The following is a 42,826-nucleotide window of genomic DNA, read 5'->3' on the forward strand; positions in this document are numbered from 1 at the left end:
GATCTCGCCCTTGAAGTCGAGCACGCCGATCATCTCGCGGCCGGTCGACTTGTTGAATTCCTCGACCTCCGGCATCGGCTCAGTCAAGAGGTACATGTGCTCCATGGCCAGCACCGGCAGCTCGACGCCGACCATGCGGCCGATCTCGCGCGCCCACAGGCCGCCGCAGTTGACGACGTGCTCGGCATGGACCGTGCCCTGCTCGGTGACGACGTTCCAGGTGCCGTCCGGCTGCTGAGTCAGGTCGACGACGCGGTTGCGCAGCACGATCTCGGCGCCGAGCTTTTTCGCCGCCTTGGAATAGGCGATGGTGGTGCCCGAAGGGTCGAGATGACCTTCGACCGGATCCCACATGGCGCCGACGAAGTTCGTCTCGTCCATCAGCGGGAACATCGCCTTGGCTTCCGAGGGCGTGATCAGCTCGGTATCCATGCCGAGATAGCGGCCCTTGGCGTGAGCCAGCCGCAGGAAGTCCATGCGCTCGGGCGTGTCGGCCATCATGACGCCGCCGGTCAGATGCAGCGAGCAGGACTGGCCGGAGAGTTCCTCGATCTCCTTGTAGAGCTGGACCGTGTAGGCCTGCAGCTTGGCGACGTTAGGGTCGCCGTTCAGCGTATGGAAGCCGCCCGCCGCATGCCAGGACGAGCCGGAGGTCAGCTCCGAGCGCTCGATCAGCATGATGTCGGTCCAGCCGGCCTTGGCGAGGTGATAGAGCACCGAACAGCCGACGACGCCGCCGCCGATGACAACCGCTTTTACGTGGGATTTCATGCAGATAGATCCGTGTTGTGCAATGTGGAGTCAGAAATGGAGATCAAGGATCAGAAATCCGTCGGCGCGCCGCCTTCGGCGCGGCGTTTCTCGACGAAGTCGTTGAGCTCCTCGCGGATGGCCGGATCCATATAGGGCTCCTCGTAGGAGGCAAGGCGCTCCTTCCAGATCTTGTTGGTGCGTTCCAGCGCTGTCGGCGAACCTGCCTCGGCCCATGTCTCGAAATTGCGCCAGTCGGAGACGATCGGCGAATAGAAGGCGGTCTTGTAACGCTGCTGCGTGTGCTGGGTGCCGAAGAAATGCCCGCCCGGGCCGACCGACTGGATGGCGTCGAAGCCGAGCGCATCCTCCGAGAGGTCGAGCGGGGTGAGGAATTCAGCCACCATCTGCAAAAGGTCGATGTCGAGGATGGTCTTTTCGTAGGAGCAGCGCAGGCCGCCTTCCAGCCAGCCGGCGCCATGCATCATCAGATTGCCGCCGCCCTGCATCGCGCCCCACAGCGAGAACACGCTTTCATAGGCGGCCTGGGCGTCGACGGTGTTGGCGGCGCAGGTGTTGGAGGTGCGGTAGGGAATTTGATAGCGTCGGGCGAGCTGGCCGCCGACGAGCTGCGCCTTCATATATTCGGGCGTGCCGAAGGCCGGCGCGCCGGACTTCATGTCGACATTGGAGGTGAAGCCGCCATAGCCGACCGGCGCGCCTTTCTTGACCATCTGCGCGAAGGCAATGCCCGAGAGCGCCTCGGCGTTCTGCTGCACCAGCGCGCCGGCGACGGTGACGGGCGCCATGGCGCCGGACAGCGTGAACGGCGTGACGATCACGACCTGGCCCATGCTCGACATCTGGATGATGCCTTCCATCATCGGCACGTCGAGCTTGAGCGGCGAATTGGTGTTGATGATGGTAAAGACCGACGGTTCCTGCATCAGCTGCTCGCGGCTGACGCCGCGCGCGATGCGGGTGATCTCGATGCCGTCGACGTTGCGTTCCTTGCCGAGCGAATAGATGTGGAAGACCTTGTCGGTCAGCATGGCGAGGTCGCGAATGCATTCCAGGTGCCGCACCGACGGATGGATGTCGATCGGCTCGACCGGATAGCCGCCGGTGCAGTGCAGGATGTTGTGCATCTGCGCCAGGCGCAGGAAGTTGCGGTAATCGGCCTGGTTGCCGGGCCTGCGGCCGCGGTCAAGGTCGGAGCAGTTCGGCGCCGAAGCCATCATCGACAGGATGACGTTGTTGCCGCCGAAGCGCAGATTATGCGCCGGATTGCGGGCATGCAGCGTGAACTCCGACGGGCAATGCGAGACAAGCTCGAGGATCATGTCGCTGTCGAAGCGCACGCGCTCCGAGCCTTCGCGCACGTCGGCGCCATGCGCCTTCATGATGCGGCGGGCCTCATCGTGCAGAACGTCGACGCCGATTTCCCTCAACACACGCAGCGAGGCGAGGTGAATTGATTCCAATTCGTCATCGGACACCAACCTGGTCGGCGTCAGCGGGTTCTTCAATTGCCGGAAGGCGGGCTGCTCGAAGGCGGCCGAGCCGCCGGCGCGCTTTCCCGCGCGGCCGCCACGGCGGGCGCGATCGGTTGCCAGTGCCGGCTCGGCGGGATGAAGGGCGGCAGTCATGAGAAGCCTCGTGAGGATGCGAATTTGGCCGGCATAATGGACTGGCCGCAATGCAGCCGGTGAGGAGGCGGCGACCACTAGGGCGAGGGAAGCGACATGACGGAAGGGGAGGCGGCCGCAGGCGATCGGACGTTCCCTTGTGCTGTTCCTTGCAGCGCCAGCGCTCCTGACAGGGACTGGCTGGAACATGCGCTTTCGGCGCCGTTGGCCCTTACGGCTGTCGCCGGTAGCGGCTAAGGCTCCGAAGATTGGAGCGGCAATGATGGCGCTGGCGGGCTCGGAAAGCGACGAGACGGTGCAGTGGGCCGCGATCACCGGCGTGATCGCGACGGTTTCCGTCTTCGCCATTGCGCAAGGGCTTTCCTATCCGCTGCTCAGCTTTATCCTGCAGCGCCAAGGCGTTTCGCCGGCGATGATCGGACTGTCGGCGGCGATGACGCCGGTCGGCTTCATCCTGTCCTCGCCGCTGATCCCGGGATTGGCGCGCCGGTTCGGGGCAGGGCGGACCGCGCTGACCTGCGCGGCGCTCTCGGCGCTGGTGCTGGCGCTGATCGGCTGGACGCAAAATGTCTATCTGTGGTTCCCGCTGCGCTTCCTGATCGGCGTAGTGACCAACCCGCTCTATGTCCTGAGCGAAATCTGGGTGATCGCTCTGGCGCCGCCGACGCGGCGCGGTCGCGTCATGGGTATCTATTCAACCATCATCTCGGCGGGCTTCGCGGCCGGGCCGCTCTGCCTGCTCGCCGTCGGCACCGAAGGCTGGCCGCCTTTCCTTGTCGGCATTCTTGCCTTCCTCTTCTGCGGCGGCTGCCTGGCCGTGGTGGTGAAGCGGCTGCCGAAAGTCGACGAGGCCGAAAACAAGGTTTCGGTGCTGGGCTTCATACCAATGGCCTGGCTGCTTCTGTCGGCGGTGATCGTCGCGGCCGGGTTCGAGCAGGCGATATTGGCGCTGCTGCCAGTCTATGGGACCCATCACGGCATTCCCGAGGCACGCATGTCGGCGCTGCTTTCCGTGATGATCGCCGGCAACATCGCCATGCAGGTGCCGCTCGGCCTGCTCGCCGAAAGGTTGACGGCGCGCCTGGTGCGGTTCGGCTGCGTGGCGGTGACCGTCCTTGGATGCGTGGCTTTGCCGGCGCTGATCGAGACGCCGCTGATCTGGGCTTGCGTCTTTATCTGGGGCGCCGTTTCCTACGGCATCTACACGATGTCGATCGTCGAGCTCGGCGAACGCTTCACCGGGTCGGCGCTGGTTGCCGGCAATGCCGCCTTCTCGCTGATGTGGGGTTTTGGCGGCATCGTCGTGCCGCCGCTCACCGGCGGCGTCATGGATGTCATCGGCGCCGCCGGCCTGCCGGTCACGCTGGGCGCCATTTGCGCCGCGCTGGCGGCGGCGACGATCGCGCGCCGGCGGGTTTTGTAATCGGTCCCGAAATGGCTCTTGAATATCGAGGCAGCGAACGCGATGTAGGCGGGGCCGCCGGATGGAGACCTGCATGACCAGCACGATGACCAAAACCCAGCTCGAATTGACCGCCGACGATCCCTACCTCTGGCTTGAGGACCGCAACGGCAAGGAAGCGCTGGACTGGGTTCATCGCCAGAATGCGCTGACGGTCGCCGAACTGCAGGGCGATCCTTCTTATCAGGCCGCGTTCGAGACCGCGCTCGACCTGATGACCGCCGAGGACAACATGCCGGTCGGGGCAGCACTTGCCGGCTACGTCTATAATTTCTGGCAGGACAAGACCAATGCGCTGGGTCTCTGGCGGCGCACAACGGTCGCGTCCTATAAGACCGACAAGCCCGATTGGGAGACGATCATCGACTTCGATCAGCTTTCCGCGAAGGAAGGCGTGAAGTGGGTGTTCGGCGGGGCGAGCCGGCTCTATCCCGATTTCAACCGCTGCCTGCTCTACATGTCGCCCGATGGCGGCGATGCCAGCGAGATGCGCGAATTCGATATCGTGACGAGGTCTTTTGTCGATGGCGGTTTTTCCGCGCGTGCTTCCAAGTCGGGCTTTTCCTGGCTGGACGAAGATACGGTGATCGTCTCCGCCGCTTTCGAGGAAGACGACAAGACGCAGTCCGGCTATCCGCGCGTGATCAAGCTGTGGCGGCGCGGCACCAAGCTTGAGGACGCCACGCCGATCCTCGAAGGCGAAAAGCAACATCTCGCGGTCGGCGGCGGCGTCGAATATGACGGCGACAAGCGGCACGTGCTGCTCGGCAAGACGCTCGACTTCTTCACCTCGCACAGTTTCCTGCGGCTGGCTTCGGGCGAGAACCGGCGCATTCCGCTGCCCGACGACGCCACCGACACGGCGATCTTCAAGGGCCAACTGATCTTCGGCGTGCGCAGCCCCTGGACGGCGCCGGACGGCACGCGCTGCCTGCCCGACGGGCTCTATTCGGTCGATTTCGATCGCTGGATCGAGAGCGGTGCCTTCGGTCCGTTCCAGACCGTGCTCGAGCCGGCGCACCGCGTTTCGATCGCCGGCCTCGCCAGGACGCAGGACCGGCTGTTCATCAACCTGATGGACAATGTGCGCGGCAAGGTCATCGCCTGCGACCGCGCCGCCGAAGGCTGGTCGCTGAAGCGGATCGCGCTGCCCGACAACGGCAATGTCGGCATCAGCCATGTCGAGCATTTCGGCTCGAGCGTCTCCTTCTCTTTCACCGATTTCCTGACGCCGAGCTCGATCATCTGGTCGGACGACAATGGCGAGACGCTTCAAACGGTGAAGTCGCAGCCGGCCCGCTTCGACGCCTCGCCTTATATCTCGGAGCAGTTCGAGGCGCGCTCGAAGGACGGCACGATGATCCCGTATTTCGTGGTGCGGCGGCGCGACCAGAAAGGGCCGGTGCCGACGCTGCTCTACGGCTATGGCGGCTTTGAAGTGCCGCTGCTGCCCGGCTATGCCGGCATTCGCGGCAAGCTCTGGCTGGACAGGGGCAACGCCTATGTCCAGGCCAACATCCGCGGCGGCGGCGAGTTTGGTCCGGCCTGGCACCAGGCGGCGCTGAAGGGCAAGCGCCAGAACGCTTTCGACGATTTCGCGGCGGTGGCCGAGGACGTGGTCCGGCGCGGCATCACCACGGCGGCGCAGCTCGGCATCCAGGGCGGCTCCAATGGCGGCCTGCTCACCGGCACGTCGCTGACGCAGCGGCCGGAGCTGTTCGGCGCGGTCATCATCGACGTGCCGCTGCTCGATATGTTGCGCTACACCGAACTGCCCCCCGGCGCCTCGTGGATCGCCGAATATGGCGACCCGTCGAAGCCCGAAGAGGCGGCCTGGCTCGGCGCCTATTCGCCCTACCAGCATGTCGCGGCCAATGTCGCCTATCCGCCCGTGCTGTTGATGACGTCCACCGCCGATGATCGCGTCCATCCCGGACATGCGCGCAAGATGGCGGCACGGCTGCAGGAGGCAGGTCACGGCAGGACGCTGTTTTTCGAGGAGACCGAAGGCGGCCATGGCGGGCGCGGCGACCGCCGGCCGCAGGCGGCGCAGACGGCGATGCGCTACATATTCCTGCAGCGGGCGCTAACCGGAACAGCTTGAATTCTAGGCCTCAGGCGGCATAAGCTGCCGCCATGATCCGCTTCAGCACTTCTGGCGCCTTCGGGGTCGCGGTGACGCCGTCACCGCGCACGCTGCGCGCCGAGCTGTTGCGGCTGTGCGCCCGCATCGGCTATTCGCCGCCCCGCTTCCTCTGACGAATCCGCCCCGGCCGCGCCGGATTGATTCAAGAGGAAAGATCAAATCCATGACCTATCAGAATTATTCGCTGAAGCAGCTTCAGCAGATCGATGCCGCGCATCACCTGCATCCCTTCACCGACCATAAGGAGCTGCGCGAGACGGGCTCGCGCATCATCACCCATGCCAACGGCCCGTTCATCTACGATGCCGACGGCACCGAAATCCTCGACGGCATGGCGGGCCTGTGGTGCGTCAATGTCGGCTATGGCCGCGACGAGCTGGCCGAGGCTGCCTACGCGCAGATGAAGGAGCTGCCTTACTACAACTCCTTCTTCAAATGTTCGACGCCGACGCCGGTGCTGTTGTCGAAGAAGCTGGCGGAGCTGGCGCCGACGCATGTCAGCCAGGTTTTCTACGGTTCGTCCGGGTCGGAGGCCAACGACACGGCGCTCAGGCTCGTGCGCCACTTTTGGGCGCTTGAAGGCAAGCCCGAGAAGAATCGCGTCATCTCGCGCAAGTCGGCCTATCACGGCTCGACGGTCGCCGGCACGTCGCTCGGCGGCATGGAGCCGATGCACAAGCAGCTCGGCGGCGCGGTGCCCAACATCGTCCATGTGATGATGCCCTATGCCTATGAGCTCGCGTTGCCCGGCGAAAGCGACCATGATTTCGGCATCCGCGCGGCCAAGGCGGTCGAGGACGCGATCCTCGAGGCCGGCGCCGACAAGGTCGCCGCCTTTATCGGCGAGCCGGTGATGGGTGCCGGCGGGGTGAAGATCCCGCCGATGAGCTACTGGCCGGAAGTGGAGCGCATCTGCCGCAAATACGACGTGCTGTTGATGCTGGACGAGGTGATCACCGGCTATGGCCGCACCGGCGAGTGGTTCGCGGCGCAGACTTTCGGCATCGAGCCCGACACCATCACCACCGCCAAGGCGCTGACCTCGGGCTACCAGCCGCTGTCGGCGCTGCTGGTCGGCGACCGCATCGCCAAGACGCTGGTCGAGAAAGGCGGCGAGTTCTACCACGGCTACACCTATTCCGGTCATCCCGTGGCTTGCGCGGTGGCGCTGAAGAACCTTGAGATCATCGAGAAGGAAGGCCTGGTCGAGCGCGTCAAGAACGACACCGGTCCCTATTTCGCGCAGGCGCTGCAGGAGCGGATCGCCGGGCATCGGCTGGTCGGCGAGGTGCGCTCGATCGGCCTGATGGGCGCGATCGAGATCGTCAAGGACAAGGCGACCAAGGAACGCTATTTGCCGTCGGGAAGTGCGGCGGTCGTCGTGCGCGACCACGCGATCGCGCAGGGCATGATGCTGCGGGCCACCGGCGACACGATGATCCTGTCGCCGCCGCTGATCTGGACGCGCGACACGATCGACATGGCTTGCGAGCGCATCGCCAAGGCGCTCGATCTCGCGGATGCCGATTTGCGGAAGCGCTGACGAGGCGAAACGCAGCCAGTCGTTCTATGGCGGAGCAAGGAGCGAAGCGACGCGCGCAGACCATAGAATCCATTCCGTGACCTCCGCCGAGGGGTGCAGCGGAGCAGAACTCTGCGCCGTTGCAGCGCTTCGAAGTCACGGCATGGATTCCAGGGTCTTCGCGACGGAGCTTCGCTCCTGCTGCGCCCTGGAATGACGAAGTTGGCGACGTTCTAAAACGCAAAAACCGCGTCCCTGCGGGAACGCGGCTTTGCCAGATACACATGGCATTTCGCTACGAGAATACTTGCGAAATTTACGGGCTCCGGTACGCGAGACCTGATCCGGAGCGCCGGGCAGACGCGATGTCCGCCTCGCAGTCCGTTTTAAAGGCACATCGTTACCGGTGCGTTAGCGAGACCTTAAGCAAATCTAAATTTGCCGGCTTCGCACCGGCAAATCGTGGAAAGAATCTTTGAAAATCAGTGGCTTATGCCGGATTTCCGCGCAAGAAATTAATAATGCCGGAAAAATCGGCGCCGGCGTGGCCTTGCGCGTTGAACAAGGCGTAGAGCTGTGTGGCTTCGGCGCCGAGCGGGGTCGCGGCGCCGGCGCCCTGCGCGGCTTCCTGCGACAATTTCAGGTCTTTCAGCATCAGCGCGGCGGCAAAGCCCGGCTTGTAGTCTCGGTTGGCCGGCGAAGCCGGCACGGGGCCGGGCACCGGGCAATAGGTGGTGAGCGACCAGCATTGGCCCGACGAGGTCGAGGCGACGTCATACAGCGCCTGGTGCGAAAGGCCCAGCTTTTCGGCCAGCACGAAGGCTTCGGCTACGCCAATCATCGAGATGCCGAGAATCATGTTGTTGCAGATCTTGGCGGCCTGGCCTGCGCCGTCGCCGCCGCAATGAACGACGCGCCCGGCCATCGGCTTCAGGATCGGCTCGGCGGCGGCAAACGCCTGATCCGAGCCACCGGCCATGAAGGTGAGGGTGCCGGCCGTGGCGCCGCCGGTCCCTCCGGAGACGGGTGCGTCGATCGACGGGTGACCATGCTTCGCGGCAATGGCATGCGCCTTGCGAGCCGATTCGACATCGATGGTCGAGGAATCGATGAACAGCCCGCCTTTCTTCGCCTTGGGCGCGATGTCCTCATAAACCGACAGCACATGCTTGCCGGCCGGCAGCATGGTGATGACGACGTCAGCGTCCTTCACCGCGGCGACGGCGTTCGCCATTACGGTCACGCCGTGCTCCTTCGCGACGGTCAGGTTGTCGGGCACAAGGTCGAAGCCCAACACCGAATGGCCAGCCTTTACCAGATTGGCAGCCATCGGATTACCCATGTTGCCGAGACCAATGAAGGCGATGGTTGCCATCGTTTTCTCCCGATTTTGCGTCAGCGCCCAATCAACATCCGCGCGATGATGACACGCATGATCTCGTTCGTGCCTTCGAGGATCTGGTGGACGCGCAGGTCGCGGACCAGCTTCTCGATGCCGTAATCGTGCAGATAACCGTAGCCGCCGTGCAATTGCAGCGCCTGATTGGCGATGTCGAAGCCGATATCGGTAACGAAGCGCTTGGCCATCGCGGACCATTTGCCGGCATCCGGCGCCTTGCGGTCGAGCTTCGAGGCGGCGGCGTAGAGGAAGATGCGGGCCGCCTGCAGCTCCGTCTCCATGTCGGCCAGCCTGAACTGCAGCGCCTGGAACTGGTTGATCTTGGAGCCGAAGGCCTTGCGCTCGGCGGTGTAGGCTAACGCCTTGTCGAGCGCCGATTGCGCGCCGCCAAGCGAACAGGCGGCGATGTTGAGCCGTCCGCCGTCGAGCCCGGCCATGGCGATGCCGAAGCCGGCGCCTTCCGCGGCAAGCAGGTTGTCGGCCGGCACCTTGCAATCCTCGAAGATGACCTGGCGGGTCGACTGCATGTGCCAGCCCATCTTGTGCTCGTTGGCGCCGAAGGACAGCCCCGGCGCATCCTTGGGCACGACGAAGGTCGAAATACCTTTCGGGCCGTCGCTGCCGGTGCGCGCCATCACGACATAGATGTCACTGTCGCCGGCGCCGGAGATGAACTGCTTGGCGCCGTTCAAGACATAGTCGCCGCCGCTCTTTACCGCGCGCGTCTTCAGCGCGGCCGCATCCGAGCCTGAACCGGGCTCGGTCAGGCAATAGCTCGCGAGCCACTCCATGGAGGTCAGTTTCGGCAGGAAGCGCTGGCGCTGCTCGTCTGAGCCGAAGCGGTCGATCATCGAGGCCGCCATGTTGTGGATGGAAATGAAGGATGAGAAGGCCGGATCGGCGTGGGCAAGCGCCTCGAAGATCAGCACGGCATCGAGCCGCCCAAGCGCCGAGCCGCCGACATCGTCGCGCACATAGATGCCGCCGAGGCCGAGCGGCCCGGTCTCGCGGATCACATCGGCGGGGAAGTGCTTTGCCTTGTCCCAATCGAGCGCGTTGGGCGCGACGCGGTCCGCCGCGAAAGCCCGGGCCATCTCCTGGATGGCGCGCTGTTCCTCGTTGAGTTCGAATTGGCCAGTGCCCGCATCGACTGCCGCGTCCATGGCGTGCTCCCTGTCGTTTCAGGCCTTCTGGCCTGTCGTTTTTGGCTTTGCGCGCCGTTCAATCTAGACCAATGATGCCGCCGCGCAACCGGGCCGTTGAGAACCGGCTGTGCATGGAATGACGAACGGAGCTCTTGCGTGCCAACAATTTTCGATGAGTTGCTGGAGCGATTGCAAGCCTATCTCGCCGGCGTCGACAACGATCTGGTGACGGATGAAGTCGCGCGCATCGGCTGGGACATGCCTGCACGTTCTCTCGAGCCGCGTGCGCTTGGCTGCCTTAGCCATCTCGATCGCATCGCCGAGTTGGCTCCGGCCGATGCCAGGCCATTGACGCGATTTGTTGCCGACCATCGGGACGAGTTGCGTTGGGGGCAGACCTATACCGAGGCCGATTTCGGGCCGAGCTTCATCGACAATTACGGCTGGCTGGAAGTGTTCGGCACACGCGGGCATTTCGTCAATGACAAGGTCGCGGCTGGCCTGCTGATCCTCGGGCCTGACATCGTCTATCCCGACCACCATCATATCGCCGAGGAGATCTACATCCCGCTGACCGGCGGCACGGAATGGCGGATGGGCGAGGGGAACTTTCATACGCGCGACGCCGGCGAGGTCATTCACCACGCCTCCAATGTCAGCCATGCCATGCGCACGGGCAAGGAACCGCTGATGGCGCTCTATCTCTGGCGCGGCGGACCGCTGGCGCAGAAATCGACCATTGGCTCAGGGGGCAGGGGCTGATGGGCAAGGCGATCATGCTGCAGGGCACCGGCTCGGATGTCGGCAAGACCGTGCTGGTGGCGGGGCTTTGCCGTGCTGCGAAGAATCGCGGGCTGAAGGTGCGGCCGTTCAAGCCGCAGAATATGTCGAACAACGCCGCCGTCGCCGATATTCCGGGCGACGACAAAGCCGGCGAAGGCGAGATCGGCCGCGGGCAATGGCTGCAGGCGCTGGCCTGCGGGGTGAGGCCGACCGTGCATATGAACCCGGTTCTGCTCAAGCCGCAGAGCGATATCGGCTCGCAAGTGGTGGTGCAGGGCAAGGTCTATGGCGAGGCGCGGGCGCGCGACTACCAGGCGTTGAAAGCCGGACTGATGGACGCGGTGCTCGATTCGTGGACGAAGGTGTCCGAGGGCGCCGACCTGGTCATCGTCGAGGGCGCGGGCTCGCCCGCCGAGATCAATCTCCGCAGCCGCGACATCGCCAATATGGGCTTTGCCACGCGCGCCAATGTGCCGGTGATCCTGGTCGGCGACATCGACCGCGGCGGCGTGATTGCGTCGGTGGCCGGCACGCACCTGATCCTGCCGGAGGAAGACCGGCGCATGATCGCCGGCTATCTCATCAACAAGTTCCGCGGCGATGTCTCGTTGTTCGACGACGGGATCAGCGCGATCGAAAAATTCACCGGTTGGCGTTGCTTCGGCGTCGTGCCGTGGCTGAAGGCGGCCGGGCGGCTGCCGTCCGAGGATTCGGTGGTGCTCGAACGCCTCGCTTCGGGCGAGAAACGGGCGCTGAAGGTTGCGGTGCCGATGCTGGCGCGCATCGCCAATTTCGACGATCTCGATCCGCTGAAAGCCGAGCCGCAGGTCGAGGTGGTGTTCGTGCCGCCGGGCAAGAGGCTGCCGGAAGATGCCGGGCTGGTGGTCATCCCCGGCTCCAAATCGACGATCGGCGATCTCCTGAAATTCCGCGAGAACGGCTGGGATCGCGATCTCCTCGCCCATCGCAAGCGCGGCGGTCATGTCGTCGGCATCTGCGGCGGCTACCAGATGCTCGGCCGCATGGTGCGCGATCCCGACGGCATCGAAGGCAGCGTCACCGAAGCCGAGGGCCTTGGCCTGCTCGACATCGAAACGGTGATGGAACCTGAGAAGACTGTGCGCAATTCAAGCGCGCATTCGGTGCAGTTCGGCCTGCCGCTCGAAGGCTACGAAATCCATCTCGGCCGCACCACCGGCCCGGACGCGGCGCGGCCATCGACAATCCTCAACGGCGTTGAGGACGGCGCGGTCTCCGCCGACGGCAAGGTCATCGGCACCTATCTGCACGGACTGTTTTCCGCCGACGCTTTTCGCGCCGCCTACCTGGAGAGCCTTGGCGTCAGGGGAGGCGGCATCGACTATCGCGCGGATGTCGAGAAGGCGCTGGACGAGGTCGCGGCCGAGCTGGAGAGACACCTCGACTGCGACGCGATTTTTGGTCTGGCGCGATAGGCCTCTCACCAACACGAGTCATTTGGTCGTCATTCTATGGCGGAGCAAGGAGCGACGCGCGCAGACCATAGAATCCATTCCGTGAGGCTAAGGCATTGCAACGGTGCAGAATTCTGCTCCGCCGCGCCCTTCGATCAAGGTCACGGAATGGATCCTCGGGTCTACGCGTCCGCTACGCTCCCGCTCCGCCCGTGGATGACGAAGTTCAGGCGCTTTCGCCAACCTCGGAGCCGCCCTGTCGCGTCGTCATTCTATGGCGGAGCAAGGAGCGAAGCGACGCGCGCAGACCATAGAATCCATTCCGTGACGTCAAAACGTTGCGAGGGTGCAGAATTCTGCGCCGCTGCGCTCTTCGATCAAGGTCACGGAATGGATCCTCGGGTCTGCGCGTCCGCTACGCTCCCGCTCCGCCCGTGGATGACGAAGTCCTTCGCCACCTGGAGCGCGGCGATAACAGAGCTACGCCTTCTCTCCCGCCTTCGGCCAGTAAGTACCGAAGGACCAGACATTGCCTTCCGGGTCGAGGCAGATGAACTCGCGGCTGCCATAGTCGCGGTCGACCAGTTCCTGGATGATTTTCGCGCCGGCCTTCTCGGCACGCGCATAGGCGGCGTCGGCGTCATCGACGGCGATGTAGATCGACTTGCCGCCGCCACCGCCGGGCGCGCCGACCATCTTGCCGTAATCGTCGTCGCGTGCCGTACCCAGCATGATCATCGAGGACCCGAAAGTGAGCTCGGCATGGTGGACGATGTCGCCCTCGCCATAGCGGGCGCGAAGTTCGAAGCCGAAGGCCTCGCTGAGCCAGTCGATCATCTTGGCGGCGTTCCTGTAGCGCAGGGCCGGATAGAGACGGGGTGCTTCGTTTGCTGTCGGCATGACAATATCCCTCGGTCGGTTGATGAATGCCAGTCTGCGCAAAGGCGGTCTCGGCGTCTTGAAGAAATGTTACCTCGCTCAGGCCTACATCGACGTTGCGAGACCGGTCGGCGTTTCGCCGGCCAACTGACGGAACTCGCGCACCAGATGCGCCTGGTCGGCGTAGCCGCAATCGGCGGCGATGTCGGCCCAGTCATGGTCCTGCCGTTTCGACTGGGACAGCGCGCGGTTGAAGCGCACGATGCGTGACAATGTCTTCGGGCCGATGCCGATCGCGTCGGTGAATCTCGCCGCCAGATGCTTGCGGCTCCAGCCGATCTCGCCGGCGAGCGTCGAAATGCGGGTGCGGCCGCCCGACGCAATGACCGCCCTGTAGGCCCAGGCGATTTCCGGTGAAAGCGCATTCGCCTCGACAAGGCGGCTGGTAATGAATCCCTCGGCAATGTCGAAGCGCGCGTTCCAATGCGATGCCTCGCCAAGCCGGTCGCGCAATGCGATGCCGTCAAAGCCCAGCGCATCGTCCAACCCGACCATGCGATCGCGCAACTCGCTCATCGGCAGGCCGAAGAACTGCCTGGCGCCAAGCGGGGTGAAATTGACCTGGACGCAGCAGGCGCCGCCAAAGGATTCGATCATGACCGGCCCGGCATAGAGGCCGGCGGCGAAGCTGGCGTAGCGGTCATTGTCGCCCGGGCTGTGGCCGAGCCCAATGGCAAAGGCTTCGGCGAAGCTGATCACCAGCGGCACGGTCAGCGAAGCATATTCGACGATGCGGAAATGGCCGGGACAGGTCTCGCGATAGCCGCAGATATCGGTGACGATGCCCGCAAGCGAGGCGGCGGGCTTGCGCCGCACCATCTCGAAATGGAGGGCGGGAGAGCGATTATCCTGGCGATGGCGCTCTGGCTCGTCGGACATGATCCGAACCTAGCAGAACACCCCCTCGAAAATCAAAAGCGCCCGGCAGGGCCGGGCGCTCCGAGTTGCCTGAGAATGCTGTGCTCAGGCGCCGCGCATCAAACAGCCGGCGGCGAGCACGATGTAGGCGATAAGCATGATCCAAACGGACGCAAGCGGAATAAATGCAAGAACGCCAAGCGCGGCAAGAAGGCCGATGATGGCGATAACCAACGAAATGATGAACACGATCTGGGTGGGCGCACTGAGATTCATGTCTGGTCCCTCCAACATGATTCGCAACACCAGAACTCTACCAGCAGGAGGCCTCACACACCAACCAGTTGGCGCAAAGGATTGGCGGGATCGGCCAAGAGCTTGATCGCGAGCGCCACGCACACGGTCACCAGCAGCGGCTTGATCAGCTTCGCGCCAATCCGGATGGCCAGGCTTGCGCCGACACGGGCGCCGATGAACTGCGCCACGCCCATCATCAAGCCGATCTTCCAATCGATGACGCCGACGGCGGCGAAAACGACGAAGCCGCCGATGTTGGAGGCGAAATTGAGCAGCTTGGTGTGCGCCGTCGCTTTGAGCACGCCGTAGCCAGCGAGCGTGACGAAGGCGAGCATGTAGAAGGAGCCGGCGCCGGGACCGAAGAGCCCGTCGTAGAAGCCGATCAGCGGCGGGACGCTCAGTCCGAACAGGAAGGGCGACAGCCGCTCGGCGCGGTCGACGTCGTCCATGTTCGGCTTCAGCGCGAAATAGAGCGCGATGGCGATCAGCAGCACCGGCAGCAGGGCGCGCATGAAATCGCCGGGCACGACGGTCGCCAAAAGCGCCCCGACCGCGCCGCCGGCAAGCGCCAGCGCGGCGGACGGCAGCTGGCGGCGCAGGTCGACCTGACCCTTGGCGGCGTAATGGATAGTGGCCGAGCCGGACCCGAACATGCCCTGCAATTTGTTAGTGCCAAGTGCTGCCACCGGCGAAAAGCCGGCGAGCAGCAGCGCCGGGATGGTGATCAGCCCGCCGCCGCCGGCGATCGAATCGACAAAGCCTGCCGCGAAAGCGGCGGCGACGAGAATAAGGACAGTCTGCAGGGTAAGGTCGATCATCGGGGAGGGGCGCCTGGAAGGAAGCCGCAGCTTCCATCATGCTCGCCCCGTTTGCGCAAGAGCGATTCCACGCCACAGCGGTTCGCCGTCACGCGCCGAACCGCTCTGTTCTTGTTTTGACCTAAATTCCGGTCGGAAGGCTACGGCGAAGTCGCCGAGCCTAAACGCTCACACTTTTCCTGGAATTGCTCTAACAATCCAATCGGAACAGCAAGGGAGCTTGGTGGCGATGGCGCTGCTTGACCAGATACGTTCGATCTTCGACGGTGACCCGGGTGTGCGCAAGGTGGCGGACGACCCTGTGCTGTCGGCGGAATTGCTGATGCTGTTCCGCATGATCCTGGCCGACGGCTCGGTCTCGGAGAGCGAGATGGTCGTCTTCCGGCATATCTGCAAGGAAGCCTTCGGCATTCCGGAGGCCAGCATCGACAGCGTCGTCGAATATCTCAACGATTATGGCTACGAGACCAACAGCTCGCAGGCGATCGCGCTGTTCCGCGACCTCGATGTCGAGCGCCGGAAGCTGCTTGCGCGCCACATGGCCGAGATCGCCAAGGCCGATGCCAGGCTGGCGGAGAGCGAGGTGAAGCTTCTGCGCCGCACGCTCGACCTGCTCGACATCAGCCCCGTCGATTTGGTGAAGCCGGAGCGCTGAAGCAATTCCAGGGCAAGGGGAAGCGGTTAGCCTCGCCGACTTCGCCATAGCCTTCCGTCGGGAATTGCCTCAAACAAGGAAGCTGGCTCACCCCTGTTCCTGCATGCGCCGCGCGATGGCGCGGTGGAGGTCAGGCGCCGCCGCGACCAGCGCCTGCGCCGCTTCCGAGCGCGGATGGTCGAGCACTTCGGCCGCCCGGCCGCGTTCGACAATCTTGCCTTCATGCATGACCAGCACCTCGTCCGCCATGGCGCGGGCGACCGTCAGGTCATGGGTGATGAAGAGATAGGCGATGCCGAGCTTCTGGTTGAGCTCGGCGAAAAGGTCGAGGATCTGGGCGCGGATCGAGACGTCCAGCGCCGATACCGGCTCGTCGGCCACCACCAGCTTCGGACGGGTGATGATGGCGCGGGCGATCGACAGGCGCTGGCGCTGGCCGCCGGAGAATTCATGCGGGTATTTGTCCATGTCGCGCTGGCTAAGGCCGACTTCCTGCAGCGCATGCGCGACCATCTCGCGGCGCTCGGCCTTTGCCGGCTGCTTTTCCAGAAGATGCAGCGGCTCGGCCACCAGCTTCTCGACCTTCTGGCGCGGGTCGAAGGAACCGTAGGGATCCTGGAACACGACCTGCATGTCGCGTCGGGCCGGCTTCAGCGTCGACTCCGGCTTGCCGGTGATGGGCTCGCCGCGAAAGCGGATCGTGCCCGCCGTCGGCTTGTCCAAGGCGAGGATCATGCGGGCAAGCGTGGACTTGCCGCAGCCCGAGCGGCCGACGAGCGCCACCGATTGCGCGGGCTCGATGGTGAGCGAGACATCGTCGACGGCGCGGATCGGTTGCGCCGGTCGGAACAGCGATTTGCGCCGTCCCGGATAGTCCCGGCCGACGCCCTCGACTTCGAGCAGGGGTTTTGCCGATCCGGCAAGGTGCGGTTTCGGACGCGCCGGCACATGCATCGAGGCCAATGCCAGCTCGCGCGTATAGGGATGCTGTTGCTCCGACAAGGTCCGGGCGGTGTCGCCGGCTTCCATCACTTCGCCGTTGCGCAGGATGGTCAGGCGATCGGCCATCTCGGTCACCACGGCGAGGTCGTGCGAGATGAGCAGCAACCCCATGCGGTGCTCGCTGACCAGGTCGCGCAAAAGGTCGAGGATCTGCGCCTGCAGCACCACGTCGAGCGCCGTCGTCGGCTCGTCGGCGATCAGCAGCTTCGGCTTCAGCGCGCAGGCGATGGCGATGACGACGCGCTGGCGCTGGCCGCCCGATAGTTCGTGCGGATAGCGCGACAGCGGGAATTTGGCCTCGGGCAGGCCGACGCGGTCGAGGATTTTTCGTGCGCGCTCCTCGGCCTCGGCGCGGCCCGCCTTGGTGTGCCAGCGAATGCCCTCGGCGACCTGCTCGCCGATCGTCTTGACCGGGTTCAACGCTGTCATCGGCTCCTGGAAGACCATGCCGATATCGTCGCCGCGCAAGGCGCACATCTGGTCCTCGCTCGCGCCGAGGATGTCGATGCTGTCGAAGGCGACGCGGCCCTCGGCGCGGGCCAGATGCGGCAGCAGCCGCATGACTGTCAGCGCCGTCATCGACTTGCCGGAGCCGGATTCGCCGACCAGGCCGACGACCTCGCCCGGTGCGATCGTCAGCTCGACGCCTTTCAGGATCGGCGTATCGCCGATCGAAAGCGACAGGTTTTCGATCTCGAGCAGATTCATCTGCGCCGCCGCGATTTCGGATCGAGGATGTCGGCAATGCCGTCGCCGAGCAGGTTCAGCCCAAGCACGGTGATCACGATCGCCATGCCGGGGAAGATCGCCATCCAGGGCGCGATCACCATGCGCGTCTGCGCGTCGAACAGCATGCGGCCCCAGCTCGGCATCGGCGGCTGGGCGCCGAGGCCGACATAGGAGAGCCCGGCTTCGGCGAGGATGCCCAGCGCGAACTGGATCGTGCCCTGGACCAGCAGCAGCGTCGCGATGTTGGGCAGGACGTGCTCGACGGTGATCTGTGTCATGCCCTTGCCGGCGGCGCGCGCGGCAAGGATGAATTCGCGCGGCCAGATGGCTAAAGCGCCCGCGCGGGCGACACGCGCGAAGACAGGTATGTTGAAGATGCCGATGGCAATAATGGCATTGACGGCGCCCGGACCGAAGATCGCGGTGATCATGATTGCCGAAAGCAGCGCCGGAAAGGCGAAGACGAGATCGTTGAGGCGCATCAGCGCCTCGTCGACTATCCCGCCGCGCGCCGCGGCGACGGCGCCGAGCGGCACACCGATGCCCATGCCGATGCCGACCGCGACCAACGCCACGGCGATCGAGTTGCGGGCGCCAACCATGATCATCGACAGGATGTCGCGGCCGAAATGGTCGGTGCCGAACCAGTGCGCCCAAGAGGGCGGCTGCGTCTTGTCGGCGATCACCAACCTGCTGACGTCGTAAGGCGTCCAGACAAAGGAGAGGAGCGCGACGGCCACAACCAGCAGCGTGATGATCAAGCCGATCAGGAAGGAGCGGTTGCCGAAGGCCTTGGCCAGCACGCCGGCAAGCGTTTCTTCGGGCAGGTCGACGCGCAGAGTCATTGCCGGCCTCTCGAGCGGTTCCGCGTTTCGCGGAATCGCTGAACCGCTCTCAGTATTTGTTTTGGCGCAATTCCGGACGGAAAACCGCTACGCACTTTTCCTGGAATTGCTCTAAGCCGCGGGTCGACGATGGCGTAGGAGAAATCGACGATGAGGTTGATCAGGATCACGGCGGCGACCAACAGCATGACGATGCTCTCGACCACGATCAGGTCGCGCTGGGTGATCGCCTGAAAGATCAGCCGGCCGAGACCAGGCAGGTAAAAGACGTTCTCGATGATGATGGTGCCGGCAAGCAGGAAAGCGAATTGCAGGCCGAGGATGGTGAGCACCGGGATCATGGCGTTGCGCAGCGCGTGGCGCCAGAGCACGGTGCGATAGGGCAGGCCCTTGGCGCGCGCGGTGCGGATATAGTCCTCGTTGAGCACCTCGATCAGCGCCGAGCGGGCGACGCGTCCGAGGATCGCCGCCTGCGGCAGCGCGAGCGCGATGGCGGGCAGGAACAGCGATTTCAGCGCCGTCCAGATGCCGGCGCTCCAGCCGGGGAAACCGCCGGCGGGCACCAGCCGCAGCCATACGGCAAACAGATAGATCAGGATCAGCGCGAACCAGAAATTCGGCACGGCGACGCCGAGCTGGGCGGCACCCATGGCGAGCGTGTCGCCGGCACGGCCCTGGCGGCTGGCGGAGAACACGCCGACCGGAATGGCGATGATGGTCGAGAGCGCCAGCGCGATCAGCGCCAGCGGCAGGGAGACGACGACGCGTTCGCGCACCAGATCGATGACGGGCACCGAATAGGTGTAGGAGCGGCCGAAATCGAGGCTGAGCAAGCCTCCCGCCCAGTGGAGATAGCGCAGCACCAATGGCGCGTTCAGCCCCATCTGGTTGCGCAGCACCTCGACCTGGTCGGCGCTGGCATTGAGGCCCAGCATCAGGCGCGCCGGGTCGCCGGGCAGGATCTCCATGACCGCGAACACCACGATCGAGGCCAGCACCAGGGTGAGGGCGGCGATGATGATGCGTTTCAGGAGATAGGCGGTCATGGGAGGCGATCGGGCGATCGCGCCGGCCTCAATCCGTCCACTTCACCTTGGTCAGATCGTCAGCCTCGATCGGCCAGTTCGTCCACATGCCCTGCAGCTTGGCGTCCCAGACGCCAATCTTGGGCAGCTCGAACAGGTAGACGGCGGGCACGTCGTGCGCGAGAATCCTCTGCGCCTCGCCCAGCAGCTCCAGCCTCTTGTCCTTGTCGACCGTGGTGCCGAGCTCCTTGATGACATCGTTGAACTTCGGGTTGTCATACTGGAAATAGTAGCCGGGCCGCGAATAGATATCGATGTCATTTGGCTCGACATGGGAAACAATCGTCAGGTCGTAGTCCTTGTTGGTGAAGACCTGGCTCAGCCACTCCGCCCATTCGACCGGGATGATCTGCAGATTGACCCCGATGTCCTTCAGTTGGGACTGAATCACCTGGCCGCCGTCGCGCGCGTAAGGTACGGGCGGCAGCTTGATCGTGGCCGAGAAGCCGTTCTCCAGCCCCGCTTGCTTCAGATACTCCTTGGCCTTGGCGATGTCGTGCGGATAGACGCCGGTGAGATCGACATAGCCCGCATCGGCTGGCGAGAAATGAGAGCCGATCGGCTTTCCTAGACCGTTCGAGGCCGCGGCGATGATGGAGCTGCGATCGATTGCGGAGGCGAGCGCCTGCCGCACCGCAAGCTTGTCGAAGGGCGGCTTCTTGTTGTTGATCGACAGGATCGTCTCGCCCTCGGTCGAGCCGATCACGACGCTGAAGCGCGGATCGGACTGGAGTTGCTCGAGCGCGTCTTGTGCGGGCATGTTGGCGAAAGCCTGGATGTCGCCCGAAAGCAATGCGGGGACAGCCGCGGCCGCGTCGGGCACGATACGGAATGTCGCCTTGTCGAGCGCGGCGGGCGTACCCCAGTACTCCGGATTCTTGACCAGCGTGATCTCGGAACCCTTGGCCCAATGATCGAGCTTGAACGGACCGGTGCCGATCGGCTTGTCCTTGTTGCCGTCGGCCGACCCCTTCGCCACGATCACCGCCGCAACCTGGCCCATGTCATAGAGGAAACTGCCCTGCGGTCCGTCGAGACTGACCTTGACCGTCGCCGGATCGACCGCCGTGACATCGGTGATGTGCGCAAAGAGTTGCTTTTGCGGATTGAGCGAATCCTTGGCACGCGCCCGGTCCAGCGAGAATTTCACGTCGTCGGCGCTGAAGGCCGAGCCATCGTGGAACTTCACGCCGGAATGCAGCTTGAACGTGTAGACCTTGCCGTCGTCAGAGACGGCCCAGCTCTCGGCGAGACCGGGCTGAACCTGGCCGTTGTCGTCAATGCGCGTCAGCCCTTCAAAGACATTGGCATAGGTGACTTCGCCGATGGCAGCGGCCGCGCCGGCGGTCGGATCGAGATGCGGCGGCTCAAGCACGATGCCGAGCGTGAGGTCGGTGCGTGCGGCAAAGGCCGACATGGCGGCGGCAAGCGACAGCACAGCCGCGGCCAGGATGGTCTTCCACAATTTCATCGCTGAACTCCCATTGCTCAAACGTGCCCAGGCTGGCGGATAGAAGCGTGATTTCGCGCGCGAGTAAATTGCGTTTCGTGCTGCCAGGCGGCGCCAGGCGGAATGTTTTTGCGGATCAGCCGGTTGTACCGCGCAAGAGCACATTGAGGCCGATAGCCATCACCTTGGCCGATTCCACCATGTCGGCGATGCCGACCCATTCGTCCGGCCGGTGGGCGAGGTCGAGAATGCCCGGGCCATAAGCGATGCAGTCATAGAGGTGGCCAATGCGCGCGACATGCTTCTGGTCGTATGTGCCCGGCGAGATCACATAATCCGGTTCGCGGTCGAACACCGCCATGATGCCCTTCGCGACAGCCTGCACCACCGGCGCGTCGCGCTCGGTCATCAGCGGCAGCACCTCCATCAGGTCGCGGATCTCGTAGTCGAATTTCTTGCGCTCGCGTTTCAGCCGTTCGAGGATGCCGGTGACTTCGCCTTTGACGGCGGCGATGTCCTCTTCGAGCAGAAAACGCCGGTCGATGGTGAGCCGGCACCAATCGGGCACGTTGGGCGAGGGAAGCCCCGGCCGGAAATCCTCGGTCTGGCCGCCATGAATGGAATTGATGTTCATGGTCGAGCGCCTGGCGCCTTCCGGCACCACCGGCATGCGCGTCATCTTGCGGTCGAGGGCCGGGAACAGCTCGTCCTCGAAGGCCTGCAGGACGGCGCCCATGTGGCGCACCGCATTGTCGCCGAGGAACGGCATCGAGCCATGCGCGATCTCGCCCTTGGTCTCGATCTCGGCCCACCACACGCCGCGATGGCCAAGGCAGATGCGATCCTTGTTCAGCGGCTCGGGGATGATGACGTGGTCGACTTTCGGCTTCGAGAAATAGCCGAGCCTCGCCAGATGGGCGACGCCGCCGAAGCCGCCCGATTCCTCGTCCGCCGTGCCCGATATCTCGATGGCGCCGGGGAAATCGGGATAGACTTCCACGAAGGCTTCGACGGCGATGACGGAGGCAGCCAGGCCGCCCTTCATGTCGCAGGCACCGCGCCCATAGACCTTGCCGTCCTTCACTACGCCGGCGAAGGGATCGACGGTCCAGCCGTCGCCGGCCTCAACCACGTCTATATGCGAGTTGAAATGCACACAGGGACCGGGTGAGCGGCCCTCGAAACGGGCAACGACGTTGACGCGCGGATAGCGGTCGTTGTCGCCGGGCGTGCCCTCGGCACGAATAAACTCGGTTTCGAAGCCGAGTTTCCTGAGACGCGCGCCGAGAAACTCGGCGCATGGCCGATAGGCTTCGCCCGGCGGGTTTACGGTCGGAAAGCGGATCAGGTCCGCGGTCAGCGCAACGAGGTCGTCGGTCCGGTCCTCGACCGCCTTGAGAAGTCGCTCATTCATCCGGCAGATTGAAGAAGGAACGCGGCGCTTTTGCAAGCGACCAGTCGCCCATTGCCACACAACGACCGAAGCATGGACCAACGCCTCGCCTAAACTTCAGAGGGTGCGTGGCGCGGCGGCAACTATACCGCGAAAATCGTTCAAATTCATTGGATTGGATAGGCGGTTTCGTCAAGGAGTGTGTGGTACTTAACGCATCTGCCGGCAAAAAGATGGAAGAACCGCGCGAATGGCAGGGGGCAATCAAAGGGGTTTGATCGCATGAAAAAGTTCGTTCTCACGGCAACCGTGCTGGCAACTGCGTTGTTCGGCATGTCCATCGCAAGTCGGGCGGCCACGCTAGTCGCCAATATCGACGTCTCCTCGCAGACCATGACCGTCAGCAAATACGGCCAGGTCGTCTATCGCTGGAGCGTGTCGACGGCGCGCAAGGGCTACTTCACGCCGCGCGGCAGCTACCGGCCGCAATGGACCGCCCGGATGTGGTATTCGCGCAAGTATGACAACTCGCCGATGCCGTATTCGGTGTTCTTCCACGGCGGCTACGCCATTCACGGCACCGGGTCGGTAAGAAATCTCGGGCGCCCGGCGTCGCATGGCTGCGTGCGCCTGCATCCGTCCAACGCCGCGACCTTCTATTCGATGGTCAAGGAAGTCGGTTTCGGCAACACACGGATCGTCGTCACCAACTGACCTAAAGGCCGGCTGCCGCCTTCGCCTGTCCGCGCTTGCGGCGACGGCCGCTGATTTCCCAGCGCTTGTGGAACCACATCCACTGGCCGGGATCCTCACGCACCCAGCGCTCGACCACATCGGTGAGCAGCTGGGTGGTGGCGCTGACGTCGACGCTACCGCCTTCGGTGCGCGGCAAGGTCAGCCTGTCCTCGATTTCCAGGCGGAAGCGGTTGCCCGGCAGCCTGACGCAGCGGGCGGGGTAGACATCGCAGTCGTAGTGGCGGGCCAGCATGCCGAGCATCGGATTGCTCTGGCATGGGCGGCCGAAGAAAGTCGTCTCCACGCCGCCAGAGAATTTCTGATCGACAAGCACGCCGATATTGCCGCCCTTTTCGAGGATGGCGGCAAGGGCGAAGGACGCGCCGGCGGCGGAGGGCAGCAGGGCGCCCATCGAGGAGCGGCGCGTCGAGTGGATGTAATCGGCGAGATAGGGGTTGTTCGGCGGGCGAAACAGCGCCGTGATGTTCATGCCGAAGGTGGCCGCGGCCACCGGCAGCAACTCGAAATTGCCGAGATGGCCGGTGAACAGGATATGCGGCTTCGTCTCGCTGGCGATCTCGTGGAAATGCTCGACGCCGCCTACCTCGACCCGGCCCGGCTTCGAAGCGTTCGGATCGAAGTCGAACAGCGCGTCGAGGAAGATGTATTCGGCCGCGAGGCGGGCCATGTTGCCCCACATGTCGCGCGCAATGGCTTCGATCTCGGCGTCACTCTTTTGCGGATAGGCAAGGCGCAGATTGTTGACCGCAACGCGGTGGCGCCCGACCATCGGGCCGATGCGGCGGGCGACGCGGTCGGCGAAGTTGAGCGCGCTGTCCGGCGGCAGAAGGCGCAGCAGCGAGAGCAACACGATGGCGAGCTTGGCGACCAGCCAATGCTCCAGCTGGCGCAGCCGCCGGCCATAGCGGAACATGAAGTCCCGGCGGGCTTTCCTGAACACCTTGCCGACCATCCTGTCTTAGGAAACGCGCAGGATGATCTTGCCGAAGACGTCGCGGCCTTCCATGCGCTTCAGCGCGGCGTCGATGTCGTCGAAGCCGACTTCCGTGTCGATGACCGGGGCAACGAGGCCGGCCGCCATCTTCTGCATGGCGTTGGCCATGTTCTCCATGCGGCAGCCGAAGGAGCCGAGCAGCTTCAGCTGCTGCTGGAACAGCTGCATCAGGTTGACCTGCGTCGACACGCCCGAGGTCGAGCCGCAGGTGACGAGACGGCCGCCGCGCTTCAAGCACAGCATGGAACCGGCGAAGGTGTCGGCACCGACATGCTCGAACACCACGTCGACACCCTTCTTCCTGGTCAGCTTGCGCACAACGCCTTCGAAACGATCCTCGCGGTAGTTGATGACATGGTCGGCGCCAAGCGCCCTGGCCTTGTCGATCTTGTCGTTCGATCCGACCGTGGTGATGACCGTGCAACCCATCTTCTTGGCGAGCTGGATGGCAGCGGAGCCGATGCCGGAGCCGCCGGCATGGACGAGGACGGTTTCGCCCGGTTCCAGCTTCGCGTTGTCGAACAGCATGTGCTCGACCGTGCCGAAGGTGACGGGCGCGACCGCCGCGCCGATCTCGGTGACGCCGGGAGGCGCGGGCACCAGAAGACGCGCCGGCAGGTTGATCTTTTCCTGGGCAAAGCCGTCGAGATGGAAGCCATGGACGCCGGAAACATGCTCGCACAGATTGTCGCGGCCTTCGCGGCAGGCGCGGCAGAGCCCGCAGGTACGCGCGCCGTAGATCGACACCAATTGTCCCGGCAGGAGGTTGGAGACGCCCGGTCCAACCGCCTCGACCTCGCCGGCGGCTTCGGCGCCGACGACCAGCGGCAGCTTGCGCTTGGCAAACGCCATGCCGCGCCAGCCCCAGACGTCGATATGGTTGAGCGCCACCGCCTTGATGCGGAGCGTCACTTCGCCCAGCGAAGGCGGCGGGGGAGGCGCCAGGTCCACCGTTTCAAGGCGGCGGTCCTCGATAAGTTGCAATGCGCGCATGTGGCCTGTCGGGTTCTGATCAAAAGCGCGTTTGCGCTTTAGTTCTTTGTTTTATGCATGTCGTCGCAAAAACCGATTTTACTTTTGCACGACATGCATTGGCGGAAAAAATCCGCTTAGACCGGTTCCCGCGCCATGACAAGGCAGGTGTTCTGGCCGCCGAAGCCGAAGGAATTCGACAAAACCGTGCCCACTTCGGCGTTGCGCTTCTTGTTCGGCACGACGTCGAGCACGATGGCCGGATCGGGATTGTCGTAATTGATCGTCGGCGGGATGACGCTTTCGCGCATGGTCATCAGCGAGAAGGCGGCCTCCACCGCGCCGGCGGCCGACAGGGTGTGGCCGATCATCGACTTGTTCGACGAGATCGGCATCGAGCCGATGCGCTCGCCGAAGACGGTGGACAGCGACAGGTGCTCCATCTTGTCGTTCTCGGGCGTCGAGGTGCCGTGCGCATTGACGTAGTCGATCTCGTCTTCGCCAAGGCCCGCATCGGCAAGAGCGGCGCGCACCGCCGCGATTGCCGGCGAGCCGTCGGGCTTGGAGCGAGTGCGGTGAAAATCGTCGGCCTTCTCGCCGCAGCCGCGCATGATGCCGAGGATCGCCGCGCCGCGCGCAAGGGCGCCTTCCAACGATTCCAGCACCAGCGCGCCGGAGCCTTCGGCCAGCACGAAGCCGTCGCGGTCCTTGGAGAAGGGCTTCGAGGCCTTTTCGGGAATATCATTGTGGGTGGAAAGGGCCGAGAGCAGCGAAAAGCGGATCAGCGCTTCGGCGGTGGCCGAGCCGTCGGCGCCGATCGACAGCGCCTTGTCGCACTCGCCGCGCCGGATCGCCTCGACCCCGAGCTGGATGGCGGTGGCGCCCGAGGCGCAGGCGGTCGACAGCGTGATCGGCAGGCCACGCGTGCCGAAGCGGTCGGCCAGGCGATCGGCGATCGAGCCGAACTGCGTGGTCTCGAAGACATCCAGCTCCTTCAGCCCGCGCGCCACGCGCAGCAACCTTTCTGCACCGGCGTCCTGCTTGTCGGAATTATAGAGCGAGAAGCGGTCGATCCAGTCGAGCTCGACCGGCGGCGAGGCCAGGAACAGCGGGCCGCCGAAATCGCCGGACTCCAAACCAGCTTCCGAGACGGCCTCCTGGGCCGCCGTCTCGGCCAGTTCGTAGGTGAGGTGGCTGGCGCCCTTCGAGCTCGACGGCAGGAAGTCGACCATGCCGGAAATGCGGGTGTTGAGGTGGTCGACCGGAAAGCGGGTAATCGGATGGATGCCGGATCTGCCTGAGGTCAGCGCCGCCCAGTTGTCGGCCTTGCCGACGCCGAGCGAGGTCACCACGCCGATACCGGTAACGGCGACGATCGGCCTGCCCATGTGGTCGCGAAGATTGGCCATTCTTTGTCTGCCTCGTTATCGAGCAATTCCAGGAAAAGTGTGTAGCGGTTTTCCGCCCGGAATTGCGAAAAACCGATCTAAGCGGCTTTAACCAGCCCCAGGCCCTCGAATTGGTGATAGCCGATTGCGGTTGCAAGGACGGAATTGGGGGCGCCTTCGAATGGGCGCTCCACCGTGGCATCGAAGGCAGGATAACCGGCCCCGCGGTCGACAGCCATTGCCGCGAGCGCAACCGCAAAGGGGAATTGAGCCTCCTTCATATGGCCGGTCAGCGTCGAGAAGGCGCGCACGGCCAAAGCCGGGTTGGCATCGAGAACGGCCTTTTCGGCCGCCGTCGCGGCGTGGGCGCCGGAGGCTGCGGAAATCGTGAGCAGATCGCCGTCGGGAAGGGCGGCCTGCTTCAGCAGCGCAGCAATCTCAGAATTCAACTCGCCTTGCCGGCGCCTGGCGCGGCCGGAGACGACGGGGCCAAGCTCGGCGTAGATCTTGCGGCCGCGGTTTTTTGCGTGCTCGCGCTGCTCGAGCACCAGGAAGGCGCCGCCGGAGCCCGTCACCACGCCGCCGCCTTCGGCGCCCTGGCGTTGCCAGACCGGCTTCCATGGGCCGCGATGCAGGTAGCCGGCAAGCTCGTAGCCGAGCAGCATGTCGGAATGCTCGGTCTGGAATGCGCCGCCGACCAGAACATGGGTCGACTGTCCCGAGCGGATGCGCGCCGCCGCCGTCTCGACGGCCGAGACGCCGGCGCCTTCCTCGCCCATGAAGGTGCGCGACGAACCGGTGACCTTGTGGACGATCGAGATGTTGCCGGCGAGCAGGTTAGAGAGCTGGGCCAGGAACAAAGTCGGCCGCAGTTCCGTGGTCAGCTTCTCGTTGAGCAGCACGTCGCGGTCGTTGCGGCTCTCGGAGGCAGCCAGGATCGCGGCATCGACGGCTTCGTCGCGCTCGCCGCCGCCGGCCGCCACCACCATGTCCATGGTGGCGCAAAGCTCGTCATTGCCCTTGATGCCGGCATCGTCGAGCGCCAGGCCGGCGGTGTAGGTGCCGAGACGCTGCCAGGTTTCCATCTGACGCTGGTCGCCGCGCTTGGCGATCTGCAGGTTCCAGTCGATCTCCGGCAAGGGATGGATGGTGTAGGGCGCAAAGCGCTCTGCCTCGAGCACCGGCTCAAGGCCCGGTCGGGTGAGCTTCTGCCAATGCGCATCAGGGCCCTCTCCAAGCGAAGAGACAAGGCCGATGCCGGTGATGACGACGTCGTGAGAGCTCATGGGCGGCTGTTGTGGGTCAGCTGGCGGGGCGCGTCAAGACCGCGCCCGCGCCGGCTCAGGCGGCCTTGGCCGCGACCAGCGCGTCGATCTTGGCGCACAGGTTCTTCATGACGAAGTAGTCGTCGGTCGAGGCCTTGCCGTCATTGACCTCCTGCGTCCACTTCTCGAGCGGCACCTTGATGCCGAATTCCTTGTCGATGGCAAAGACGATGTCGAGGAAATCGAGGCTGTCGATGCCGAGATCGTCGATCGTGTGGCTCTCGGGCGTGATGGTGTCGATATCGATCTCGCTGGTGTCGGCAATGATCTTGGCGACTTTCTCGAACGTGGTGGACAAGGGCTCTTCCTTCGGTTGCGGGCGGAATCTGTCCGCATCTTGTTTGGGCGCTGTCTAATCGGTTTTTCCCGGCAGGAAAAGGCCTGACGCGCCGGGGCAGATGGGATGTCGGCTTTGGGAACGCAAGAAGGGCCGCCGGCCTGCCCGGCGGCCCTTCCCATTTGACGTCGCGTCAGCCTTGTTTCGCATGCCGTCTTCCCAAAGCCGGAACCAGTTTGGGCGACATGCATCAGTCGCGGAGCTTGACCAGGTCGTTGAGCAACCCGCCCGTCCCGTTGTGGACGGTGAGCCGCTCGACCTTGCCGGCGATGGCCTCGAGAGCCTCGAGCTCCTTCAGTCGCAGCATCACCGGGTTCTCGGCCATCACCTTGGCCGTGTTGAGCAGCGAACGGGTGGCGTTCGTCTCCTCGCGGCGGCGGATGACGTTGGCCTCGGCCTGCTTCTCGGCCGAAACCACCTGGTTGAGGATCTCGCGCATGTCGCCCGGCAGGATCACATCCTTGAGAGCGATATCGCTGACCTCGACGCCGATCGCGGCCATGTCGTCGCGCACCTTGGCAGCCGCGTCGTCGTCGACCGTGACCTTCTTGTCGAGGATCTGGTCGAGCGTGAGCGCGCCAAGCGTCTTGCGGAAGGCATACTGCAGGGCGCGGTAGAGGGCTTCGGAGAAGTCCTTCACCGTGCTCACCGCCGTCACCGGATCGACGACCCGGTATTCGGCGGCGATGTTGACGCGGATCGTCACGCGATCCTTGGTCAGCACTTCCTGCCCGGCGACATCGAGCGACTGGCGCTTGACGTCGACGACCTTCACCTGGACCATGCGCCCGACATTCCAGAAGGCGTGCACACCCGCGGCAAGCGTGCGGGTGTAGACGCCATCCACGAACAGCAACCCGACCTGGCCGTCAACGACCGGATAGAGGAACACATGTTCCGTCTTCCGGGCCTGGCCGATCCGGCGCATCAAGGCCGGATCGACGGCGAGATCGGCCGCCGTGTCGACGGACGTGACCTTCCACGGGCCGGCTTCCGTCCACAGCACGAGCTTGCGATCCGGGTTGAGCACGGCATGCAAGGCGCCGTCGCGCTCGACGACGGCGACGTCGGTACGCCCGGTGCGGACGACGGTGAGGTGACGCGCGGCCACATCCGGGAGCTTGTCGAACAACGCCTTCTCGTAAGCCGAAACGAATTCCGGGTTCTTCAGGTCGTGCCGGGAGATTTCCAGGTTGGCGCGCCGGTTGGCGAGCCAATGCTCGCCCGGCATCAGGATCGCCTGGATCTCACCCTTGTAGAGGGCGACGGCACGTTCATTTTCCTTCACGAGGACGCGCTGGCGTCCAAGAAGCTTTTCGAGAATGGTCTTCATTGTCTTACTCCTGTCGGGCATGGCCCCATGCGAGGCGTCACGTCATGCGTCGATCGTCCTTTCGTTTCTCGTTTCACGTCGTCGTCTCCCGGGCACGAATGATCCGGGGACCGGTGGCATCGGCGCGTGGCGGGCCTTCGGGAGCGGATCGCGGGGCGGCGAAGCGGGCACCGGAAACCGAAGCTTCCTTTGCCGGCCGCGCCGCGCCTTGATCGTCACCGCGGGCCTGGCCGCGAGCCGATGGCGCAGGACATCGCCGCCCGGCGAGGCCGAAGCCTTGCCGTCCGTGAAGTCCCCGCATTCCGGTCCCCGGACCGTTTTCGGATGGCGTATCAGGCCAATGGAGAAGGATTCGAACCTTCGACAGTCAGATTAAAAGTCTGATGCTCTTCCAGCTGAGCTATCCGTGATGCAGATGACGGGACTCGAACCCACAACCTCCGGATTATGTCCGGCGCTCTCCCAGTTGAGCTACATCCGCGATCCCAATCCCCGAAACGGCGCCGTATACAGGGCGGCAAAGCCGCCTGCACGGGCGGAGACGAAAGCTCCAACCGTTGTGCTCGCTTCGGTTTTCGTGACCGGGAGCGCGCCTATAGACCCTGCGACGGGTTGTCGCAAGCGGCATTGTCGCGGCGGATTTGCGGCTTCTTCCAGGAGTTGTATTTCGGCAACACTAGCCGGCGACGCCTTAGAAGGTGACCCGTCCCAGCACCTTGAGACCATCACCGTCCGGCGCCACCACCACGGCCTCGCCCTCGCGCGGCGCGACGCCGGTGAGCGCCTCGATGTTTTCCACATGCGTGACCAGGACCAGATTGTCGGAGCCGGAATAGCCGCGGATCTCCTTGATGATCGCGGCCTTCTGAGCAGCCTTTTCGGCCGGGTCGGTTTTGAGCAGATCGAGCGGCGCGAAGGGCTGCGGCTCGGATTCGAAAGCGATGCGGGCAGTATCGAGGCAGCGGCAGTAGCGGCTGGAGAGCACGTGATCGATCGGCGCCGAGCGCGCCGCGAACAGCGCGCCGATGCGGCTTGCCTGCTGCTTGCCGCGCTCCGACAGGTTGAGCTGCGTGGCGCAATTGCCGATGTCGAAATTGGCCGGGTCGGCAGCTCCGGTGACGAAGGCGTGGCGAAGCAGCACGACGCGGCCGCCGTCGCGCAGCAGCGCCCACCCCGCGTCGGTCGCGTGGGCCAGGGTGGGAACGGCAAGCAGGAAGAGCGCCAGGGCAAGTCGCAGCATCGGAAGTCCTATGGCAGCCCGCAAAGGCAAGGTCGTGATTGGCATATAGGGACCGCAAAGCAGGCTGAAAGACAAGCAGCGAGGCAGCAGAGCAAATGGAGCGCCGTTCCGTTTGAAGCGATTGCACTGCAGTCAGGGCTCGCCTATCACGGGAAAAATGTCTTCGCCCAAGAAATGACTCCGCTCACTGAAACCGTTCTCTTCGTCTTCAGCCTTGTGGCGCTCGGCTATCTGGCCGGGCTCACCGGCTATCTGAAGCCGGCGAGCGGGGAGGGCATTTCCGAATTCGCCATTAGCGTGGCGATGCCGCTGCTGCTCTTCCGGACCATGGTCAAATCGGATTTCCATGGCGTAACGCCCTGGTCGCTGTGGGGCGCCTATTTTGCGGCCGCGGCAATCACCTGGGCCACGGGCCATCTGATGATGACGCGCGTTTTCAAGCGAGATGCACGCGCGGGCATCGTCGGCGGCGTGTCCTCGGCCTATTCAAATGTCGTGCTGCTCGGCGCGCCCTTCGTCCTCGGCATATTCGGCGCCAGCGGCTTCGAGGTGCTGTCGCTGCTGGTCTCGGTCCACCTGCCGATCATGATGATGGCCTCGATAGTGCTGTTCGAGATGTTCGGGCGCGGCAGCGGCGAGACGGTGCATCCGCTGCGCGTCGTCAAAAACTTCCTCAGGCGCCTGTTCCTCAATCCGCTGATCATCGGCATCCTGGTGGGGCTCGCATGGCGCCTCACCGGCGCGCCGCTGCCGGATCTCGTCGAAAGGTTGGTCAATACGCTCGCCGATACGGCCGGTCCGGTGGCGCTGTTCGCCATGGGGCTCAGCCTGCGCCGTTTCGGCATCTCCGGCAATATCAGGCCGGCGCTGGCGCTGTCGGTGCTGAAACTGTTCGTGATGCCGGCGCTCGTTCTGGTCTTCGTCTGGCTGCTCGGCCTGCCGCCGCTGACGGCCAAGGTCGCGGTGGTGGTTGCGGCACTCCCTTCGGGCATCAATTCCTATCTGATCGCAGTCCAGTTCAACACCGGCCAGGCGCTGGCCTCGAACCAGATGACGCTTGCCACCGCCAGCGCGGTGGTGACCACCTCGTTCTGGCTGACGGTGGTGATCCACGTCTTCGGATAAGGGATGTCGTTATTCAGGTGAGGCCGGCCTGCAAACACCGATTTCCAGCTCTTCCGGCCTTCGCCGGCCGAAGCCTCATGAGTGGCGTGGCAGCTAAATCAAGGCTATGGCCGGCATAGGCCGGTGCTCACGTACTTTAGGTACGCTCCGCTCCGGCCTTCGCCGGCCGAAGCCCTCATAAGTGTCTTCGCCCCATGAAGGCTACGGACGGCGTAGGCCGGTTCTCGGAAATCGCTATTTTCGGCTCGGCCTGACCTGAATCTCGACATCCCTGCCAGCAATTGAGGCGTTCGCTTTTGCTGGCCCAACCCCTATATGCCATCTTGTGATTGCTTGCCCGCCTTTCCCTAGGTAAGAGCAATGCGCCGGCGTGCGGCTCTTGAAGCACGCTCCAACGGATATCCAGAAAACGGCCGATCAGCGCGCCGAACGGAGGCCAGACCATGCTTCAGAAAACCAGCCATTTCATGCGCCAGGCCAACCTCATCGATGGTGAATGGGTGCAGGCCGACAGCGGCCAGACCATCGACGTCAACAATCCGGCGACCGGCCTCAAGATTGGCACCGTGCCTAAGGCCGGCAAGGCCGAGACCCGCCGGGCCATCGAGGCCGCCGAGGAAGCCTTCAAGAGCTGGCGCAAGACCACCGCGCTCGAGCGCTCGAAGCTGCTGCGCAAGCTGCATGACGCGATGATGGACAATCAGGATGTGCTGGCCGAGCTCTTGACCATCGAGCAGGGCAAGTCGCTTAGCGAATCCAAGGGCGAGATCGGCTCGGCCGCCAGCTACATCCTGTGGTTCGCCGAGGAAGGCCGCCGCGTCTATGGCGACATCGTGCCGTCGCCATGGGGCGACCGCCGTATCCTGGTAACCAAGGAGCCGGTGGGCGTCATTGCAGCCATCACGCCGTGGAATTTTCCGTCCTCGATGCTTGCCCGCAAGATCGGCCCGGCTTTGGCCGCCGGCTGCACCGCGGTGGTCAAGCCCGCCTCGCAGACGCCTTATTCGGGCCTCGCCTGGGGCGCGCTCGTCGAGGAAGTCGGTTTCCCGAAAGGCGTCGTCAATGTCATCACCGGTTCGGCCGGCGAGATCGGCGACGAGATCTGTGCCAACCCGCTGGTCAAGAAGATCACCTTCACCGGCTCGACCGAGGTCGGCAAGATCCTGATCCAGAAGTCGGCCGCGACGGTCAAGAAAGTGTCGATGGAACTCGGCGGCAACGCACCGTTCCTGGTCTTCGACGACGCCGATGTCGATCGTGCCGTCGCCGGCGCCATCACGGCCAAGTACCGCAATTCCGGCCAGACTTGCGTGTGCACCAACCGCTTCCTGGTGCAGGCCGGCATCTACGACAAGTTCGTCGAGAAGCTGGCTGCCGCCAGCAACAACCTCAAGGTCGGCTCGGGCCTCGAGGAAGGCGTGCAGCAGGGGCCGCTGATCGACGAGAAGGCGGTCGAGAAGGTCGAGGAATTCATTGCCGACGCGACGTCGAAGGGCGGCAAGGTCGTCGCCGGCGGCAAGCGCCATGCGCTCGGCGGCTCGTTCTTCCAGCCGACGGTGATTTCTGGCGCCACGCCGAACATGCGCTTCATGAAGGAAGAGATTTTTGGGCCGATCGCGCCCGTGTTCAAGTTCGAGACCGAGGAAGAGGCGGTCGCGCTGGCCAACGACACCGAGTTCGGCCTTGCCGCCTATTTCTACACCGGCGATCTCGGCCGCGCCTTCCGCGTCATGGAAGGCCTGAAATACGGCATGGTCGGCGTCAATGAAGGCCTGATCACCACGCCCGAGGCGCCGTTCGGCGGCGTCAAGGAATCCGGTCTCGGCCGAGAAGGCGGGCATCAGGGCATCGAGGACTATCTCGACACCAAATATGCCTGCTTCGGCGGCCTCGGGCTCTGATATCGATCCCCGGAACAGGGCAGGCGCCCAGAGCAGTCCACCGTTTCAGAAAAACGGTGGACTGCTCTTTCGCCTTGTTTTGGCGCAAAACCGCTGCGCACTTTTCCTGGAATTGCTTTAGCCTGCCCTTGCCGGATGATGCGCAGCCGGCCTAAATCCACGGATCGGAAACGACATTTCGGGCATGGCGATGAAAGACGGCGAGGTCTTCGGCACGACGCAGGCGGGCGAGGCCGTGCGCCGCTTCACCATTCGCGGCGGCGGCATCACGGCCAACATCATCGGGCTCGGCGCCATCATCCAGGACCTCAGGCTGAGCGGCCATGACGCGCCGCTGGTGCTGGGCTACGACCGATTCGAGCCCTACCAGACCGACCGCGCCTTCTTTGGCGCCGTCGTCGGCCGCTTCGCCAATCGCATCGGCGGCGGCCGCTTCACCATCGCCGGCAACCGCTTCCAGACCGAGCAGAATTTTCTCGGCAAGCACACGCTGCATGGCGGCTCGGAAGGCTTTTTCCGCCGGCCATGGACCGTCTCGCTGCATGGCCGCGATTTCGTGACGCTGACGCTGCACGATCCGGACGGCGCGATGGGCTTTCCCGGCGCCCTCGACGTCACCTGCACCTATCGGCTGAAGATCCCAGGCACGCTCAGCATGGAGCTGACCGCGACCTGCGAGGAGCCGACGCTCTGCAATCTCGCGCAGCATTCCTATTTCAATCTCGACGATGGCGGCGCGGGCGACATCCTCGATCACCGGCTGATGCTCAACGCCGGCGCCTACACGCCGGTCGATGACGAGATGATCCCGACCGGTGTGGTGAAGCCGGTCGACGGCACGCCCTACGATTTCCGGCAGGCGCGGCCGCTGCGCATGGAAATGGAAGGCGAGCAGCTTCGCTACGACCTGAATTACTGCCTGGCCTCCAGCCGTGGGCCGCTGCACCAGGCTGCCTGGGTGCAAGGCGCCAATTCCGGTGTCGAGATGGAAGTCTGGACCACCGAACCGGGACTGCAGCTCTATAGCGGCCAGTTCGTCGCTCCGACGTCGCCGGGTCTCGACGGCCGCCGCTACAAGGCGTTTTCAGGCCTCTGCCTCGAAGCGCAGACATGGCCGGACGCGCCGAACCGGCCTTATTTCCCGCAGGCGACGCTGTGGCCGGGGCAAATCTATCATCAGGTGACGGAATATCGGTTCCGCTTGCCCTAAAGTTTGCCGATTTTGAAGTGATTCCTGCCCAAGCTTCGATAGCGCTTAACTGTCGAAGGCCATCCGCAAGGTCTCAGATGGCGCCAGCGCGCCGCGAACCTGCACCACCGCGGCGGCGACTTTGTGGGCGCGGCGCACCGCGTCGGCAGGTGCGTGGCCGGCAAGCCGGGCGGCGAGATAGCCGCCGTTGAAGGAATCGCCGGCGCCGGTGGTGTCGACGGGGACAGCCACATGCACCGCGTCGACAGTTTGCGAAGCGCCGTTCAGCGCAATCAGGGCCGGCTGCTCGCCATTCTTGACTACGACCTCGCCGGTCAGCTTGCCCAGGCGCTTGGCTGTGACTTCGGGGGTCTCATCGCCGAACAACATCTGCTCGTCCGGAAAAGTCGGCAGCGCGATGTCGGTCACCGCAAGCGCTTCCAGGATCGCGGCTTGAGCCGCCGCGCGGCTCGGCCACAGACGCGGCCGGTAGTTCGGGTCGAAGGCAACGAGCGAGCCGGCCTTGCGGGCAGCCGCCACGGCCGAGAGGAGGGTTTTCCGCGCCGCCGCGTCCAGAATTGCCAGGGTGATTCCGGAAAAATAGACAAGCGCCTGGTTTTCAAGGCTTTTTGCCAGTGCTGCCGGATCCGAGGCGAGCTGGCGCGCGGCCGCGTCGCTTCGCCAGTAGGTGAAGGCGCGCTCGGCTCCGGTAAGCGTTATGGCGTAAAGGCCGGGGCGCGCGCCGGCAATGACCGGGCTGTTGCCCACGCCTATGCCATTCTCGGCAAAGAAGGCGATCTGGTCGCGCGAGAAGGGATCGTCGCCGAAGGCCGTCACATAGGTCGCGGGCCGATCCGGGCTCAAGGCGTGCAATGCCCAGAGCGTGTTGAAGGTATCGCCGGCAAAACCCATGCGCCAGTTCGGGCCAGCCTGGCCCGACAGTTCCAGCATGCATTCGCCGATCGATGCGATACCATTGGCCATGCGGGCTTATCCCTTCCTAACATCTTGTTGCTGTAGCTTTTTGCGGCCGGCAGCGCCATGCTTGGCTAGCGGCGATTTTTGCGCCAGAAGCGATTTCCCACAGGCAGGGCGGGACGCGACAAGCGGCCCGCGACGTTAGCAGCCGAAGAGGAACGGGCTTGGCATCGACATGGCGTTACATTCTTGCGGGTCTCGGTTTGGCCGCGCTGCTGGTAGGCATCGTGGCCGCCATCTATCTGACGTTGCCGCAATCGGCGCCCGGACCGGACCTGTCGCGCTCGAAAAAGACGGCGAACGGCTTGTTCGTCGCGAGCTTCGAGCCGGAGCGCGGCGTCGTCCGGCAGGGCGAGCTGCAGTCCTGGCTGCTGACGCTGAAGACCGCCGCCGGCGCGCCGGTGGAAGGAGCGGCCATCACCGTCTCCGGCGGGATGCCGCGGCACGACCACGGCCTGCCGACCAGTCCGCAGGCGACCGATTATCTCGGCCAGGGGCGCTATCGCATCGACGGCGTGAAGTTCACCATGAGCGGCTGGTGGCAGCTGCACTTCGGTATTTCGGCGGCCGCCGGATCCGATACCGTCGTCTTCAACATCGTGTTGTGAGCGGGCCATGAGGCGTATTGCCAGCATCGCAAGCCTGCTGGCTTTAGCCGCTTTTGCCCTGTTGGGCGGATGCGGCAAGCCGCAATTCGGCGACGCCGAGAAGAAGACCATCGCGTCGCTGGCGCTGAACACGTTGCCCTCGCTCAAAGTCGACACCACCAACCAATATGCGGATGTGCCGGCGGCTGCCGCGCTCGGCTCGACGCTGTTCTTCGATGCCGGCATGAGCCGCGACGGCACGGTGTCCTGCTCGACCTGCCACAAGATCGACCGCCAGTTCCAGGACGACCTTCCGCAGGCGGTCGGCGTCGGCCACACCAACCGGCGCACGATGCCGCTGGCGGGTGTGGCGCGCAATCCGTGGTTCTTCTGGGACGGCAGGCGCGACAGCCTGTGGGCGCAGGCGCTGACGCCGCTTGAAAACCCGCTGGAGCAGGCCGGCAACCGGGCCGCCTTCGCGCATTACATCAAGAAGCGGTTCGGCGAGCGCTATGAGCGGATCTTCGGACCGCTGCCGGACCTTTCCAGCGCGCCGGCCAATGCCACCCCGCTCGGCAGCGACGCCGAGAAGGCGGCGTGGAACGCCATGCCCACCGGCCGGCAAGACGACGTCAACCGCGTCTTCGCCAATATCGGCAAGGCGATCGCCGCCTTCGAGCGATCGATCGAGCCTCAGCAGACGCGCTTCGATCGCTTCGCCATCGATCTGGCGACCGGCGCCAAGCCGGAAGGCAACGCCGCTTTCTCGCCCGAGGAAGTCCTTGGGCTGAAGCTGTTCATCGGCAAGGCCAATTGCGTGACCTGCCACAACGGCCCGCGCTTCACCGACAACTCCTTCCACAACACCGGCGTGCCGCCGGTCGACGGTCTGCCGCCTGACCGCGGGCGCGTCGATGCCGTGGCGCAGGTCGGGGCCGATCCTTTCAATTGCCTCGGCAAGTTCCGCGACGGCGACGAAAGCGCCTGCCGCGAGCTGCGCTTCATGGTCAAGGACGGTCCGCAAATCACGCGCGCCTACAAGACGCCCTCGCTCAGGGGCGCGGCTGATCGCCCGCCCTACATGCATGCCGGCCAGTTCTCGACGCTCGATGAGGTGGTCGCGCATTATTCGAAGGCGCCGCCCAGCGTGGAAGGCGTCTCCGAAGTGCACCCGCTCCATCTCTCCGAGCGCGAGCGCGCGGCGCTGGTGGCTTTCCTGAAGACGCTGTCGGAGTGAAGGGATAAAAGGTGATCCCATGAACCGAAAAACAATTCCCGTCGAAGATGCTGCCAAGGACTGGTTTAAGGACCCGGAATTTGTTGCTGAATTCAATGCGTTGGACGCGGAATTCGCGATGGTCGAGGCAGTGATAAAGACCAGCAAGCAGATCGATCAGATGAGGAAGCCTCGCACTAGTGGCACTGCACAGGGATTTTGACCGGTCGGCTCTGTTTGCGTTGGCAGGTGGCACGCGTTGGAGATTGGCCCAGCGCGATCGTCATTCCAGGGCGGAGCAGGAGCGAAGCTCCGTCACGAAGACCCTGGAATCCATGCCGTTACCTTCGCCAAGGCGTGCAACGGAGCAGAATTCTGCACCGTGGCGGCGCTTCCAAGTCTCGGAATGGATTCTATGGTCTGCGCCGCGTCGCTTCGCTCCTTGCTCCGCCATAGAATGACGAGGTTGGGGCGGCTTCAGCCAATCCCCGGCGTTTGCGCTGACTTTCACGGACATAAACGGAAAATCTCACACCAAGACAAACGGCAACCTTTCAGAATCCCTGTGTCGGGAACTATCTGTCCTTCACCGTCTCCATCGCCACGAAGGTCGACGTCTGGGCGACGTGGGGCAGGGCGGAGATGCGCTCGCCGAGCACCCGGCGATAGGCGGCGATGTCGGTGGTGCGGACCTTCAGCAGATAATCGAAGCTCGATGCCATCATGTGGCATTGCTCGATCTCCGGCACGCCCTGAACAGCGCGATTGAAGGCATCGAGCGCCGCCGAGCGCGTGTCCGATAGCTTCACCTGGACGAAGGCGACATGGCCTTCGCCCATGCGCTCGCGGTCGATGACCGCGCGGTAGCCGCGTATGTACCCGTCCTTCTCCAGCCGCTTCACGCGCGCTTGCACCGGCGTCTTCGACAAGCCGACTTTCAAAGCCAGTTCGGACATTGAAAGCCTGCCGTCGCGCCCGAGCGCGGACAGGATGTTGCGGTCGATGCGGTCCAATTGGTCTTCGGTCATCAAAATTGCAGTCGAAATGATGGGACTAGTCCCTATATGATAGATCGATCAGTCTACCATGTCGATTTCTTTGGACCGACTGGAATCCGCAGCTGTGCTAGCTTGCGCCATTCGGTCCGGCGACCGCCAGACCGTTCGCTCACGCTCGCTTTTCATGGACCCGCCATGCCGCTCGACGCCATCCGCCAGCAGATCCGCGCCAATTATTTGCCCGACGAAGACGAGGCGGTGAAGCGCCTGTCGGCGGCGGCCGGGCTTTCGGCGCAGGAGCGCAAGGCGATCTCGGCGCGCGCGGCCGATCTGGTGCGCGCGGTGCGCGGCTCGACCGATCCCAGGCTGATGGAGGTCTTCCTCTCGGCCTACGGCCTGTCGACCAAGGAAGGCGTGGCGCTGATGTGCCTGGCCGAAGCGCTGCTGCGCGTGCCCGATGCCGAGACGATGGACGATCTCATCGCCGACAAAATCGCGCCGCATGACTGGTCGGCGCATTCGGGCGGCTCGAGTTCCATCTTCGTCAACGCCTCGACCTGGGCGCTGATGCTGACGGGCCGCGTGCTCGACGAAGGCGAGGGCGGCATCGAGGGCACGCTGCGCGCCATGGTGCGCAGGCTGGGCGAGCCCGTGATCCGCAAGGCGGTCGCCGCGGCGATGCGCGAGATGGGCGAGCAGTTCGTGCTTGGCCGCACCATCGCCGAGGCCGTCAAGCGCGGGCGGCCGATGACGCAGAAGGGTTATCTCTATTCCTTCGACATGCTGGGCGAAGCGGCCCGCACCGAAGCCGACGCGCTGCGCTACCACCGCGCCTATGCGGATGCGATCTCCTCCCTCGATGCCGGGTCGAACGGTCCCGACATTCGTTACAATCACGGCATTTCAGTCAAGCTCTCGGCGCTGCATCCGCGCTATGAGGTGGCGCAGCGCGAGACCATGCTGCCGGTGATGTCCGAGCGGCTGCTGTCCTTGGCGCTTGCCGCCCGGCATTCGCGCATGGGCCTCAACATCGACGCCGAGGAGGCCGACCGGCTCGACCTGTCGCTCGACGTCATCGAGCGCGTGCTGGCCGAGCCGGAGCTTGCCGGCTGGGACGGTTTCGGTGTCGTCATCCAGGCCTACGGCCCGCGCGCGGCCTTCGCCATCGATTGGCTCTATGCGCTCGCCAGGAAATACGATCGCAAAATTATGGTGCGGCTGGTGAAAGGCGCCTATTGGGACACCGAGATCAAGCGGGCGCAGACGCTCGGCCTGTCCGGCTATCCCGTGTTCACCCGCAAGGCCAACACCGACGTTTCGTATCTGGCCTGCGCGAAAAAGCTGCTGTCGATGACCGACCGCATCTATCCGCAATTCGCCACGCATAACGCGCACACGGTTGCCGCGATCCTGTCGATGGCGAAGGACCGCGACAGCTTCGAGTTCCAGCGCCTGCACGGCATGGGCGAGGCGCTGCATGAGACGGTGCGGCAGGCCGAGGGCACGCGCTGTCGCATCTATGCGCCTGTCGGCGCGCATTCGGATCTGCTCGCCTATCTGGTGCGCCGTCTGCTGGAGAACGGCGCCAACTCCTCCTTCGTGCACCAGTTGACCGACGAGGAGGTCGAGCCCGAGGAGATCGCGCGCGATCCGCTCGCGGTTATCGAGACGCAGGGGCCGGCCGCCAATCCGGCGATCGCTCGTCCCGCCGCGATCTTCGGCGCCGGACGCCGCAATTCCAGGGGCTTCGACATCACCGATCCGGTGACGCTCGCGGCAGTCGACAAGGCGAGGGCGGCGTTCGCCGGAACGGATCGCTGGCATGCCAAGCCGGTCACGCGCGCCGCCGGCTACGGTCAGCCGCGCCAGATCGTCAATCCGGCCAAGCCCGACGAGATCGTCGGTACGGTGCATGAGGCGGCGGCCAAGCAGGTGGCGACCGCCGTGCGCATCGCCGTCGACGCGCAACCCGCCTGGGCAAAGCGCCCGGTTGCCGAGCGTGCCGCCATCCTCAACCGCGCCGCCGACCTCTACGAGGCCAATGCGGTCGAGTTCTTCGCTCTCGCCACCCGCGAGGCCGGCAAGTCGCTGGCCGACGGCGTCGCCGAAGTGCGCGAGGCGGTCGACTTCCTTCGCTACTACGCCGCCGAGGCGGCCAATGCCGAAGCGGGCACGCAAGCGCGCGGCGCGATCGTCTGCATCTCGCCGTGGAATTTTCCGCTGGCGATTTTCACCGGCCAGATCGCGGCAGCTTTGGTCACCGGCAATTCGGTCATCGCCAAGCCGGCAGAGCAGACGCCGCTGATCGCCTTCCGCGCCGTGGAAATGCTGCGCGAGGCCGGCGTGCCTGAGGATGTCATTCAGCTTTTGCCGGGCGATGGCGCCTCGGTCGGTGCGCCGCTGACGGCCGACCCGCGCATTGCCGGCGTCTGCTTCACCGGCTCGACCGAGGTCGCCAAGCTGATCGAGAAGCAACTGGCCGAGACCGCGGCGCCCGATGCGATGCTGATCGCCGAGACCGGCGGCCTGAATGCGATGATCGTCGATTCCACCGCGCTGCCGGAACAGGCGGTGCGCGATATCCTCGCCTCCGCCTTCCAGAGCGCCGGCCAGCGCTGCTCGGCGCTGCGCGTGCTCTACGTCCAGAAGGACGTCGAGAAGAAGATGCTGGAAATGCTGAAGGGCGCGATGGAAGCGCTTACTGTCGGCAATCCTTGGGCGATTTCGACCGACGTCGGCCCCGTCATCGATGATGAGGCGCAAGCGTCGATCAGCGACTATTGCAAGAAGAAGGGGCTGGAAGGCAGGCTGATCGCGAAATTGGAAGCGCCGGCAACCGGCCGCTTCGTCGCGCCGCATGTCTTCCGCGTCAAAGGCATAGAGGAAATGGAGCGCGAGGTGTTCGGCCCGGTGCTGCATGTCGCGACCTTCGACGCCGACGAGATCGACCAGGTGATCGCCGCCATCAACCGCAAGGGCTATGGGCTGACCTTCGGCCTGCACACGCGCATCGAAGGCCGCGTCCAGCATTTCGTCGATGGCATCCATGCCGGCAACATCTATGTGAACCGCAACCAGATCGGCGCCGTCGTCGGTTCGCAGCCCTTCGGCGGCGAGGGGCTTTCGGGCACCGGCCCCAAGGCCGGCGGACCGCATTACCTGCGCCGCTTCCGCAAGGGGCCGGAGGCCGGCACCGAGCTTGGCGAGGGTCACAAGGTGACCGCGACCGAGCTTGCCGACAATCTGCCGGATCCGACGCTCGGCGGCTGGTCGACGCGACCGGACCGCGTGGCGATCCTGAGGAAGCATCTGCGCGGCAAGGGCGCGGCGGCGATCGCCGCTGCGGCAAGCCTCGATTTCGGCCAGGTAGACCTGCCGGGGCCGACCGGCGAGGCCAACACGCTGTCGCTGGCGCCGCGCGGCCGGGTGCTGTGTCTAGGCCCGGATACCGAGACGCTGCTTTCCCAGGCGATCCAGGCGCTCGCGGCCGGCAATGCGGTGCTTGCGGTGGCGCCGGGCGCTCCGGCGGCGCTATCGGCGCTGACCGGCAAGGGTCTGCCGCTGGCGGCGATCGACGGCCGGCCCGATCCGGTCGAGGCGCGCTCGCTGCGGGTCGATGTTGTCGCCTTCTCCGGCACGCCGGAGGCGGCGCGGATCGTGCGCAAGGTGATTGCCGAGCGCTCCGGGCCGATCGTGCCGCTGGTCAGCGAAGTGCTGAACCCGGCCGCCTACTCGCATGAGCGCGCAGTCTGCGTCGACACCACGGCGGCGGGTGGTAACGCCAGCCTGCTGGCGGCAACATAGTTCCCAAGCACGGCGATTTTGGCCAGTCGGCTATGTCTGCGTAGGCAGTTACATGCCTTGGCGATTGGCCGGAACGCTCATCGCGATCGTCATCCACGGGTCTCCGCGACGCCGCTTCGCGGCTGCTTCGCCCGTGGATGACGAGGTTGAGGAGGCTTCAGCCAATCCCCAGCGTTTGCGCTGATTTCACTGACCCGCCGGCAAGTTTGAGGATCCCTGTGTCGAGGAACTAGCTGGCGCTGCACGGGGATTTTGAAAGGTTGCCGTTTGTCTTGGTGCAAGATTTTCCGTTCATTTCCGTGAAATCAGCGCAAACGCCGGGG

At 64.5% G+C, this 42,826-nt stretch carries 37 protein-coding genes and 2 tRNA genes; 15 read left to right on the forward strand and 24 right to left on the reverse strand.

The features are described from left to right. Window positions 1-771, reverse strand: a 771-nt coding sequence (locus FJ425_RS29335; RefSeq protein WP_140727683.1) for an FAD-binding oxidoreductase, incomplete at its 3' end; no start/stop codon positions are given. A 50-nt stretch (window positions 772-821) separates the two neighbouring features. After that, window positions 822-2,399, reverse strand: a complete 1,578-nt coding sequence (locus FJ425_RS29340) for a trimethylamine methyltransferase family protein (RefSeq protein ID WP_140627116.1) — start codon at window positions 2,397-2,399, stop codon at window positions 822-824. A 262-nt stretch (window positions 2,400-2,661) separates the two neighbouring features. On the opposite strand from FJ425_RS29340, the gene FJ425_RS29345 reads away from it, so the two are divergent. The 4 genes from FJ425_RS29345 to FJ425_RS29360 all read left to right on the forward strand — a co-directional run bounded on the left by FJ425_RS29345 (window position 2,662) and on the right by FJ425_RS29360 (window position 7,550). Then, on the forward strand, window positions 2,662-3,822 hold the full coding sequence (locus tag FJ425_RS29345) for an MFS transporter (RefSeq protein WP_140727700.1): 1,161 nt from the start codon (window positions 2,662-2,664) through the stop codon (window positions 3,820-3,822). Between the two features lie 73 nt (window positions 3,823-3,895). Beyond that, window positions 3,896-5,965 carry a prolyl oligopeptidase family protein gene (locus FJ425_RS29350; RefSeq protein ID WP_140627118.1) on the forward strand — a complete coding sequence of 690 codons (2,070 nt, stop codon included), beginning with the start codon at window positions 3,896-3,898 and terminating at the stop codon, window positions 5,963-5,965. Between the two features lie 32 nt (window positions 5,966-5,997). After that, a complete protein-coding gene (locus FJ425_RS29355) occupies window positions 5,998-6,120 on the forward strand; it encodes a hypothetical protein (RefSeq protein ID WP_040969798.1) in 123 nt (40 codons plus the stop codon). A gap of 50 nt (window positions 6,121-6,170) precedes the next feature. Continuing rightward, the gene (locus tag FJ425_RS29360; protein WP_140627120.1) at window positions 6,171-7,550 is read left to right on the forward strand and encodes an aspartate aminotransferase family protein; all 1,380 of its coding nucleotides are present in this window, start codon (window positions 6,171-6,173) and stop codon (window positions 7,548-7,550) included. A 469-nt stretch (window positions 7,551-8,019) separates the two neighbouring features. Here the strand turns inward: FJ425_RS29360 and mmsB are convergent, their stop codons facing one another. After that, window positions 8,020-8,904: a 3-hydroxyisobutyrate dehydrogenase gene (mmsB, locus tag FJ425_RS29370; RefSeq protein ID WP_140727685.1), complete on the reverse strand. Its 885-nt coding sequence runs from the start codon at window positions 8,902-8,904 to the stop codon at window positions 8,020-8,022. Between the two features lie 20 nt (window positions 8,905-8,924). Continuing rightward, entirely contained in the window at window positions 8,925-10,091 is a 1,167-nt protein-coding gene (locus FJ425_RS29375; RefSeq protein WP_140727687.1) for an isobutyryl-CoA dehydrogenase, read from the reverse strand. A 138-nt stretch (window positions 10,092-10,229) separates the two neighbouring features. Here FJ425_RS29375 and FJ425_RS29380 point away from each other — a divergent pair, with 138 nt between their 5' ends. After that, window positions 10,230-10,835: a dimethylsulfonioproprionate lyase family protein gene (locus tag FJ425_RS29380; protein ID WP_140627129.1), complete on the forward strand. Its 606-nt coding sequence runs from the start codon at window positions 10,230-10,232 to the stop codon at window positions 10,833-10,835. Further along, window positions 10,835-12,310, forward strand: coding sequence for a cobyric acid synthase (locus tag FJ425_RS29385; RefSeq protein ID WP_140727688.1), 1,476 nt, complete (start codon window positions 10,835-10,837; stop codon window positions 12,308-12,310). Before FJ425_RS29380 ends, FJ425_RS29385 begins: the two co-directional genes overlap by 1 nt. A 459-nt stretch (window positions 12,311-12,769) precedes the next feature. Here FJ425_RS29385 and FJ425_RS29390 read toward each other — a convergent pair whose 3' ends face one another. From FJ425_RS29390 to FJ425_RS29405, 4 genes are all read right to left on the reverse strand, one after another. Next, entirely contained in the window at window positions 12,770-13,189 is a 420-nt protein-coding gene (locus FJ425_RS29390) for a VOC family protein (protein ID WP_140627132.1), read from the reverse strand. Between the two features lie 84 nt (window positions 13,190-13,273). Beyond that, on the reverse strand, window positions 13,274-14,107 hold the full coding sequence (locus FJ425_RS29395; protein ID WP_140543627.1) for an AraC family transcriptional regulator: 834 nt from the start codon (window positions 14,105-14,107) through the stop codon (window positions 13,274-13,276). An 84-nt stretch (window positions 14,108-14,191) separates the two neighbouring features. After that, complete coding sequence (locus tag FJ425_RS29400) at window positions 14,192-14,362, reverse strand: hypothetical protein (protein WP_112127440.1); 171 nt, start codon at window positions 14,360-14,362, stop codon at window positions 14,192-14,194. Between the two features lie 53 nt (window positions 14,363-14,415). After that, on the reverse strand, window positions 14,416-15,201 hold the full coding sequence (locus FJ425_RS29405) for a TSUP family transporter (protein ID WP_140627134.1): 786 nt from the start codon (window positions 15,199-15,201) through the stop codon (window positions 14,416-14,418). A 223-nt stretch (window positions 15,202-15,424) separates the two neighbouring features. Between FJ425_RS29405 and FJ425_RS29410 the strand changes: the two genes are divergently transcribed. Then, window positions 15,425-15,856 carry a TerB family tellurite resistance protein gene (locus tag FJ425_RS29410; RefSeq protein WP_140727690.1) on the forward strand — a complete coding sequence of 144 codons (432 nt, stop codon included), beginning with the start codon at window positions 15,425-15,427 and terminating at the stop codon, window positions 15,854-15,856. Between the two features lie 87 nt (window positions 15,857-15,943). Here the strand turns inward: FJ425_RS29410 and FJ425_RS29415 are convergent, their stop codons facing one another. The 5 genes from FJ425_RS29415 to FJ425_RS29435 form a co-directional block, all read right to left on the reverse strand. Then, window positions 15,944-17,566, reverse strand: coding sequence for a dipeptide ABC transporter ATP-binding protein (locus FJ425_RS29415; protein WP_140627138.1), 1,623 nt, complete (start codon window positions 17,564-17,566; stop codon window positions 15,944-15,946). Continuing rightward, a complete protein-coding gene (locus tag FJ425_RS29420) occupies window positions 17,563-18,432 on the reverse strand; it encodes an ABC transporter permease (protein ID WP_140627140.1) in 870 nt (289 codons plus the stop codon). Before FJ425_RS29420 ends, FJ425_RS29415 begins: the two co-directional genes overlap by 4 nt. Next, window positions 18,429-19,478 carry an ABC transporter permease gene (locus FJ425_RS29425; protein WP_246673163.1) on the reverse strand — a complete coding sequence of 350 codons (1,050 nt, stop codon included), beginning with the start codon at window positions 19,476-19,478 and terminating at the stop codon, window positions 18,429-18,431. Before FJ425_RS29425 ends, FJ425_RS29420 begins: the two co-directional genes overlap by 4 nt. Before the next feature lie 28 nt (window positions 19,479-19,506). Then, window positions 19,507-20,988: an ABC transporter substrate-binding protein gene (locus FJ425_RS29430; protein WP_140727692.1), complete on the reverse strand. Its 1,482-nt coding sequence runs from the start codon at window positions 20,986-20,988 to the stop codon at window positions 19,507-19,509. Window positions 20,989-21,103: 115 nt separating this feature from the next. Then, a complete protein-coding gene (locus FJ425_RS29435) occupies window positions 21,104-22,381 on the reverse strand; it encodes an acetylornithine deacetylase/succinyl-diaminopimelate desuccinylase family protein (RefSeq protein ID WP_140727693.1) in 1,278 nt (425 codons plus the stop codon). Window positions 22,382-22,642: 261 nt separating this feature from the next. On the opposite strand from FJ425_RS29435, the gene FJ425_RS29440 reads away from it, so the two are divergent. Further along, window positions 22,643-23,074 carry a L,D-transpeptidase gene (locus tag FJ425_RS29440; RefSeq protein ID WP_140627146.1) on the forward strand — a complete coding sequence of 144 codons (432 nt, stop codon included), beginning with the start codon at window positions 22,643-22,645 and terminating at the stop codon, window positions 23,072-23,074. 1 nt (window position 23,075) lies between these two features. Here the strand turns inward: FJ425_RS29440 and FJ425_RS29445 are convergent, their stop codons facing one another. From FJ425_RS29445 to FJ425_RS29485, 9 genes are all read right to left on the reverse strand, one after another. Beyond that, a complete protein-coding gene (locus FJ425_RS29445) occupies window positions 23,076-24,068 on the reverse strand; it encodes a lipid A biosynthesis lauroyl acyltransferase (RefSeq protein WP_140627148.1) in 993 nt (330 codons plus the stop codon). A gap of 6 nt (window positions 24,069-24,074) precedes the next feature. Beyond that, window positions 24,075-25,103, reverse strand: a complete 1,029-nt coding sequence (locus FJ425_RS29450) for a zinc-binding dehydrogenase (protein WP_140627150.1) — start codon at window positions 25,101-25,103, stop codon at window positions 24,075-24,077. A gap of 116 nt (window positions 25,104-25,219) precedes the next feature. Beyond that, window positions 25,220-26,491 (reverse strand): beta-ketoacyl-ACP synthase, encoded by a 1,272-nt coding sequence (locus tag FJ425_RS29455; RefSeq protein WP_140627151.1) that lies wholly within the window; start codon window positions 26,489-26,491, stop codon window positions 25,220-25,222. A gap of 77 nt (window positions 26,492-26,568) precedes the next feature. Beyond that, window positions 26,569-27,756, reverse strand: a complete 1,188-nt coding sequence (locus FJ425_RS29460) for a beta-ketoacyl-ACP synthase (protein WP_140627153.1) — start codon at window positions 27,754-27,756, stop codon at window positions 26,569-26,571. A gap of 55 nt (window positions 27,757-27,811) precedes the next feature. Then, on the reverse strand, window positions 27,812-28,093 hold the full coding sequence (locus tag FJ425_RS29465; protein WP_027167184.1) for an acyl carrier protein: 282 nt from the start codon (window positions 28,091-28,093) through the stop codon (window positions 27,812-27,814). A gap of 229 nt (window positions 28,094-28,322) precedes the next feature. Beyond that, window positions 28,323-29,465, reverse strand: a complete 1,143-nt coding sequence (locus FJ425_RS29470; RefSeq protein ID WP_140627154.1) for a slipin family protein — start codon at window positions 29,463-29,465, stop codon at window positions 28,323-28,325. A 337-nt stretch (window positions 29,466-29,802) separates the two neighbouring features. Further along, window positions 29,803-29,870, reverse strand: a tRNA-Lys gene (locus FJ425_RS29475). A gap of 5 nt (window positions 29,871-29,875) precedes the next feature. Further along, a tRNA-Tyr gene (locus FJ425_RS29480) sits at window positions 29,876-29,946 on the reverse strand. Between the two features lie 210 nt (window positions 29,947-30,156). Then, complete coding sequence (locus FJ425_RS29485; protein WP_140627156.1) at window positions 30,157-30,705, reverse strand: histidine phosphatase family protein; 549 nt, start codon at window positions 30,703-30,705, stop codon at window positions 30,157-30,159. Between the two features lie 174 nt (window positions 30,706-30,879). Between FJ425_RS29485 and FJ425_RS29490 the strand changes: the two genes are divergently transcribed. The 3 genes from FJ425_RS29490 to FJ425_RS29500 all read left to right on the forward strand — a co-directional run bounded on the left by FJ425_RS29490 (window position 30,880) and on the right by FJ425_RS29500 (window position 34,941). Next, a complete protein-coding gene (locus tag FJ425_RS29490; RefSeq protein WP_140727695.1) occupies window positions 30,880-31,830 on the forward strand; it encodes an AEC family transporter in 951 nt (316 codons plus the stop codon). A 443-nt stretch (window positions 31,831-32,273) separates the two neighbouring features. Further along, window positions 32,274-33,731 (forward strand): NAD-dependent succinate-semialdehyde dehydrogenase, encoded by a 1,458-nt coding sequence (locus tag FJ425_RS29495; RefSeq protein ID WP_140627160.1) that lies wholly within the window; start codon window positions 32,274-32,276, stop codon window positions 33,729-33,731. A 184-nt stretch (window positions 33,732-33,915) separates the two neighbouring features. Further along, entirely contained in the window at window positions 33,916-34,941 is a 1,026-nt protein-coding gene (locus FJ425_RS29500; RefSeq protein WP_140627161.1) for an aldose epimerase family protein, read from the forward strand. Window positions 34,942-34,986: 45 nt separating this feature from the next. On the opposite strand, the gene FJ425_RS29505 is transcribed toward FJ425_RS29500, so the two are convergent. Next, a complete protein-coding gene (locus FJ425_RS29505) occupies window positions 34,987-35,904 on the reverse strand; it encodes a sugar kinase (protein WP_140627163.1) in 918 nt (305 codons plus the stop codon). Between the two features lie 158 nt (window positions 35,905-36,062). On the opposite strand from FJ425_RS29505, the gene FJ425_RS29510 reads away from it, so the two are divergent. From FJ425_RS29510 to FJ425_RS29520, 3 genes are read left to right on the forward strand one after another with little or no spacing between them, the layout of a single operon-like run. Continuing rightward, window positions 36,063-36,506 carry a FixH family protein gene (locus tag FJ425_RS29510; protein ID WP_140627165.1) on the forward strand — a complete coding sequence of 148 codons (444 nt, stop codon included), beginning with the start codon at window positions 36,063-36,065 and terminating at the stop codon, window positions 36,504-36,506. Between the two features lie 7 nt (window positions 36,507-36,513). Further along, window positions 36,514-37,722: a cytochrome c peroxidase gene (locus FJ425_RS29515; RefSeq protein WP_140727697.1), complete on the forward strand. Its 1,209-nt coding sequence runs from the start codon at window positions 36,514-36,516 to the stop codon at window positions 37,720-37,722. Between the two features lie 19 nt (window positions 37,723-37,741). Continuing rightward, complete coding sequence (locus FJ425_RS29520) at window positions 37,742-37,924, forward strand: hypothetical protein (RefSeq protein WP_181176104.1); 183 nt, start codon at window positions 37,742-37,744, stop codon at window positions 37,922-37,924. 352 nt (window positions 37,925-38,276) lie between these two features. Here FJ425_RS29520 and FJ425_RS29525 read toward each other — a convergent pair whose 3' ends face one another. Then, window positions 38,277-38,729, reverse strand: coding sequence for an Lrp/AsnC ligand binding domain-containing protein (locus FJ425_RS29525; protein WP_040981793.1), 453 nt, complete (start codon window positions 38,727-38,729; stop codon window positions 38,277-38,279). A 165-nt stretch (window positions 38,730-38,894) separates the two neighbouring features. On the opposite strand from FJ425_RS29525, the gene putA reads away from it, so the two are divergent. After that, complete coding sequence (gene putA, locus FJ425_RS29530; RefSeq protein WP_140727699.1) at window positions 38,895-42,503, forward strand: bifunctional proline dehydrogenase/L-glutamate gamma-semialdehyde dehydrogenase PutA; 3,609 nt, start codon at window positions 38,895-38,897, stop codon at window positions 42,501-42,503. Window positions 42,504-42,826: the final 323 nt, after the last annotated feature.

The organism is Mesorhizobium sp. B2-7-2, from assembly GCF_006440775.1.
Classification (GTDB): Bacteria; Pseudomonadota; Alphaproteobacteria; order Rhizobiales; family Rhizobiaceae; genus Mesorhizobium.

Coding starts and splice junctions, on each gene's coding strand:
- FJ425_RS29340 (WP_140627116.1), bottom strand. CDS start 2,399: ATGACTGCCGCCCTTCATCCCGCCGAGCCGGCACTGGCAACCGATCGC.
- FJ425_RS29345 (WP_140727700.1), top strand. CDS start 2,662: ATGGCGCTGGCGGGCTCGGAAAGCGACGAGACGGTGCAGTGGGCCGCG.
- FJ425_RS29350 (WP_140627118.1), top strand. CDS start 3,896: ATGACCAGCACGATGACCAAAACCCAGCTCGAATTGACCGCCGACGAT.
- FJ425_RS29355 (WP_040969798.1), top strand. CDS start 5,998: ATGATCCGCTTCAGCACTTCTGGCGCCTTCGGGGTCGCGGTGACGCCG.
- FJ425_RS29360 (WP_140627120.1), top strand. CDS start 6,171: ATGACCTATCAGAATTATTCGCTGAAGCAGCTTCAGCAGATCGATGCC.
- mmsB (WP_140727685.1), bottom strand. CDS start 8,904: ATGGCAACCATCGCCTTCATTGGTCTCGGCAACATGGGTAATCCGATG.
- FJ425_RS29375 (WP_140727687.1), bottom strand. CDS start 10,091: ATGGACGCGGCAGTCGATGCGGGCACTGGCCAATTCGAACTCAACGAG.
- FJ425_RS29385 (WP_140727688.1), top strand. CDS start 10,835: ATGGGCAAGGCGATCATGCTGCAGGGCACCGGCTCGGATGTCGGCAAG.
- FJ425_RS29390 (WP_140627132.1), bottom strand. CDS start 13,189: ATGCCGACAGCAAACGAAGCACCCCGTCTCTATCCGGCCCTGCGCTAC.
- FJ425_RS29395 (WP_140543627.1), bottom strand. CDS start 14,107: ATGTCCGACGAGCCAGAGCGCCATCGCCAGGATAATCGCTCTCCCGCC.
- FJ425_RS29400 (WP_112127440.1), bottom strand. CDS start 14,362: ATGAATCTCAGTGCGCCCACCCAGATCGTGTTCATCATTTCGTTGGTT.
- FJ425_RS29405 (WP_140627134.1), bottom strand. CDS start 15,201: ATGATCGACCTTACCCTGCAGACTGTCCTTATTCTCGTCGCCGCCGCT.
- FJ425_RS29415 (WP_140627138.1), bottom strand. CDS start 17,566: ATGAATCTGCTCGAGATCGAAAACCTGTCGCTTTCGATCGGCGATACG.
- FJ425_RS29420 (WP_140627140.1), bottom strand. CDS start 18,432: ATGACTCTGCGCGTCGACCTGCCCGAAGAAACGCTTGCCGGCGTGCTG.
- FJ425_RS29425 (WP_246673163.1), bottom strand. CDS start 19,478: ATGACCGCCTATCTCCTGAAACGCATCATCATCGCCGCCCTCACCCTG.
- FJ425_RS29430 (WP_140727692.1), bottom strand. CDS start 20,988: ATGAAATTGTGGAAGACCATCCTGGCCGCGGCTGTGCTGTCGCTTGCC.
- FJ425_RS29435 (WP_140727693.1), bottom strand. CDS start 22,381: ATGAATGAGCGACTTCTCAAGGCGGTCGAGGACCGGACCGACGACCTC.
- FJ425_RS29440 (WP_140627146.1), top strand. CDS start 22,643: ATGAAAAAGTTCGTTCTCACGGCAACCGTGCTGGCAACTGCGTTGTTC.
- FJ425_RS29445 (WP_140627148.1), bottom strand. CDS start 24,068: ATGGTCGGCAAGGTGTTCAGGAAAGCCCGCCGGGACTTCATGTTCCGC.
- FJ425_RS29450 (WP_140627150.1), bottom strand. CDS start 25,103: ATGCGCGCATTGCAACTTATCGAGGACCGCCGCCTTGAAACGGTGGAC.
- FJ425_RS29455 (WP_140627151.1), bottom strand. CDS start 26,491: ATGGCCAATCTTCGCGACCACATGGGCAGGCCGATCGTCGCCGTTACC.
- FJ425_RS29460 (WP_140627153.1), bottom strand. CDS start 27,756: ATGAGCTCTCACGACGTCGTCATCACCGGCATCGGCCTTGTCTCTTCG.
- FJ425_RS29470 (WP_140627154.1), bottom strand. CDS start 29,465: ATGAAGACCATTCTCGAAAAGCTTCTTGGACGCCAGCGCGTCCTCGTG.
- FJ425_RS29485 (WP_140627156.1), bottom strand. CDS start 30,705: ATGCTGCGACTTGCCCTGGCGCTCTTCCTGCTTGCCGTTCCCACCCTG.
- FJ425_RS29490 (WP_140727695.1), top strand. CDS start 30,880: ATGACTCCGCTCACTGAAACCGTTCTCTTCGTCTTCAGCCTTGTGGCG.
- FJ425_RS29495 (WP_140627160.1), top strand. CDS start 32,274: ATGCTTCAGAAAACCAGCCATTTCATGCGCCAGGCCAACCTCATCGAT.
- FJ425_RS29500 (WP_140627161.1), top strand. CDS start 33,916: ATGGCGATGAAAGACGGCGAGGTCTTCGGCACGACGCAGGCGGGCGAG.
- FJ425_RS29505 (WP_140627163.1), bottom strand. CDS start 35,904: ATGGCCAATGGTATCGCATCGATCGGCGAATGCATGCTGGAACTGTCG.
- FJ425_RS29515 (WP_140727697.1), top strand. CDS start 36,514: ATGAGGCGTATTGCCAGCATCGCAAGCCTGCTGGCTTTAGCCGCTTTT.
- FJ425_RS29520 (WP_181176104.1), top strand. CDS start 37,742: ATGAACCGAAAAACAATTCCCGTCGAAGATGCTGCCAAGGACTGGTTT.
- FJ425_RS29525 (WP_040981793.1), bottom strand. CDS start 38,729: ATGACCGAAGACCAATTGGACCGCATCGACCGCAACATCCTGTCCGCG.
- putA (WP_140727699.1), top strand. CDS start 38,895: ATGCCGCTCGACGCCATCCGCCAGCAGATCCGCGCCAATTATTTGCCC.